A 57,028-nucleotide genomic window follows, 5' to 3' on the forward strand; every position below is an offset into this window, starting at 1 on the left:
CATGTGCGCCCATAAGGGCATATAGTAAATAGAACATTAGCAAGTTCTTTGACAAGCGTTTAGACGTCAATTATCAGCCGACTTATCTGAAAGGGAAACCAGACAGGGAGTATAGCATGTCGGAAAACTCATAAGTCAGCCAACTGTCAGGCTGCGACTGAATGGGGAGATAAAATGATAGATATGAGGATAAAATCCATACTGATTGAACGATAGCCTGAGCGGTTACATGGGGAGCTCTGACGGAAGACAGTTACCAACGTCAGACTGTACTACTCGGATCCGATGTGTATAGATCACGAGCATAAACGGAGTACAGCGCAATTACAATAAGTAATAAAGGGCGGAAATCGTATCCGACAATCTATCGAGCTAAGTTACTATATGTCTAAATGGGGATTACCTAAACCGGAACGCCACTGCGGTGGCTATAGGACCTTGGGTCTTTGAATATCCGACATGGTAACGGAGCTTCCGTAGTAGTCCGAGCAGGGGAAAGCCTTGCACATGGCGAAGGGAAGCAGTTAATATTTTTTGATACAATCAACGGATCATGTGAGAGACATTATGAGAAATCCGCAGAGCGTATTAAACAGTCTGAGAGAGCAAAGCACAAGACCAAACTACAAGTTTGAGAGGCTCTACAGGATTATGTTTAATGAGGAAATGTACTACCAGGCCTATCAAAAGCTGTATGCCAATCCTGGCAATATGACCAAGGGCTCCGATGGTGGTACCATCGACGGAACGAGCATTTCCACCATTAACCAGCTGATTGAAGCCATCAGAGATGAAAGCTATCAGCCAGCTCCTTCAAGGAGGGTGTATATCCTTAAGAAAAACGGGAAAAAGCGCCCTCTGGGAATACCTTCATTTGGGGACAAATTAGTGCAGGAAGTGATCAGGATGATCCTGCAGTCTGTCTATGAAAGCTGTTTTGAAGATAGCTCACATGGGTTCAGACCAAAGAGAAGCTGCCACACTGCATTAACGAGTATCCAGAGGACTTTCACAGGCACAAAGTGGTTTGTCGAAGGCGACATCAAAGGGTTCTTTGATAACATCAACCACGGTGTTCTCATCGCAATCCTCTCAGAGCGCATTGCTGATGAACGATTCCTGCGCATGATCAGGAAGTTTTTGAATGCGGGGTACATGGAAGATTGGGTATTCAACAAGACCCACAGTGGCACGCCACAAGGAGGGATCATCAGCCCGATTTTGGCCAATATTTATCTGGATAAACTCGATAAGTACGCCTCAGAGTACATCACCAAATTCAATAAAGGGAAGGCCAAAAAGGTAAATCCCGAGTATGCCAAATTCACTTGGATGGCAAGCAATCTTGTGGTAAGAAAGCTCAAAGTTGAGCAAGATGGGTCGATAAGAAGCCAGTTGTTGGCAAAGATCAAGGAGTTAAAGAAGCAACGCATCCTGGTACCGTTCAACGATGCGATGGACGAAAATTACAGGAGATTGAAGTACATCAGGTACGCTGACGACTTTCTCATCGGGATTATCGGGAGCAAAACGGATGCCCAAAAAGTAAAAGAAGACTTTAAGATGTACCTGTCTGAAAAGTTGAAATTGGAGCTGTCCGAGCAGAAAACGTTAATCACCAATGCCAAGTCACCAGCACAATTCCTGGGCTACGAAGTGTCAGTAAGAAAGTCCAGCGCAGCAAAAAGGAACAAGAACGGTGTACTGAGCCGGACGTTCGGGGAAAGGGTGGTACTGGAAATAGGCAACGCCACAATGAGAAAGAAACTGCTCGACTACGATGCCATGACCATATCGGTCCGAAGCGGCAAAGAAGTATGGAAACCTAAATCCAGGCCATGTATGAAAAACAACGATGACCTGGAAATCCTCTCGCAGTACAACGCCGAAATACGGGGCTTCTACAATTACTACTCGATAGCCAACAACAGCCACACGATCGATTCATTTTACAACATTATGGAGTACAGCATGTATAAAACCTATGCTTGTAAGTACCAAACCACAACCCGAAAGGTCATACGCAAGTACAGCGAAGGCAAGGAGTTTGTGGTCAAATACGAAAACAAGGACGGGAAAATACTAAGCAGCAAATTCTATAATGATGGGTTCGCCCGCAAGGCCAATGTCGGATCCCAGCCAGACCTGGTTGGTAACTCGTTGCAGTTTGCTGCCAGGGGAAGCCTGGTTGACCGATTGAAAGCCCGGAAATGCGAATTCTGTGCAGCCACTGATGACCTGGAAATGCATCATGTTAGGAAGCTCAAAGACCTGAAAGGAAAACAGGATTGGGAAAAGCACATGATTGCCCGACGCAGGAAAACGCTGGCTGTATGTTTCAACTGCCATAGAAAGATACACTATGGAAAAATGGACTGATAATATTAATGGAGAGCCGTATACATCGAGAGGTGTACGTACGGTTCGGAGGCGAGTACTTGGAAATACTACCATAGTAATATGGCAAGGCGCTGGGTACTTAGCCTACATTGTGACCGTAAAAGTAGCGCATGACGGAAGCCGGATTGAAACACAGAATCGGACGAAACCAATCGGAAAGGGCAAGGAAGGAAATCGAACATGAGTTTAATCTGGTTAAGGCATCAGGTAAAAAACAACAGCAATCCGAGCATTTGAAGCCCGCTATGGTTAGTGCAAACTACGGTAAGGTTGAAACCAAACGGGCAATATCAAATATTCTTACAGGGGTTATCGAAAAGTACAAATTTACTTCTCTTCCCGAGTTAAATGCGGTCTTGAACCGCTACAATGTGGCGGCAGATCGCGGAAATGAAGAGTCCAGAACTTTCAAGAAAGGGGGGCTACACTACCGGCTGCTGAATGCAAAGGGTGAACGGGTTGGTGTGCCCATAAAGGCTAGCGACTTTCATCAAAAACCGACATTGAATTACCTGCAAAACCGGTTTGAAATTAATGATCAACTGCGGCAAAAAGACAAGTTAAGAATCAAAAACGCGATTGATTTCACATTGTACGGAAAGACGAATGTAACACTTGATCGGCTCACTAATATTCTCGAACGAGATGGAATCGACACCGTTCTCAGAAAGAATGATACCGGACTGATCTATGGAATTACTTACGTCGATCACCGCTCGAAAGCGGTTTTTAATGGAAGTTCTCTCGGTAAAAATTATAGTGCAAAAGCCATTCAGGAGCGCTGTGTGGCTATCGATACCGCCATGTATAATAGGTTATCGAATACGCAGAAACAAGAGCATCTAACGACAGGTCATGGACAGTCAGCCACGTCAAAAAGCTATTGGTTAGCAACTCCTCAGCAGAGCAATGACGCCAGACTTGCCAATGGTGAGGATTCACTATTTGATCCTGTCAAACAAGATGGTTTCACACCAGCAGAGCTTCGTGGAAACAAACGTAAAAAGAAAAAAGGGTTCTCTCAATCACTTTAAACTTGTTTTATTATGGCATCCAACACCGGTGAAAACGATATCAGCCTTCGGGAAATAACTGATATGACCCGCTTGATCAGCATCCTGGTTCTAGCATTGCACTTTTACTATTTCTGTTACCAGGCATTTCAAAATTGGCATCTGACATCTTTAATCTCAGACCGGATTTTGGATAAGATTTTTGCCGCAGGGCTATTCTCTTCGTTCATTAAAACTAAGATTGTGGCACTCGTTTTCTTAACCATTTCAGTGGTCGGGGTGAAAGGTAAAAAGGGCGAAAATATACTGATAAAACCTGCCTTGATCAGTGTTTTGACAGGGTTCATGATCTATTTTTTTAAGTGTTCTTATTCTGAAAACATCAGTCGAAGAGCAATTTAGATCAACCCTGTATATGTTATTTACCTCAATTGGTTTCCTACTGATATTGTCCGGTGGGAGCCAGTTTTCCAGATTGATAACCAAAACGCGGCAGAGCTGGATCAATATCATTAATCCTTTTCGTGGGGTGCTGGTGAGAGGATCTCCGGAATCCGGGAAGACATTTTTTATCTTTCGACATGTGATCACTCAGCACATTGAGAAAGGTTTTTCGATGTTCGTTTATGATTTCAAATACAGCGATTTGACCCTGCTAGCATACAATGCCTGGTTGAAAAACAAATCCAATTTTCCAGTCGAGCCGGCTTTCTATACGATCAATTTCGATGACCTATCGCGTAGCCATAGATGCAACCCTTTAAATCCTGAGAGTATGCTTGACATTAATGATGCAGTGGAATCAGCACGTACTATTTTAATGGAATTGAATCGAGAGTGGATCAAACGCCAAGGCGATTTCTTTGTCGAATCATCCATCAACTTTATGACAGCAGTTATCTGATCTATTGCATACGGTGCTGTATGTATCGCGGCGATAATTTATCCTGCTTCATTCTTCGACGCGTAGTCAAGTCTTGACTTACTAGCAGCACCTTGTTTTGCCTCATAGATTGGTCCAGATTATCGACGAACGCCATTAAGTGCCCGTGACGAGGATGAGTGTCTTCCGACCTCAAAGTCGTTACTGAATTTTCGGGTGGTACACAAATACCGTGGTTTAAACGTACTCGAGCCTATTTTCGATTTTATGCGATTCCTTACTCAGGAGTGCCATAAGTGTACAGTTTATACAAGTAGGTATACATTAAATAGTACTTCATAACTGCGCCAGCAAGTATCCATAACAATACAACATTGTGAAAGAGTTTGATTTTGCTTGTATCGGCCCGAGAGTTAAAAAGCGAGAATGGTATGTTACGCCTGGTGGTAAGCAGCACACTATCTGACTGACAACCTACGCCTTTTTATAAGCTTGTAAGTGGGCGAGCTAGCGCCGAAGATAAACCGGCTTCTACTGCAAATAGCCCCGCACCGCTCTGCGATGACCGGAGAGCGACTCTACTTTACCGTCTTTCACGCAGTAGCCGCTTTTTGTAATGCAGGCTTTTCGACTTTGCCTGATGGATTAAACAATGCCGGAGTCCGCTTCAATTATGAGCTGCATCTTTCGATCATTCTACTGTATGTTATGGGCGGTCTCGGCTTTGGCATTGTCTTTAACTCATTTGAATTTATTAAACGGTGGACTTTAAATTTTTATAACAAAATCAGGTATGGCCGCCACTTTGCTCACAGAGCACGTGTAATTGCATTCAATTCCAAGATAATAGCTTATACTAGCTTTTTACTGATACTTTTTGGGTTTGTCCTTGTTTTTATATTAGAATTTAATCACACGCTTCTTGAACATCAAAGTTATTACGGCAAGTTTGTGACAGCCTTGTTTATTGGCACTAGCCCCCGAACAGCAGGATTCAACACAGTCACGATGAACGAGCTCGCTTTTCCAACTGTAATGCTAACCTTTCTACTTATGTGGATCGGGGCCGCTCCGGGTTCAACTGGTGGAGGGATCAAGGTCACCACATTTGCGCTGGCCACTTTGAACATTTTTACGCTGGCCAGGGGAGCGGGTAGGATCGAAGTACTTGGAAGAAAGGTTTTAAGCGAATCCATCTCCAAAGCTCTTGGTATTATTTCGCTGTCTTTGATTTTTTTAGGTGCAGCTATTTTCATGCTGTCAGTCACAGATCCTGATAAACGATTGATAACATTAGCATTTGAGGCATTCTCAGCATACAGTACTACTGGTCTGAGTTTGGGAGTCACTCCCCAGCTAAGCAATGCAGGCCGGTTAGTGATCATACTAACTATGTTTGTTGGTAGGGTGGGCTCATTGACCTTACTTGTCGCGTTTGTCCGAAAGTCAAAATCGAAAGAATATCAGCTTCCTGGCGAACAATTAATCTTTTAATTACTGACTATGAAGTATATCATTTTTGGACTGGGGAGCTTTGGCAAATCTCTGGCAATCCGCCTAACGGAATTAGGTCATGAAACAATCGGCGTTGATAGTAACATGCAGAAGGTAGAGCAGTTAAAAGAGCGCATCACGCATACGGTGTGCATGGATTGCACAGATAGAAATGCGGTCAGCTCACTTCCCTTTAAAGACGCAGATTCGGTCATTGTAGCTATTGGAGAAGACGAGGGCGCGTCGCTTTTGGCAACAGCGTTGCTTAAACAATTGGGGGTTAAAAAAATCATCGGCCGGGTAGTATCCGATCTTCAAAAAACTGTCCTCGAAGCCATGCAAATCGAAGAGTATATTCTTCCGGAAGAAGAGTCGGCAGAAAGGCTAGCGATGCGTTTGGATAATTCTGGCATTGTTGATTCCTTCAAAATTTCTGAAAAATATAGCATTATCGAAACCCGGGTCCCGGCACGTTATATTGGCATGAGTCTTGCTCAGGCCGATTTCACCAACCGCTACAATGTGATTGTTTTAACAGTGCTGACATTGTCAAAGGGATCTGAAAACGGGCTTGCTAAAATCTTCAAAAAGGCATCTGGTATCGCAACACCCAATACAGTCATGCATGAGAATGAAGTTTTAGTTCTTTTTGGAGAATTAAAGGATATAGAAAAGCTAATGCACTGAGCTAAGGTCAGGATCCAAGCGGCATCGTTATAAATTCATTGATTAATAACGATGCCATCGCGGCTTAGATTAAGTGAAAGCTTCGCCTTACAGGCATTGTCGAAACGAATGGTTTGCATTCCTGTCATCAGGTTTTGATCCACTCGGCTTATGTCAACATTAAGCTCAATGAGTCTTGTAGCCAAAGCATCACTTTCATAAAAAAGCCGAATTCCTGTGCTATCAAAATGTGCATTATAGACGCGTATGACCTGATTACTATGGTTACTGACAAGGGTATAAAGGCCAGTGGAGTCGCTTATAAATTCCCAGATATATGATCGTTTATCGCCAATGACGTATTCAGGGCAGTTAGATTCTTTACAAACCGACTTTCCTCTCCAAATCCCTTCAATTTCCTGTGGCCATTGCTGGATAGCCCTCTCTTTCTTTGCCAGCAAATCGTGCTGCATTTCAAGAAGGCGTTGATAACTTGCCTGTTTGAGAGAAAAGTCTTTTTCTTTCTGAAAAATTTGCTGTTCGCGCAGATTCAGCTGCTGCGTTCTGTGACGATCCTGGCATCCCAGCTGCAATAAACAAGCCATTATGAGAAAGTTTTTCATAAAGTGCATGGGTCTAAAAGATTACTATTAACTGCTAGTTCCAGTTCAATTTCCGGGTTTTAAAATGTTGCGGATCAGTTTATCGCCCGTTTTACTAATTTGGTTGATCCCTTTCTGCAGTATTTCCCCTGTTCGTTCTGTCTGAGCGGTTTGTACTGGAAAATCTGCTTGAAGATCCGGATACATCAACAGATAATTGTAGTCACCGAAGTATTTGGCAAGATGGCGGGGAACTTCTGCAAGAGCGTCATGATAACTTATATTGCCCGGCCGGGCGCAGATGACAACAAACAGGTCCTCTCTTCGAACGTCTCTCGAAAGGATCAGGAAATCACTCCAATCATCAAAGAGTGTAAACTGGGCACCCGGCCCCTTATTGGCCTGATTGTATGCCTGGATTGATGCAAGTGTACTTTCGGTGCTGTAATAGTGTACATCACAATTCAGCTGTTTTCCGATGGTCGAAATCCGCTCAATCAGCATTGGGAATGAAGCTTCCAGCTCAACCCGGTCCGAACATACGACCGTGATTTTGCCAATTGTGTTAAGGGGCTGCATGCCATGGATCAGGTAAACAATCTGCGGGCACCTGGCCAGTAGTTTTTGGGACTTCAATCCCGTCACCGAACCAGGGTCTTTCTCACCTTTTTGCTGGCCAATGATCACTTCATGGATCCTTTTTTCTTCAAGCGTATGCTGAATGCCGGATGCGTAACTGACATCATAGCGGATCAGTGGCGATACGATCACATCCGTTGCTGCTGCTGTGGTGACCATTCTGTCCTGGTATTTTCTTAACCTGCGTTCTTCCGATTCGCGGTCCACGGTTTCTGAACTAATTACAGACAGCACAAAAATATTCTGCTCATGTTTTCTGGGCTGCATCAGCAATGCCAGCTCGATCATTGGATCAATGGTATCTTCTTTGGAGGCCGCGATTAAAATATTTCTTGTTCCTTGTCCGGCTGCCTGATTTGCGCCTTCATTCAGTTTACGGGCTAACTTCACTGCCGCCCTACTTGTCTCAATCGAGGCGATCGTGCAGGTGATCAGTATCATGATCAAACAGCCATTAAGCACATCTTCGTTTAATAACCGAATGGGTTCTCCCAATTCGTTTTGCCCGATAATGATGTTATAACCCACCAAAACTGTTGCAAGTGTAGCCGCTGCCCGCGCCGCACTCAGCCCGAAGATCAGCGTCCGCTCGTCGCCATTCATTTTGAATGATTTCTGCGTTAACAGCGCCGCCAGCCATTTGGATCCCAAAGCTGCAACGGTCATAATGCCGGCTACTTTCAATGATTCAGCACTTTTGAAAAGCACCTGAATGTCGACCAACATGCCCACGCCGATCAGAAAGAAAGGAATAAAAAGCGCGTTGCCGACAAAATCGATCCGGTTCATTAAAGGGGAATGATGCGGGATTAATCTGTTCAGCGCCAGTCCTGAGAGAAATGCTCCGATAATAGGCTCAATGCCAGCAAGTTCTGCTAAAAAAGAGCCCAGGAACACCATCGCGAGCACAAAGGTGTACTGCGCGATGCTATCATCGAAATGCTTGAAGAACCAGCGGGCAATGATCGGAAACACAAACCAGACGATCAATGCGAACACAATAACGGACACAATAAGCTGGATCCAGAAGGCCTGGTTGATCTCACCCTGGCTCATTTTGGCAATAACAGCCAGCACAAGCAAAGAGAGAATATCGGTAATGATCGTCCCGCCGACTGCAATGATGGCGGCTTTTGTTTTGTGGACATTGAACCGGGCTGCGACCGGATAGGAAATGAGGGTGTGTGAGGCCAGCATACTGGCAAACAGAATACTGGAAATCCAGCTAAAACCCAGCAGGAACCTGGCAGCCGGCGCTGCGATCAGCATGGGCACCGCAAATGTGAAGACTCCGAAAATCAGGCTTTTTGAGCTGTTCTTCTTGAATTCTTTCATGTCAATTTCCAGTGCGGCCAGAAACATGATGTAGATCAGGCCAACCGTTCCAAAAAGGACAATGCTGCTGTCGCGCCGGAGCAGATTGGCACCATGTTCACCAACTGCCACGCCGGCCAGGATTAGCCCTATGACATAAGGCACTTTGATTCTATTCAGCAGCAGTGGAACGAACAAGATGATAAAAAGCACCAGAGAAAATATGAGCACCGGATTGCTAAGCGGAAGCTCGAACATGCTTTCAGCATTTAATAATATGGCCATACGGTCTATTTTTTAGCGGATGGGTTCAGTGGAGCTTCGCGGTCCAGGATAGTGACTGAGCGTTTGCCAGCATCGTAAAAGGCACTCTTTAAAACGATCTTGCCACTGTCTGCCAGCATTTTTATTTGTGGGCTGGTTTGAAGTATCTTTTCAAGTGTAAGCCGTGATTGGCTCTGTGCGATGTTGTTAACAAAATCCTTGTTGGCAGAAGAACGGTCTGCGAACTCAGGAGCTGTTTTTGTGGCTTGTGACAGCTCGTTTATAATGCTTGCGAAATTGGCAGTTTGCACATTGTCCACAGCTGCGCCAATGATGCGGCTGTTGCTGCTGGAAAGAACCAGAATAACCTTCGTACCACTATAATTGAGCGCATATTCCATCACTGCGATTTGTTTGGGATCAACCAGGCAGGCAGGACTTGATAGCTGCATAAACATGGAGCGCCGCAGATCGAACATCTTTTCAACAGATTGGTTGAGATCAATATCTGTCACCAGCAAAAACGGTTTTATTCTGGCCAGGCTGTCTGGAATTTTATTTGCTGAATTATAAACAAAGGATGAATCCTTCAAAAATCGGTTATGTCCCTTCATTAAGGCTCGAAAAACATTTTTAGGAGAATGCTGATAGATGGAATCAAGAACCGTTTCGAAAGTCAGCTGTGCCGAATCTTCCTCGATCAGGTTGACAGTGCTGTCTGCTATGGCTACCGAAGTACTATCGGGTGTATTCACTGTTTTTTTATCAGCAGAATTGCAACAGAAGAGCCCGAAGATTGAAAACGGTAGCAGAATTGCACAACAAAAGTTTTTAGTAGGGTATAGCATAGGCTTGTTAAATTTTATACGGGTAGCGTTTACCATAATAATTAAAAATATTGACTAAATAATAGATTTCCATTTTATAATACTATAAATTCTGGAAAATGATCTGTTAACCAAGTACTTACAAAGCGCTGCGTCAGTTTGAGAGGAATTACAACTTCTACGAGGTGTAAAGTCCATGCTAGCAGACAGACCATCAATAAAAAATTATACTTCTAAATATCTTGAATAAATAACAACGTGGGTGTCGACGCTGAGGTTATGACATTTTTTAACCAACTCCCAGGTAGAAAATATGGTTTTCTTAGGTGTTAATGAATGTTAATGTGCATCTCCTTGAGATGGTGTAGTGAGCCTGTAAATTTTCTTTAACGAACTGAGTCTTGGTTTTATCATAATATCTTTTGTAAGTGACCAAACGTTTCTGGCGTGGTAATTGCTGGAATTGTACACTACTCTATTGGTCTAGTCCATTATCTGAACAGGATTTTTGACCCAGTGACAATTCACTTAACTGAACCGCTCCATGAAGACCTTTTATTTTAATGCACTTTTTTTACGATCAAAGGCGCTTCCGGTTGTAGCCCAAAACGAGCTATCCCGAATTTGGCAATAACTGGCAAGCTTGAAGAAGCAGGGAAACAGCCTGTACTTTTTGCAAATGTTGGTTTATATTCTTCACTGGACTCGACGCTTACAGGCGGCGCTGTCTCTGACGAAAAGGGGAATTTTACGATCGCGGCGGTACCTGGAAAATATTTCCTCATAATCTCCTATTTAGACCTCAATGAGAAAATTGTTCCCAATATAATCGTTCAGAATCATGCATTAAGCTTAGGAGTTATTTCTTTAAAAGCTGATGCAGAGCAATTAAAGGAGGTCGTTGTGACAGCTATGGCAAAATTTACAGAGAAGGTCCCGGACGGGGCAACTCGCGACAGGTTTACAACGGCACCGATACAAGTTTTGTTTATGAGCAGGACAATAGCCGCATAAGAGGTGGCTATTCTATTAGTGTCATGGCAGGGATGGATTATTTTATCAACGACAAAAATACGCTTAACGGAACACTCTCTTTCACGTGATTTGCTGAAAGGCTGGGCAACCGTTACTGCCAGTGTGCGCGATTTATTCAATACCAGAAAGTAGTGCCGGATTGTAGAAAATGCTGGATATTATTTTCTAAAATCTGCCATAACAACTAAATTATCACAAGAACAATTATCTAATGAAAACAATGAAAATGCCATTAAAAAACAAGCGCTTAATACTCAGTTTATCGGTTATATTAATTTTGTCCGTCATGTCTGCATGCTCGCGAAAGCTCACTTTCCGGGAATCGGCCATTGTGCCGGCTGCCCAGGGAAATGTTAAATTCAAAAAGGATAAAAACGAAAATTATGCGATCGATCTGTCGGTGCGTCACCTTTCGCCCCCTGAAAGACTTGTTGAATCCCGGGACACATATGTAGTATGGGCCAAGACGGAACACAATGGCCTCAAAAATCTGGGACAGCTCAAAAGCGCGCGCGGACTATTCAGAAAGGAGCTTAAAAGTGAGTTAGAAACGGTGACTACGTTTGCACCGCGAGGCTTTTTCATTACCGCTGAGCGGGCGGCAGATATTGGGTATCCGGAGGGACAAGTGATACTAACAACTGATTGAATAAGTACCTTAAAATTTAATCGCTATGAGAAAATCCATAATCATATTGCTGGTCGCCATATGCCTTTCAAATTGTAAGGACGATACAGAAGAACCTAATCCAAAGCTGGAAAGCATTGTTGGAAAGTGGCGATTAATAGAAAAGGAAGTTGAAATAAATGGCCAGAAAATGTGGCAAAAGGCTAGCGACCGGATACCTTATACGTTTAGTATTAATCCAGCGGGCGTTGTGTTAGACAATGCTGGGCTGCCCGCTTGCTGTGGTCCGAAATCTTTTATGTTAAATGGTATTGTCGTCAAGATAGAATCCGCTACCGAATTGCCCATTAACCCTACGTGCGCTACGGTTAATTGTGCACCATGTGATGTGTGGGGCATGGACCAAAAGGGGAATGAATTGATAATTTCGTATTGTGAGCTTGAACGGGCTAAGTTCATTAAAGAATAACACCTGATTAAGCAAAACACTCTAATATTAAGTATTGATCTTGGCATGAGGAATATAAGGGCGTTATTCTCATTTTCAATAGTAAAATAACGAAACTTTTGCTCACGATAATTTTTTAAGCCTTACTAATTTGTTTCGAAACGAAGGGGGTAGTGTTGAGAATAGAAATACCACAGTTACTGCCGGGATAGACAGTGCAAAAGCGAGAAGTATTGGCATTATTGGGCGGGCAGGGCAAGCTGCTCCCAGAGGCGGTCAACAGCCTTCCGGAAGTTCTGCCGTGGAATCATTATTCAAACGGATGCTGATATCAATCCTGGTAATAGTGGCGGTGCGCTGGTGAATACAAACTGAGAGCTCCCTTTAAAGTCGATCAAGTGTTGATTTCATAAGCCGAATTTCTTCGCGTTGCGAGATAATAATACTATCAGCCAAAGCCCTTACTTGTGAATCTTTGAGATCAGCCCTACTACTTGCCAGAATCGCCGATGAATGGTGGGGTATCATTGCTTTTAGGTATTGTCTTTCACTGATAAATGTCTGGTTTCGAAGAAACGTAAACGCAAGGACAAAAATCACGGAACTAACAATATAGATCGTCAAATTGGCCTTTTTATTAGGATACATATTTGGCATAAATGCAAGCATGATGATTGCCATCGGCGAAATCATCAGAATAGTCATATACAACCTGGTTGTACTTAGGTATATGTGTTCCAAGTCATTTACATTTAGAAACATAACTGCGTACATGACAATGAAGGAAGCCAACAGCATTCCAAAAAATCTCATATAGTGACTGTTTTTCATGATAAGCGTTATTTAAAGTTGATGACAAATGAATGCTTGAATGCAGAGTTTTGTTTCAATAATCCTGTGAAAAAAATGCTGGCGTTTTAAATATGTTCTATTTCGTTTCGAGCTCACCCAGATACAGGACTAGCGGCTGACTGATGCGCCGCGATCTTGCTTAATATGGGAATGAAAATTGGATGTGATGTTAATTTACTTAATTGTAAACACATTAAATACAGCTCGTTACAAATCAGTCTATCATCCTTTCCATAGTCCCAGATTGGGCTAAAACTTTCAGAAACGATTCTTTCAAAACTAATCTCGGAGGCAACAATTACGGCAGATCCATCATCCTTTCGCACAACATTTTCAGGAAAATGGTTTGACCGGAATTCAATCAGGGAGCACAGTGCGTGTAAGCTGATGATGGCAGTGCCCGGGTCATTAATACCAGGACTCAGGGCCTTCAATGCAATCTCCCGTAATTGGCTAAACCCGTAAAAAAAATTTTCACGAATGCTTTGGTTAACAGAAATAGATGTTCGCTCAATAACCTCATTCTGGATATCTTCCGGCAGAAATCTGCTTGTCGAAACGAGTGGGATCCCCGGCAGCAGGAATGTTCCAGGCGTGATCAAAACGGTTATTTCAAAATCATGTTTGCGGCAGAGTGATGTTAATCCTTCGAGATCCATCCCTCCGAAAATCCCTGACTTTACAGAATTGATAACATAGGGTGTAACTGGCATCGTGAAATTAGGGGAAGGCTGCTCTCGCGGGCATGCTTTCTTAAGGGCATCGAGTGTGTCATTAAATATACGTTGAATAACCACCTCATATTTGACAGATTGCGTGATGTAATGCAAAAAGTAAATAAATATGAAGATATCCAGGATCGTAAAAAATATCAAAAGGTAAGTGCTAAGCGCAGGAATGTAGATGCCTGAATCTATATCACGTATTGTACTCAGCAGAAAGAAAGCGTATATAATCGTACCGATATAAATTCCTAAAATGACTTGCTGAAATTTGTTTCCAATCAATTGCCCCAATACACGGTTACTCATTTGAGAAGCCGCTTGATTAAGCACGATCATTACCATTGAAAAGCTAAACACCGTGAGCGAGATTATACCAGATGCGATGGCACCAATAATACTTCTTGCAGTCGATGCATCCCTTAACCGAAGCCAGTGAAGCTGTTCCTTAATTGATTTACCCAACTGTGAATGGTCAATACTGATCATTGAGCCGCATAAAATAAGGAATCCTATCGCAATAATTGCTGGATAGAATGCTATGCTATTAACCATTCTATGGTATCGTTTCTGAAAAAAGTTTTCCACTTTAATTATTTTGATTATGCATGAAGCATGTTTAAAGCCAGTCTGTTCCTGGCTCTGTCAAAGGCAAACAGCTCTCGTCTTAAGAGGAGGGCTTGTTTAGTGATTTTATGAATTAAAATTATTAAGCTACCATTATTCAGGCTCTTATTATCATGCCAGTTGATCCCTTGACTTATGTCTGCGCGACTACCAAAGTTTCGTAGTGCTGTTCAAATCCAAGTTCATAGGCATGGTATTTTACCACTCCTAGATAGCTTCACTAGTGCAACTTCCCAATTTCGGCACAACATTGCAGTCAAATCCTACCATTTTAATGGCTAACTGGAGCCAATTATTTGAAGAAAGCAATCAGAAAAATAACATACTCAGGGCAACACTTGGCTTCAAACTCTAAGATCTTAATTATTGAATTTTTCACTTAAACGACTCAGTTAATATGGAAGCTATTAAAATCCAGGACAACAAAATAGCAAAATTGAAAATGGTGCAATTGGGCTGCATTTTTTGCCTATTTATCATCTCAATTGCTTGTTCAGACAAAAAGAAGGACGGTGAGAATACGGATCAAATAAGTGCTTCGGACGCCATAGCGAAAAAAGAGAATAATAGTACAGTGGCAGCGTATGTTAGCTTCGTCAATAATGACCAGAATAAAATGGAGCTTGACCATGCTTACGCCAGTGAGGCACTTGGAAAAATGACATCAGCGGTAAGTGCAATGGCTGGTGAGGTAGACTTTGATATTAAGGGGGACTTGGACGCTGTCAACGAAGCTGCAACCAAAATTACAAAAGACCCTTTCGACACTTCTCACGCTGATCAAATCAGAAAAGCCGCTGAGATATTATCAGGTGTGTTGCAAAATATACAGGTTGCAAAGTATCCAGGGCTGGCAAATGAGGCGGGGGAAGTATCAAGTGCGGCTATGGCAATTGATCCCAAAACGTTGACGCTCGATCAAAAAGATGCAGTGAAAAACTTTTTTGCGAAAGGTGCAGATCTTCTGGAAAAGATGAATTAGGAAAGCTGATACTCTCACTAACAATTTATCAATGAGTATAACAGGTTTCTTTTAACCTGTTATACTATTATAAGACTGTTAACGAAGCCTGGCAGCTTCGGAATTAGGAGCTGGTGTTGAAAGGACAAGTCCACCGGTTAATGGAGCTACAATGAGCTGAGCAATGAGAATAAGCGCCAGGGCATTATTATTTACAAGCCCGGATATTAACCAACCAACTGTGCTATTATGGATCAAATATTTTTTACCAGCTGGGATAGTCTGCTGCGCACATTTATAATATGCATCCTTGCGTATTTCTCACTAGTAATGATGTTGAGGATTTCCGGAAAAAGGACATTGTCACAAATGAAAGAGTTTGACTTTATTGTGACAGTCGCCCTTGGCTCGACGCTGGCCACAGTCCTGTTAAATAAAGACGTTGCTTTGGCTGACGGAACCCTCGCTCTGGCCCTTTTGATTTCGCTCCAATATATATTGGCAACTGCCTCGGTTCGATCCAAATCGTTTTCTCGGCTGATCAGTTCAGAGCCGACACTGGTATTTTTTAAGGGGAATTTTTTAAATGATGCGCTTAGAAAAGAAAGGGTGACAGAAGATGAAATTCGGTCCGTATTAAGAAATGAAGGGGTAACTTCAATAGCCAGCATTGAGGCTGTTGTAATGGAGTCAAATGGTAAATTTACTGTTGTTACGGATGGTAAGTTATCAGATCCAGATTCTCCGCTCTCGAACGTTAAACCGGTAGCCGGAAAAATGTAATGATCTGTGATCGCATTAATTGCTAATCGATCGAGGGGTATGCAACTTTGGGAAATTTACCTGTATTCCGTATTTAAATACAAAATAGCTCATCATGAAAATCAGCGTTAAAGGTATTACAGGATTTAGTATTGGTGCCATAGATGGCGAAATGGGGGTTGTCAAGGAAATTTACTTTGAAGACCATACTTGGACTGTACGATACCTGATCGTTAAGACAGGGAATTTTTTAAAAGACAAGTTAATCTTGGTCTCTACGCAGGCTTTGCTCGCTCCTGATTGGGATAATGAATTGTTTCCTACCAATCTGTCCATGGACCAGATAATCAATAGCCCGGATATTGATACAGATAAACCAGTTTACAGGCAACAAGAAATAAAATTATATGAACATTTTCCATGGGATATTTATTGGGCCATGGGAATAATTCCCATGGAGGATTCTGTCGAGATCGCTATTTCGGAGAAAGAAAAGGAAATCAGTGCAAAAGCCAACCCTCACTTACGTAGTTCGGAGAAAGTAACTGGATATAGCTTACATGCCACTGACGGAGAATTGGGTCATATAGACGACTTGATTATCGAGACAGACTCCTGGAAAATCACTTCTGTTGTTGTGAAAACAGGTAATTGGTTTTCAGGCAAAGAAATTCTAATGCCCACTGAATGGATTTTAGAAATAGACTGGCTCAGCTCAACATTTGCGGTGGATGCGACTGTTGAACAAGTACAGCAATGTGAGCCTTTTGATGCTGGCGATGCTGTCAACGAAGCCTATGAAAAAGTTCTTCGGGATTATAAGGGCCGCAGAATATAGATCCTGGGTTTACCTCTTTTCACCATTAGCTAACTGATCGCCTGCAATCCGGATTGTCTATTCCGTCTAACTACTAACGGTAATTTTTTTCATGCCAGATCATTTTTAATCTGCAAAAGTAAATTATTATGAACAACATTTTAAATGCATTATTTCTTGGTAACACCATTCTTTCCTGGCTTATAGCCATATCTATACTCACTGGATTATATATTATAATTTGGTTTTTTAAATCTGTTATCATTCGCAGGGCCGAATCTTGGTCAGTAAAAACGACCACCAGCTGGGATGACTATTTAATTGATATGATAGAAAACTCAGTCGTGCCCCTGCTTTATATAGGCAGTTTGTATTTCGTTGTATCTACGCTGGTATTTTCACCAAAGGTGGACAGCATTGCGAATATTGTTTTTTTGGTAGTCGTTACTTTTTTTGTTTTGCGAATAATAAGTTCGTCTTTCCAGAAATTCGTTTTTTCTTTTATTCACGCCCAGGAAAACAGCGATGCTAAGGAAAAGCAGGCTTCCGGGTTGATCCTGATTGTCAATATTGTGATATGGATTATCGGGATTATCTTTATGATCGATAACCTAGGTTATGATGTCACCTCCCTTATAGCGGGACTTGGAATAGGTGGTATTGCTATTGCCCTGGCTGCGCAAACCATTCTAGGGGATCTTTTTAGCTACTTTGTCATTTTCTTCGACCGGCCATTTGAAATTGGTGACTTTGTTGTAATCGACGATAAATCGGGCGTGATAGAATATATTGGTATTAAAACAACACGAATCAGGACACTTGGGGGTGAGCAGCTTGTTTGCTCAAATACAGACCTGACTAATTCCCGCCTTCACAATTATAAAAGACTTGAAAAACGCAGGATCCTGTTCAATCTCGGGGTGACTTATCAAACTTCCCACAAACAACTTTCTGAAATCCCTGAAATGATCAGGCAAGTTATACAGTCAAAGCCATATATTACTTTCGATCGTGCTCATTTTTCTGGTTATGGTGATTTCAGTTTGAATTTTGAAGTAGTGTATTATGTGCAAGATGCAGACTACACGTTTTACATGGATAAGCAACAGTCGATTTATCTGGACATATTTGAGGCCTTCGAGCAAAGTGGCATTGACTTTGCTTATCCTACACAGACCTTAATGATGCAGTTGGAAAATACGCATATCAAATAACAACTAGTATCTATAAATCAGCACAATTTTGCCCCATGGAATTATTCGTACTTTTCTCAATCCTGATCTCACTTGCGGCACTTTTCTCTTATATCAACGTCCGCTTTTTAAAACTTCCCTCCGGGATAAGCTTGATGCTGATGGGCACCGTAGTTGCATTGGTGGTGATCGCATTGGGCCAGATTTCAAGCCGCTTTTCGGCAGTGGTAGTGAAGGAGCTCGCGCTTATCGATTTTTCCGAATTCATCCTGGGGATCCTTTTGAGCTTCCTTTTGTTTGCGGGTTCGTTGCATATGCAGCTTCCCGATCTTAAAAAGTCAGCAAAGACCATTACCAGCTTCGCCGTAATCGGAACTATTCTTTCCACATTCATAGTGGGTTACGGATTTCATTACCTTACGCTGCTTTTTGGTATAGATATCCCTTTGGTTTTCTGTTTGCTTTTGGGCGCATTGATTGCTCCCACCGACCCAATTGCAGTAATGGGGATTTTGACAAAAGCGAAATTGTCCAAGACAGTTGAGACCAACATTGTCGGTGAATCGCTCTTTAACGATGGCATTGGCGTGGTAATATTTGCCACTTTAGTCCAAATAGCTTCCGTAGGCATCGAGAATTTTGGTGCTTCTCAAATCGGCCTGCTGTTTCTTCAAGAAGCAGTGGGAGGCATTGTTGCTGGTGGCTTTATCGGTGTTGTGGGTTACCGGCTCATGAAATCGATCGATCATTTCCAGACAGAAATTTTGATTTCCCTGGCGATGGTTATGGGAGGGTATTCACTTTGCCATTTTCTGCATGTATCGGGCCCGCTGGCCATGGTTGTGGCTGGTATCATGACTGGAAACAGAGGTAGGGCACGCGCGATGAGCGATATCACCAAGGATTATCTGAGCAAATTCTGGGAAGTTACCGATGAGGTTCTCAATGCGATCCTGTTCCTGCTGATCGGGTTGGAGATTGTTGTAGTAACTTTCGAAGTGAACTATGTAATCATCGGCCTGCTTACGGCCATAATGATCATTATCGTCCGATTCGGGGTGCTTTATTCTACGGCAACCACATTCGGGTTTATCAAACAGCTCGGACCCGGAACTTTGAAAATAATGGCGTGGGGTGGTCTGCGTGGTGGAATTTCAATTGCACTTGCACTGTCGCTGCCCACCAGCCCGTATAAAAGCACTATTGTTTCTGTCACCTTCGTGATCGTACTCTTCTCCATCATAGTGCAGGGACTAACAATTGGTTCGTTGATAAAAAGATTAGCACGTGAGACCAAATAAAGACAATCTTCTGGGTTAGTAGATCTTGCCATCTAAGGGACTGCACGGCCTGGACAATTGGCGATATTGGTATAGGGTTAATGGCCGGGCTTAACATTATTGCCATTCCGTTGTTACAATCTTGCATCATTATCCCAAGTGATCATCGAAAACAGCAAGACGAAGCCTATCTCAGACAAGGCAATTGAAATCTGCCCGCCGTCAGGCGTGAATTTAAATGCGTTATCAAGCAGGTTTTGAAAGATCCGTTCCGTCAGACCGATATCAGCGAAAACAGCGGGAAGATCGTTGGGCGCGTCGAGCATCAAACGGATATTCCGCTGCTCAGCCTTTAACTGGTATGCACTGAGAATATCAGAAACCAGCTCGCCGATCGGAAAAAGCTCTTTTTGCGGTTCAACTACATTTGCTTCCAGTTTTGAATATTGAAACAACTGGTCGACAAGCACCGAAAGTTTCTTAGTGCATTCCAGCACAATGGCGAGATACCGCTCGGTTTCCGGGCCGGACAGTGTTTCACGTTTGATCGCCAGCATTTCAGCATAACCCTGCATGATCGAAAGCGGCGTCCGCAGGTCGTGAGACACATTGGTTATCAGTTCCTGCCGAAAGCGGTCAGTTGCGGTGATTTTCTCAAAATTCTCCACAATAACGTCGGCCATTTCATTGAATGTGGAGGTCAGAACGCCCAGGTTTTCCTTTTGCATATCCGTGTATACGCGCCGAGTAATCGCCATCCTGAAAGCGCTTTACCACGCCTGCAGTGCTGCAAATGCTGTCGGTGATCAGAAAGAATGTAACCACGCCAACGACGAATGCACCCAGCAATGCTGCCAAAAAGATGTAAAGAGCTAGCCTAAAATTGAGATCACTACTGAGTGAGCCCAAGATTTCCTTTTGCTTTTCACTGGCCAGCACTGCATAGACATAACCTGCCAGCTTCCCGTTTTCCAGAACGGGTGCTGCCGAAAAGATACTGACCTCGCCCTGATGTTTAGGATTATCGCCCAGCGGCCGGTGGTTGTCGTCGGCAGCCAACCACTCATGCACTTTATTCATATCCACTTTTTTCACGTGAACGGTCGGTTCGGGCACTACATAATCGGTGATATTGCCAAGTGTATCAAGTAAATACACTTCCACGCTTGGATTAGCCACCATCGTGGAATGGATAATGTCGTGCGTGCCGGTAGTATCGGGGCGGCCATTTTTAATGGGCTGGGTAAAAGTGGCGAGGTGACCCGCAATGTTGCCATAAAGCTGCTGATGCGCGGCCATATAGTAGGTTTTGGAAAACCGTGAACCGATGAGTAAGAACACTAGGGCAAGTACCAGCAGCAAACTGGCAAAAACGGCGCTAATCTTCCAGAATAGCAGGTTACCGCTGATGGTTTTTACAGACATATCACAATTCTTCGTTAAACCGGTAGCCAATGCCCCAGGTAGTTAGTATAAATGTCGGACTGGACACGTCGGTTTCTATTTTTCCTCTGAGCCGGTTGATACGCGTGTTGACCGTGTGTTCATATCCTTCAAAATCATAACCCCAAACCAGGCTCAGCAGCTGTTTGCGGCTGTAGCTCCGGCAGGGATTGGAGGCCAGCAGCACGATCAGCTCAAATTCCCTGGGCGAAAGCTCAATGCGCTCGCCCCGCAGCATCACTTTGCGTTTGTCTACATCGATTTCCAGTCCCGCAATGATTATCTGTGCCGATTGCGGCGAGCTGTATCTTGCTTTTTCTTCATTGCGCCGGAAGATCACACGCACCCGGGCGATGAATTCGCGCACACTGAATGGCAAGAGAATATCACCAAACGGGTTGCCCTGTATGCAAGGGTATCTACCTTGGATAAGGGGCAGGATCCGGAAACCCAGGTGGGCCAATTAAGGGACTATGCCCAAAGGCGTAACTTTAAAGTCATGGGAGAATTTATAGATTACGCATCCGGGACAACCCAGGACAGGGTCCAGTACAAATTGATGATGGCGGCGGTCAAAAAGAGAAAACTGGATGTAGTCCTGGTTTGGCGGTATGACCGGTTTGCCAGATCAACCCAGGCACTGGTCAATGCTATGAAGGAATTCCAAAGTATGGGAATTGATTTTATATCCTATCAGGAGAATATCGATACAACCACGCCGACCGGTGAGCTGATATTTCATGTGATGGCTTCATTAGCACAATTTGAAAGCTCACTGATCAGCCAGCGGGTAAAAGCCGGTATGGCCAGGGCAAAAGCACAGGGGAAACGTATTTCACGGCCTCCGATACCGGTTCACCAGCAGCGAAAAATAGCCGAACTGCAAGAACGAGGGCTTTCAATAAATAAAATTTCCAAACTGTTGCGGATAGCTTATGGGACCGTTTACAATTATAGGTCAAAACTAAAAACTTAGCGGCCACTATGGTCTCTTAACGATCCTTTCGTTATCTGTGACTATTTTTTTAGAAAAAAGCTCTTTCAAGGTCAGTGCCGAGAATCATCATCATTATTAAAATAGCCATTATTGTAGACTTTTTGTCAACAAAACTTGACAAAGAGAAATGTTTACATATCTTTGTATAAAACTAAACAATTCAACATAATGGAACAGTCTAAAATAACCGCAAACAGACATTCTATCATATTCGCACTCATATATGGAGCCACCTATTTGCCGGCAACATGGCTCCTAAAACATCAAGTATTTAGTAAACCTGTTTCGGTAATTATTGCAATAGTGCCAATCATTACATTCGCCATTTTTATTTTTAAATTAATCAAAGCGTTTTCGGTAATGGACGAAGTAAAGCAACGGGTGCAATTGGAAGCTGTTGTTATCGGTTTTTCGCTAACTGCCATGCTGATGATGCTTTTGTTTTTGCTTCGCCTGTGTGATATATCGAACCCAGCCTGGTTTGGCTATGGACATTTGGTGGGTTATTGCTGGGCTTTTTATTTTATTGCAATGTTCATTACGAAAAGAAAGTACGGCGTATGAAAAACACAATAAAGGTTGAACGAGCTAAAAAAAACTGGACACAGGCCGATCTTGCAAAACACATAGGCGTATCAAGACAAGGCTTAAATTCTATTGAAACTGGAAAATTTGTTCCATCCACTGTGCTTGCGTTGCGGATGGCTAAAGTTTTTAATACTACTGTCGAAGTTTTGTTTCAATTGGATGATATAGAAGATGATTAAGGGAAAGATCGGATAATCGAGAAACGCCGAACTAACATAAAGTATCATGGCAAATGCCGGTTCTAAGCTATACATAACCAGAGTGTGAAGGCGGATAATAGAGAGCTAAGTAAATCAAATAATGCCAACCGCTATTTTTCGTCCATTTGTAACGAAAACCTCAAATGTAACGGGCGATGGGAAAAGTGATCTCTTATCACTGCTCATGCAAAATGACTGAGCAATCCTTCAACTTCCAGCCCTGTCCGTAATTTACGGCGATCAATTTGATCAAGTCCCGGCAGCGGGTAAAACGCTGACCCTGGTTCCCTACGGTTTTCATAGGCGCAGCTGTAAATTTGTTAACCTCCAAGTCCAAACTCCTGAACTGATCGGCGTGATCGATCGTGTGTTCAGACAAATTCGCGGATTTTACTTCGGCCATCTAGATATCCGTTTTGCAAGCTGGGAAGATTTGACAGCGGGGCGGAACTTTTCGATTATTGAATTAAACGGGACCGGCAGCGAGCCCACGCACATATATGATCCGCAACATTCAATTTTGGATGCCTGGAAAGAAATTTACCGGCACTGGAAAATTGTTTTGCAAATTAGTATGATGAATGTTAAGGGGGGCGAACAGCGGTTAATGCCTTATAAGGGCATTGAAATGGACCGTTCGCACTAGTAGTATCTAAAAACGCTTAACGCTCACACCGGTGTTGCCATCTGCTCGCAAATGTCAGCACAATGACGACAGGCTTCTGCACACTGGCGGCAATGATCCATACCCATTTGTGCATGCTGCTCACATTCTTGCGCGCAAGCTTTGCAAGCGTCTGCACAAATCCGGCATAAATGCGCACTGAACTGGCTTCCAAGGCTCATCACTTCGCCAGCGCTTCGGCAGATTGCGGCGCATTCAAGATCAAGCTTTATACATTTGACCAGATTTTTCGGGTTTTCTTCTTTCAAGCATTCGGTTGCACAATAGCTACAAGCCACCGCGCAAGCAACACAAGCATCAATACAGTCCTTAAATTGCTGATTTGCCATGATTTCCCAGGTTTAATAGTATATTTTATAAACGGAGAATTTAATTACAAAAACGATTCCAGCGGATTGTTATAATATTATGACTGGGATAACTTTATTAACAGAAAGCTATATCGAGGGTGATTTTCTTTACGGCAATTACTCGTAACCTTTGACTGCTGCCCAGGTCCTAACTGAAATAAGATATAATCCGATTGATAAGGGCAGCAATACTATCAAGCTATCTGTTACATATTTGGCTGTTAAAGCAGCTACTATGGCCACGATCCATAGGCTATATACATATTTGGTCCAGGGGAGCTTGCTCATTGTCTAACTGAATGTTCTAGAAGCAATATATCAAAATGATCCTTAATTGCCAAGGGATTACCAGGCCATATCATAAAGGATTTGCTGTTTCAAAATTGATATCGAGGGTATTCTATATCAAGGAGTAAGGGCTATTCTCCTCTTTGTGGTTTTCTAACTCTTCAATTTATGATTCACAACGATGCGATACATTATATGTCTGCGTTACTGGTCAGGGCCGGATTCAACCAGTTTAATGGCATTGTCGATCCCATTTTCCGTGGATAGTAAATCCGCCATGAGCCTGCTGCTAGTGTGGAGTTCTTTTCTGGTTAATAGCTCATAACCGGCAGTGATCAACTGGTCGAGCGTTAATTTTTTCAAAGGTATTGGTTTAAGCGCGCAACCTTTTTGGAAAGCCAATTGTCCCCAAAAATGCTGGTCACCCATAGGGTACAGCACCGGACAAGTCAGGAATGGTTTACCTGCCCTTAGGCATTCAGCCATAGTACCGATCCCACCGTGGTGAATTACTGCTTTCACATGAGGAAGTAATTTTTCGTAAGGAGCGGATTCGATGATCTTGATGGCTTTACAATTCTCCAAATCGGTTGTCTTTTCAAACCCCCAGCCTTTAACAATAATGATCCGGGTATTAAGTTTTTCTGTCAGCTGCATCATTGCTTGCTGCATATTAAGCTCGGTAGTCAGCGGCATACTCCCAAACGTGACAAGCAAGGGTGGAGCGCCTTCTTGCAGAAACTTAGATACATCGGAGTCAAGTGCAGCAGGGGATTCACCATACCAGAATCCGGTAAAGTGACTGTTATCAGGGTAGTCGTTTGGTTCTGTCAGTAAGTGCCGACTTACACCGTAAATCGACGGAAGTCCTTTGTAGTCTGCAATTAATGGTGACAGTTTATTTACTTCTCGGAACGCCCGGATCGGTTTGTGCATCATCCGGTAGCTGAATTCAGTTAGTTTGTAGCTAAACCTATTAAGGATGGAGGGCAATCCAATGCCACTCAGGACTGGGTTTACGAACTGTGCTGTTGCTTCAAATGCCGGAATAACATTTGCACGGATCATTTTGTCTGGGAACTGATCGGCAAAGTAACCTGCCAGGGTTTTGCCGTGGAACAAAACTTTGTCGCTTTGTAGTGAAACTTTATAAAAAGTGTCTAGGGCACTTTGGATCATAGGGTGCACCCAGCGGCTGAAATTTCGCTGGGCAAGAATTGGGTTTTTCATCATTTTCTTGCCTTCCTCGGACTCAAGCAGTGCCTGAAAATCTGCATCGACCGGGGCGAAATCAATCCCATAGGATCTAGCCAATGATTCAAAATTCTTGGCAGATGACAATACTACTTGATGGCCTCTCTGTTGAAGGGCTCTACCCAATACGGCATACGGCTGAACATCACCCCGAGTTCCTAAGGTTAATAGGGCTATTTTCATAAGCTATTATGTTAGAATAAGCACTGGTTTATAGTTTTTTAAGTTCTTTATAAAAAGAACTGACAGCTTAAATTTTAGTATGCCTTGCGATTATGTATGTTCAACTGCTTCCACCTTTCTAAAATGATCGGAAATTCAACAATCATCATTTTGTACAAACTGGAAGCATTGGCAAGTTCTTTGGCAAATTCATCATCCTGGCCCCGGCTACTGGCAATATCATCAAGCATAGCAGAATAGCTTTTAAAGCGAGAAGTCATTTCCTGCTGATCAAGCATTTTCTTGAAATTGACGTGAAAATACCGTCTCCGCTGCCCACCTATTGTTTTTGACTCAATCATGTTCACTGCCATCAAAAATTTTAATGCGTTGGAGATAGCACTCTTGCTTACTTTAAAATAGCTGACCATATCGTCAAACGTAGCCTGGTCTTGGTGACTGAACAACAAATACACGAAAACACGGGCTGCTACCGGACTTAGTCCCATACCCTCCATGACCACTCCATACAGCTCTATTTTATCCCTGTGATTTTCCAATCCCGGTTGAATTTGTTTGAATCCAAAGCTACAAATTTCAACTGGTTCTTGAATATGAGAACCAGTTTATTTTTATTCCAGCTAGTACGGTAAATCTCTTATTAAGTATCCTTTGCATAGCAGTAACCCAATCTTTATCATCCATAATTACCATTTTGCAAGCGGAACGATTGAGCAGTAAATCCTAGGGGGAAGAGATATAACCAGTTTCTGCTGTTTTGGGCACATTTCATAAATGCTTCAAAATCAGATGAAAGCAGGAAGAATAGATTTCTCGATATCTTTCCAGGTCAGGGAGTGGCTGCCACTTACATCCGATGCGTTGTGATGTAACGTAAGGATTGAAAGGTTTAAGTCGGGAACGATATATAACACCTGACCTCCGTAACCAGCTGCGTAGATTACAGGAAACACCTTCTCTTTAACGCGGAATACACCCCGCCACCATTGATATCCATATCCCCAATCCGAACTTGACTCATTTTGTGGTAAAACAAATGCGGTAGATTCGGTGATCCAGGAAGTGGACACGATTTGCTTATCATTCCACTTTCCTTTGTCCAATATTAGCTGCCCGATTTTCAACATATCCCGAGGCCTGAGAAATAATCCACCTCCTGTATGGACTTGATTATTCATGGAAGTCCAGGCATAGTTCTCAATTCCCAAACTTTTAAACAGGGATTGTTCTGCGCATTTGTCTGCAGGCTTTCCTGTTACATTGAATAAAATACCACCCAGCAGGATCGAGAGGCCGCTGTTGTATTCAAATTTCTTCCCCGGCTTATCCTTTTTATCTAAATTTTTATCCAGGACATACTGATACATATCCTTGCTTTGGTTCATTAAAACAGCATCGTTTTTGGGGTCAGTGTAAGGAATGTCCTCGTGCCAATCCAGTCCTGCCGACATCGTTAAGGCATTACGCAGCGTGGGTTGTGGTGATTTTTCTTTTATAGAGTTCTTGTAGGACGGGAAAAAATCTGTTATTGGTGCATCCAGATTTTCGATCAGACCATCATCTTGTGCCATGCCAATCAGGAGTGATGTCACACTTTTTGTACATGATTGTAAACTATGGATTCGTTCCCGATCACCTAAATAAAAGTATTCGTCAAGTAACAACTTTCCATTTTGGGCAACAAGCACTGCATCCAGTCCATGATATTTGCCCTTTAAAATGTTCTCAAAAAGATCATGTAATACTTTGGAATTTGTAGTCTGCATATTCATTGCGCCCACTTTCCAACCATCACTGTTCACAGGCGGAGCTTGATAGCTCCATTTTAGCAGCGGGCGATTTTCCTTGTCGATCCTTGCTGGCCGCTGTGACGTCCAACGGTCAGTTTTCGTCAAGGTCAGCGTTTCAGGTTTTCGATCGGGAATATTGAGCACTCCATTGATTTCTGTTTTATTCTTCGAAAGGTTACCCGTGAATGTCGCTCCTTGCCCTAGATCCAGGAATATTTTTGAATCTGTGATGTTTACACCAGACAATGTTCCTTCCGCCATTGATTCCGGAATTTCAAACCTGCCGCTCCACGAATCAGAGAAGAGATCGTGACGCAGCTCAACATCGAATGCGCTTTTAAGATGTGGTACAGCCTCAAATTCAGTATGCCAAATTCCCACCACTTTTTGTTCATCAGTAGAACAGGCCAGAACATTCACAAAGAGTGCCAGACCTATGCAATAGCTTATCCTTCTCAGCATAATAAATTTTTCAAACTTAGGTGATTTAGTTGTCGGTAATACTAATGTAAGATTGACAAAATACAGCTTCTACACAAACTCAGGATAAGCTAGAAACCTATCAACGACATATAACATTTTGTATAGCCAGCTACGACGTACGAGAACACGGTAATTCTATGGGAAGAAAATCAGTTACAAATAACGTCTGTTTTTTTGAGCAACCTTTCAATCTAATGTAATTCTTAAAATTTCTGAATGAATATGCGGCAGCGGTTCAACATAATAAAAGCAGTATAGCTTAGGTTGTCGAGAATATTACATGTAAGGTTGGTGCACTTAGACAGCACTTAGCCAGATCGGGTCATAAAAAACAGAAACTTTTCAGCTCTTAGAGGAACATTTTCCTTCAAATTTCGAATGGCGAGCGATAGCTACGGTCCGTGGTTCTATATCCCATTTGTCGTTTATTAGCGTACGCGGAAACGGTGTGGTTTTTCCGTACTCTCCCGGTTAGCAGCCAAGTAGTCAATATTGTGAATTTTAGAATTGTTTTGCACTGTTTTAACAAAGATATTTTGTACGGGCATGTTCATTCAAACCATAGTTATTTACGTCACTATTGACTGTGACAGGTAAAGCGTAAGGAATATTAATCTTGATGAAGATAGGCAGTAGTTATTATTCAGACTTCAGAGATTTAATTGGATTCATCAGCCCTGCTTTAATACTCTGAAAACTAATAGTCAGCAGCGCAACTGTCAATAATAGTAAACCGGCAAATGCAAAAACCCACCAGTCTATATCAATTTTATAGGCGAAGTTCTGCAACCATTGATTCATGACATACCATGCAATGGGTGAAGCAATGACAATGGCGATGAGTACCAGCTTTACAAAATCTTTGGACAACAATGACACAATGCTCGCCACAGATGCGCCTAGCACTTTACGAACACCAATCTCCTTTACGCGTTGCTCAGCTGTAAAAGCTGCCAAACCAAATAATCCAAGGCAGGCAATGAAAATAGCCAGAAGCGCAAAAATGGTTGAAAGTGTACTGACCACCGTTTCTCCTCTGTAAATTTTTTGATATTCGTTATCTACAAATGAATACGCAAACGGGAATTTCGGATTTAATTTTTTATAGATTTTTTCAATGCCTGCAAGAGCAACCTTGGTTTGCCCGGGTTGGGTCCGTATTAAAATATTGCCGTAATATTCGCCGGCCAGGCGAATGATTAGAGGCGTTATCGGTGCATGAAGTGAGTTGAAATGAAAATCTTCAATCAGTCCTACAATCTTTCCGGGTTTGCTCCAAAAAGTGAGTGGCTGTCCGACTGGATCTTTGTAACCAATGCGCTTAGCTGCTGCTTCATTGATAAGATAGTTGCTGGAATCAGTTCCAAAGTTCTGCGAAAAATCACGGCCGCCAATAAATTTTAGTTTCAAAGTCTTTGCGAAATCATAACCTACGGCTGCATTATTAAATGAAATAGCTGCATTAGGATCCTTTCCAGTCCAACTCACTCCTTCGGTCGTGTTGCCATTGCCCAAAGGGCTGCCATTCATACTTGTGACAGATTGTATGCCACTCATATCCAACAACTGCTGCTTGAACAGTGGATAAATTTTCGCTAATTCCCCTTCGACTGGAATGCTGATCAAATTTTCGCGCTCATAACCCAGGTTCTTGGTTTGAATGTATTGAAGTTGCTGGTAAACCACCACCGTGCCTACTATTAAAAGCATGGACATGATGAACTGGAAAACCACCAAACCACGTCGAAATAAGAGTGCACCAATGCCATTACCAAGCCGTGACAACGAGCCAGCACCTTTGAGCACATGAATTGGATTAAGAGACGAGAGAAAAAGCGCAGGATAACTACCTGATAAAATTGCGGTAACCAGCACCAATCCGGATAAACCTACCCAAAAAACGGGCTGCTTCCAGGGCAGAACTAATTGTTTATCGGTCAGTTGGTTAAAAACAGGCAAAACAATGATCACCAACGCAAGAGCTGTTACGAGGGAAAGAGCCGTCAGAAGCAATGCTTCACTCATAAATTGACCAATGAGCGATGCATGGCCTGCTCCGACGACTTTCCGGACCCCCACCTCTCTCGCTCTTTTCGCTGACCTTGCCGTGGCCAGATTCATGAAATTAATTACAGCAATTAATACCAAAAACACCGCTACAACGGCCAATAATCTTACATATTCAATACGACCACCGTTGGGGTAGCCTTCCTTAAAGCTGGAATAGAGGTGTGCCTCGGTTTCTGGCTGCAGAAAAAGATTGATATAGAAGGTCTTGCTAAAATCGGTATTCCGTCCTTTCAGAAACCATTTAAGCTTATCATTAAATTTGTTTGGATCGGTGTCTGCCCGGAGTTGAAACCTTGTTTTAGGGCCTGAATTAGTCCATTCCTTCGTCCAGGAATTCTTGGCCAGAAAATCCTGCCAGCTTAGTAAAAACTCATATTGATCAGATGAATTGACAGGCAGATTTTCAAAGACGGCGGTCACCTGATAATTTACAGTATTGTCAAACTGAACGGATTTGCCAAGTGCCTTTTCCGGACTGCCGAAATAAAGTTCTGCAAGTTTTCTGGAAATTGCGAGACTATTGGGTGCGTTAAGTGCGGTAGAAGGTGCGCCTGCGAGAAGTGGAATGCCGTACATCTTGAACCAATCGGCCCCGGCGTAACAACCGGTCTGTCTGGCAGTTCTGTTTCCTACTCCCAGTACATGCCCTTCCTGCCAGGAAAAGCCGGCTGCATGAACCACTTCGGGAAATTGCTTTTTTAGTTCATCAGCCAGTAAACCAGGCGTATTATCGTCTGCAACAACTTTTCCATCGGAGAATTCACGCTCCAGAACACGGTATAAGTTTGGAGCATTATCATATTGCGCACCAATGCTTAGCTCATCCTGAATCCAAAGAAAAATGAGCAAGGCGGAAGCCATACCCAATGCCAAACCTAAAATATTTGTTAGCGAAAAAGCTTTGTTGCGAAACAGATTTCGCCGGGCGATCTTGAAGTGGTTTTTAAACATAGATGGGCGGAATATTGGATTGTAAGAATTGGCACTGGGCTTCCTTTTAATATATCTGGGCTTGAAAAAACCGAGTACCTCGAACCAGTAGCGAAGCCTGGCTTTGCGGGCTCCCGTTGTTTTGAGCTGAAAAGAAAATTCTTCTTCCATATCGCCCTCAATCACTTCCAATAGGTGCGGTGCCACAAACCATCTTAAAAATCGCTTTGCAAGGCGCGGTGGATTTTTCATGTCAGCTAAATGGATTATCCTGTAATTGAAAACTTAGCAAAGTTTGGAAGCCTGTTCCAAAAGCTGGCACGTACTTCCTGGATCTCATGTAATGTGCGTTGCCCCAGAGTAGTTATCGTAAAGAGTCTTTTTCTTTTTCCACCCCGTTCCGAGGTTGGCTCGCCGAAAGCTGATTTTACCATGCCTTTCTCTTCCAAACGCTGCAAGGCGGAGTGAACTTGATTCAGCCTGACTTGCCTTCCGCTTTTCTCCGTAAGTTCGTGTAACAGAGCGAACCCATAAGCCTGTCCATCCAGCACTGCGACGGCTAAAAGAATGAGTTCCTCAAATTCTCCGAGGTAGTTCCTATTCATAAGCTTTATAATTTCCATATTTGCTGATTAAATAGCTTGCCAAGGAAATTTAATTTGATAAACTATTGAAAACCAATTGATTGTAATGAGACTAAAGAAATGTAATGTTCAAAATCGGACGGATTTTGTCCGATTTTGAAATTTCTTCACGAAAGGACGTTACCAAGGAATTTTCGCAGCACTATCAATGCGAAAACAGCCCGAAGTGTTTCTGATATCGAAAGTACTTGGAAGTCGAGCAATACTTTTTCGTTTACCATTTTGAATTTTGCCTTTGATTTCTGAGCTACGCTACTTTCCGGTATTTTTGAACACTATTCTTTTTAATCCAGTTAGATAAGGTAGCCTCCGTCACCCGGTAACGGTCTGCAATGTACTTTTGACTCGAACCGCTGAGTAGCAATGCTTCGATGTCAGGCCTGAACTGATCAAGTTTACTTTTACCCGGGCCTGTTGGCCGACCTAATTTTATTCCGGATAGTTTCTTGGCTGCTAGTGACTCTTTCGTCCGTTTGCTGATTAGGTCTCTTTCAATTTCTGACGCCATTGCAAAAACCATTGCCATCACTTTGCTCTGGATCGAGTCGTTAAGTTGCCAAGCTCCTTTTACAGTATAAATCCGGACACCTTTCTGCATGGCGATCGATATGATCTCCATCACTTCAAGCATAGATCTACCCAGTCTGGAAAATTCACTCAGCAAAATCACATCCCCTTTTTTGAGCTGGTCCAGGATCGGCCCAATTTTACGGTTGCGCCAGGAGACTTTTCCCGAAACCTTTTCCTGGACAAATTCGACTTTCCCTAGATTTTTCTCATTGGCCAGATTCAGTATGTCGGCTTTGTTCTTTTCGAGGTCTTGATCCAGGGTTGAAACACGTAAATAGGCAATATTTCGGGGCATTTTTGAGTGATTAGATGAAAACCTGATTGTCAGATTTATTTTATAATAATAACAATGTGATATTAAAGCCTTTTTACTAAATTATCCTTACCATTTATACGAACGTTTATTTTGTAACAACTTCACCCACGATCACAGCCAAAACGGTTAAAGAAGAGCTCACTTTGCCGGCGTTGTTCCAGAAAAGCTGCGGAAATAGGGAAGGCTGTTGTTCGATTGGTTAAATTGTGGGTGTAATAGAAGTATTACTCCATAAACTTAGAAAGGTGCTGCCTAATGACATTTCGAGATGAAGGCCGCGGCGCTTGTGCGTCGACCAGCTTACATTCCTTGCTAATAATCATGTAAGTGGGAAAACCTCCAATTTTCAATTTGCTTTTCAAGAGCTCTGATTGGTCTTTATCAAAAAAGTAATTCTCACCTCCAACCTTCTGGGTAGCCACCATCTTTCGCCAAGTGTTGCGATCTGAGAATAAACAAAGGTTTACGAATACAATAGGCTTTTCTTTGTAAAAGTCATGTAAATCCATCGCGAATGGCACCTCCATCTTGCAGGGGCCGCACCAGGTGGCCCAAAAGTCAATGTAAATTACCTTTCCTTTATGCATGGACACGAGCTGTTGAAATACATCGCCCGTAATTTCAATTTCTGTTCCGGAATCTGCCTTATAGAATGCTACTTTATGGCTTGGAAAGTCAGGATTTTGTTGTGTCTGCTGTTGAAGAATGCTTAGGAGTTCCTCATTTGCAACATAATAACTGCCATTTCTCATTAAGTGCTGATAAATAGGGTAAGACCTCTCTGAAAGGGAAAACAGGATTGGTAGCAAATCAGGTCGCGGCCTGTGCCAGGTACTTCACCCTTTAAGATGTTTTCAAGCACTAATTGATATGCATTGCCTTCTTTATCTTCTTTTAGAAGAGCTCCAATTTTTTTATTCGCTTTAACATACTTGTCTTGTGCATATTGCCACAAATGATACTGATACCATGACGAAGCGGCCGCCTGGGCATCATTGACGGGAAAGGTTCTTATATCATAAAGGTCGCCTGTAAAGCTCGTGTTATGAATAGAATGATAATATTCATAGTCTACTAAGAAATTGGCATTTCTATAAACAATGTCTTGTCGGGCCCAGTATTTGAATTCTTCCCTCGGGTCGTATTGCTTTACAAATACTGACAGCACCGAGTCCTCTTTTGCAATTCGCTTTCTTATATCAGAAAGGTACTGGCTGACAGATTTGTTTTCCACTGAGGGTTGAAAGTTGCTCAGGGCATTGAATGTATGATATTTAAGAATGTCCGTGGATATTCCAGCACCATAGCCTGAAATTTTAAAGTCAGGATACTTTGCTTTTTTAAATTCATCACTATCCAGTTCGACATATAAGCTATCTGTGGGCTTTATGTACAATTGGGCTCGCCCTTTTTCATACCATAATGTCGCGTCGTGCGCCTGCAAGACATCGAATTCAAACTGAAAAGTACCAGTTGAATCCAGCAGGAGAGACAACCGCGTAGGCCTACCTGCCAGTTGTGAATAGGTAACTGAGACGACCTTTGAGGAACCGATCGACCGATTGATGTGCCCGCTTATAATTACCTTACCTTTCTTAAAAATTGGTTCATTGATAGCTAACGAATCAATCGTACTGAAAGCAAACAAAATCAAGCTAAAAAAGTATATAGAATTTGCGAGACGTTTAATCTTTATCATAATTCATAACTTTAATATTATATAGGTAATTTATATATAAAGGTAGATGATTGACAATATATTTACAAGTAACTGGCTTGTAGCTAATATTATCCGTTCAATGTAGTAGATGACGCATCAACTACTATGTTCTTAGCTATAAGAATCTGAAATTTCTATTTCGCTATCTCAACATTAATCGAGATGGTGAGACGTGTTATAGAGGTATGCAAACTAGGAAATGGCTTTAAAAATACGGGTGGTTAAAATGAACTACAGCCAACTTGCCATTTTCATAATAAATTTTCTGTGAAGAGGCAAAATAGTACGGTTTGATATTTCAAGCCTACGTTAAATCGTACATCTGCTAGCTTGACTTGTCTTGAGAAATGTCGACCGTTTGCAATCAATCATCGTGTTTAGCCTCCGCCTCAGGAGATGACAACTATGCCTGCTGATCTTCTTTCCACCAGGAATGTGACTTTTGTCTGAGCGATTTGTCTGAATATTGTCACACGATTTAATCCGTTACTGCTTTCAGTCCAACAGAGATCACAAGCTGATATTCGGCTTGTTGCGCGATCAAAAGGTTAGGCTTTGCATTGAAGCTAACGACCTGAGGTTTCTGAATTAGTTCCTCAATAATAATATAGGAAAGTGCCGGATAATCCGACAAAATACATTGAACTCATTGCATCAATATCTTTAAGGTTTGTGTTATTAACTTTGCGCTGACGTTTCAACGGGCACTGTTTGCGACTCTGAGGGTGGCTCAATTCGACGCTTATAATCAAGCTGACGGTTTGTAACACTTTCGTTTTGAAAAACCTTAACAATTCCTTCACCTGATCAGCAACTTTCGATACAGCACAAAACCGTTTCTTTGCAGCCAAGATTTTTAGTCATAAACTTTGCTTCTGGCAAAATGTCTTGTTAATGGCAAGTAAATCAACGGATGAGGCAACGCTCTGGAGAGAGCTCCTGGCAGGAGATAAGGAAGCTTACACGGCAATCTACGGATTGCATGTTAAGGCGATGTACCGCTATGGGATGAGCTTAGTTTCAATTTCCGAGGATTTTGTGCTCGATTGCATTCATGATGTTTTTCTGGAAGTTTGGGTCAAAAGAGATCGGCTTACCGTTCCCGATAATATTCGCCTATACCTTTTCGTAGCCCTCAAAAACCGGGTACTACATTTATTGAAACGGCAGGAACGCCCGCAAGTGTTTGTGGTTCAAGATAAATTCGAGGACTTGTGGATTGATCCGTCCGCAGAAGATATCCAGATCCAGAAAGAGGAGTCTGTGAATAATGAGGCCATGTTAAACCGACTTGTCTTGCAACTTCCCCCGCGTCAGCAGGAAGCCATCCGGCTCCGTTTCGTTGAAAATATGGGTTACCAGGAGATTGGACAGGTGCTTGATGTAAATACCCAGTCAGCTAATAACCTGGTTTTCCGGGCCATTGAAAAACTTCGTGGTTGGATTATGCTGGCTTTTTTCGTTTTTCAGGAAGGGCTTTTTTGAAGCGCTTTTTTGCTTTCTCACCCTTCCACAATTTCTTTTCAAATTTTCTTCTTTCTGCTGAGTATGAAAACAGCGTATTGGTTATCCTTCTGTAAAACAATCATACAGTGCATAGCAGATACGAAGATTTTGGGCCGGTAGACTTCGTTACCGACGATCGCTTTCTGAGACATCAGCTTTCTCCGACAGCGGAATCAAAAGCGTTTTGGGAAGAATATCTGCGGGCCAATCCCCACAAGAACTATGAATGGCAACAGGCTCAGTCGCTGGTAGAGGCGGTGTTACTGGGGTTGACAAGCTATTCGAGACTATACTTGTCTGAGCGAGAGGAGGCAAAGCTTTTGGATAGGATACTGAAAAGCACTGAGAAATACGATAATGGTAATCAGGTAAAGCCTTTGCGAGAGTATACCCGATGGTACTTACTTGCCGCCGCCGTTGTTGCCCTGGCTATTGTTGCTACCGGTTATCTGTTCTGGCGACCGAAAGGTTTCGGAAAATCGACCTATGAGGAGACTATCGCTGTACTGGCAAATACTTCCAAGGTGACAAGGCACCGGAACATATCATCACAGCCGGAGCTTTATCATTTGCCTGACAGCTCGTCGGTAATGCTTGATCCGCAAAGCGAGATCAGTTTTGTTTCAGAATATAATCGGGAAAATCGTTGCGTGTATTTGTCAGGAAAAGCAATCCTTGATGTGGTCCCTAATGCAAGCAAGCCGTTTTATGTATATGCGAATGAGATTGTTACCAAAGTATTGGGCACAAAATTCGAAGTAATCGCTTTCCATGACGGTTCAAATGTAACTGTAAGGGTATTGAGTGGGAAAGTGACCGTATATCGCGGCAGTCATAAAGGAAAAGAATCGACGGATGCGCCAAAGAAAGCCACTGTTCTATTGCTCCCCAATCAGTTTGTCGTGTTTGATAGAAAGGCTGAGCTGTTCGATAATAAAGGGCTGGTAGCATATCCTGTTTTGCTGCCAAATGTAACGTCTTTACCCAAATTCGAATATGAAGACGATTATGCGGTTCAATTTTTCAATGATATAAAAAGTGCATACGGGGTAGATGTCATTTTCAATCCTGAAATATTGAAGAAATGCCAGTTTTCAGCTGCTTTTTCCAATCAAAGCCTTCCGGAGATGCTCGATGTTGTATGTAAGACCATTGGAGCGTCCTACGAAATTATCGACGCCCAGGTTATCATCAGCACCACCGGATGCAAACAATAATCCTAAACCCTTAAAGAATTACTTGATTATCTTCCTTCACCATTCCAACTTCTCAATGAAAACTTAGCTACATCTCATCTTTCTTAAGCAACATGGCCAATGATGCTTGCTCCATCATTGGCCCTTGTTAATCCCTCACATCCCGGAGAGGTTGTAAGGAGATCTATTATCCGAATTTTCCAAACGAATAACTGAATTAAAAGTATGAAACAACTAAGACATATACTAATCCACTATATGAAATTATCGTTGGTTCAGGTTGTACTGGCGTTGACATTTATGGGTGCTTCCTGGGCTAATAATCTATCCGCTCAGGAGCTTTTGAATCGCCGCATTAGCCTTGACCTGACAGACGTAAAACTCAAACCAGCTCTAAAAGAACTGGAAAAAGTGGCAAATGTTCGTTTTTCTTACACGCCACAAATTGGTCAGTCACAACAGGCTATTACGTTAAAAGCGACCAACGCTATGCTTGGACAAGTGCTGGAAAAGCTTTTCACGCCTATGAATATACGCTACGAGGTCAGCGGCAAGCATGTCATTCTCTCGCGTAATACCCCAGATAATTCACCGGTAAAGGTGGAAGTGCAGGAATCGCCCGCGCTCAACTTTATTCCTTTAAAAGGTAAGGTTGTCGATGAAAAAGGAGCTGCGCTGGCCGGGGTCAGCATTCTGCTTCAGGGCACGACCAGGGGGACTCTCACCGACGAGGAGGGTGAATTCACCCTCGAGATTTCGGAAACGGTGGGAACACTGGTTTTCAGCTTTGTAGGTTTTGTTTCCAAGGAGGTCGCCATTGCAGGCAGAACCAATTTTGATATCACGCTGGAACAATCGGCAAACGCATTGAACGAACAGGTAGTGGTAGGATATGGTGCCCAAAAAAGAATAAACGTGACGGGAGCGGTAGCGTCCATTACATCAGCTGATATAGAACAAGGTCAGTTTCTCAATACGGCATCGGTCATGCAAGGAAGACTTCCCGGCCTTAAAGTCACTCAAAACTCCGGTGCACCGGGTGCAGAGGGTATCAATTTGCAGATCCGGGGAGTGGGCACATTTAGTGGTGCCGGTGTTAATCCGCTCGTCATCATCGACGGGGTTGCCGGGGGCGATATCAACAGCGTGAATCCAGAAAGTATTGAGAGCATATCCGTGCTGAAAGATGCTGCATCTGCTGCAATATATGGCGCAAGGGCTGCGAATGGCGTGATACTGGTAACAACCAAGACGGGAACAAAAACGGATAAAACCACCTTTGATTACCACATTAACACTGCGCTGCATTCGCCGACAAAATACCCGGACCTAATCTGGAACTCAGTGGAATACATGGAGTTGTGGAATGAAGCGATTGCCAACTTCGGAACTGGTGGCTCCCCATATACGAAAGAGCAAATCGATGCATACAGAAACCCTGCAAACCCGGACCAGTTTCCTAATTACAATTGGCTGGATAAAATGTTCGATACGAAAGTGGTCACCAACCAGACGCTTTCGTTTACTGGAAATCGGGGGGAAACAAATTTCTTCGGACAGGCAGCCTATCTGGATCAGCCGGGAACCTTCAAAGGTTACAGTATGAAACGGACGTCCATGCAATTTAATATGGATACCAGGTTAAGCAAAATACTCCTCTTCGGAACCAAGCTGGGGCTCGTCCTTAAAAACCGTACTTCTCCTGCCGGTGACAGCGGTGGCGATGGCGTGGACCCGTTATTATCCACGATGGCCCAGAGACCTACATTTGGTGCAGTGCTTGCAGATGGCAGCGGGCGTTATGCATCTCGGGGATATCCTAATGAGACGATCGGCAATAAGAATCCATGGTTGGTTGCCAATGAGGCTTTAAATAAAATCAAAAGTCAGGATTATCGGTTACAGGCCTATCTCAAATTAACGCCGATTAAGTCGCTCGATATTACGGGGAGTGTCGCGGCTGCAGGAACGATGGCTGAAAGCAGGTACATGGCCACCAAAATACCGACCTATAATTTTGTCACGGGAGCACCCTCAGGTAGCTTCGGAAACAACAATTATGAACAGACCCAGGCCAAGAATAACCTGACCACAGCCAATCTCTACGGAAATTATACAAAAGACCTTGGAGACCACAACCTGAATGCGACACTTGGAACGAGCTATGAAACCTTCAAAGTGAGCACCTTGGGCGGTACCCGTATCAACTACATTACAAGCGCACTTACAGAGCTGGATGCCGGCCCGGCAGCAGGTCAAAGTAACAGGGGGAATTCAAGTGAATGGGCATTGCTTTCATACTTTGGACGATTGGCATACAGTTTCAAGAATCGTTATCTCTTGGAGGTCAATGCCCGATATGACGGATCATCACGCTTTTCACCGGCGAACCGGTGGGGTTTTTTCCCTTCATTCTCCGGTGGCTGGAATATCGCCGAGGAAGATTTCTTCAAATCAGACTGGCTCAACGAACTCAAATTAAGGGGCTCCTGGGGAAGTCTGGGTAACCAGGAAATTAGTTACTATCCTTACCAATCCCTTTTGGCGGTAACAACCGGCTATCCATTCGATAACACACTTTCATCAGGTGTGAGAAAAACAGAGTTAAATAATTCCGGGATCAGTTGGGAGAAAACCACTGTAACGGATTTCGGTATTGATGCCGAGTTCTTTAAGAGAAAGTTTAGACTGACCATCGACTATTTCGATAAGAGAACATCTAATATTTTAAGAAGGGCCGACATTCCTCTTGAAATAGGTTACACCGCACCTTTGATCAATGACGGAGTGATGATTAACAGAGGCATGGAACTAGGCGTAGATTTCAGGAATAAAATTGGCCGCGAACTATCTTATAATATTGGCGGGACAATCTCCGCGTACAGGAACAAACTAGCCAGATATGGTTCTGTAACCTATGGTCAAAATTTCATAAACCGCGAAGGGGATCCCTTCCAAACTTATTACCTGTGGCAAGTGCAAGGCATTTTTCAAAGCCGGGAAGAAATCGATCAGGCTGCCAAGCAAGCAAATAATCCGTCACCGGGTGACCTGCGTTACGTAGATCAAAATGGGGACGGCACCATTAACACCAGTGATAAAGTTACCATGGACGGCCGCCATCCCGACTTTGAATATGCAGCAAATCTTGGATTGAAGTTTAGAGGCTTTTCCCTGAGCGCGATGTTCTACGGGGTGCAAGGAGCTAAATATTACACAGGCCAATGGGGCTATGAACCTTTCAGGCAGGGATCTCCGCCGCCGGTAAGATGGCGCGACAGATGGACGCCGGAAAATCCAAACACCACTGTGCCCAAACTGTACATCGATAGCAATAAAGCTAGTTCAGAGCCCTCAGATTTCTGGCTTGAAAATGCCTCTTATATAAGGTTAAGGAGCCTTGATATCAGCTATGATTTTATGCCGAACAAGTTATCCGTTCTGGGTCTCTCCGGGCTGACCATCTATCTGTCGGGCCAGAACATGTTTACTTTGACAAAATTCACTGGTTTCGATCCTGAACGCAGCGGCGACGGGGGCCGTGGCGGTGTGCGCTATCCACAAAACAAAGTTTATTCTCTAGGGCTTAAAGTTCGGTTTTAGCAAAGACATACAAAATATAAAAACTATGATCCGGTATATAAAAAACAACATCGTATTCTGTTGCCGTAAATTTTTTCCTGCATTCATTTTAGCGTTCATGTTCATCGGTTGCAGCGAAGATTTTTTGAATAAAAATTCACTTACACAGCTTTCATCGGATACATTTTGGAAAAGTGAGGAGGACGTGAGAAGTGCTTTGGCCGGTGTTTACGGACAGCTTCAATTCAATAAGCTCTCATGGATGACACCCTCCCTTTCAACATTATCTGACGAGGCGGATAGAGGCGAGTATGAAGGATTTGCTCAGGGGGTCATTGAACCGACCAGCGCCGACGTTACTGCCGTATACAATTCGTTGTACCAGACATTGGCGAGTTGTAATGATTTTCTGGCCAACATCGAGCAAGTAGCAATGGCTGATCAGGACCGGGCCAGATATGTCTCGGAGGTGAAATTCATTCGTGCCCTCACCAATTTTCGACTGACCCAGTATTTTGGCGATGCTGTACTTGCCATGGAACCGCTGACCCTTGAAAACGGCAAACGGCCGAAGAGCAGGAAGGAAGAAATTTTTGCAGCAGTTATCGCCGACCTGGACGAAGCGATCGGAGGTCTTCCCGACATTGCCTACAACGGACACGCTGTGAGGGGAACTGCTTACGCCCTGAAAGGCAAAGTTCTCCTGTATATGAAAGACTACGCTGGTGCCGTAAACGCATTCAAGGGAGTGTTGAACACCCACTTTTCGCTCAGCAACAACTTAAAGGATGTTTTTATCGACGGTACTCAGGAGAAATCGCCAGAGATTCTGTTTTCTATCCGTTTTTTGGCACCCAACAACTTACAGGATCCGCGTTGGGGAGTTGACGTCTGGTACGGAAGAGGGGAGCGCGCTATTCCTTTGCAATCATTTGTAGATGAATTCCTTAGTAGTGATGGATTAAGCGTTTCGCAGTCACCTCTTTATGACCCGAAGAAACCATTTGCGAATCGTGACCCCAGGTTGGATGTTTCGGTACTTTATCCCGGAAAACCATGGCCCGGTTATGCAAATGGATTTCAACCAAGTGCAGGAGCGGGAACGCCTAACGGTCTGATCATTGAAAAATTCCTGAATAAAAGTAAGTTTCCTGCGCAGGAATACTCCGTCAATCCTAGTGAACAGGATTGGGTCGAGATCCGCTATGCAGATGTCTTGCTGATGTATGCCGAAGCATTGAACGAAACCGCAGGACCAGTAAAGGAGGTTTATGACGCAGTTAATGCGATTAGATCAAGGCCGAGTACGCATATGCCGCCGATACAACCGGGGATAAGTCAGGATCAGATGAGACTGGCTATTCGTTTTGAGAGAAAGATAGAACTGGCATTTGAGGGTCAGCGGTATTTTGATCTTAAAAGATGGGGAATCATACAGGATGTTGTCCCTAAGGAAAAGAATGTGCTTGGAAAGAATAAGGTTTTTCTTCCTCATCACTATTTGTGGCCCATTCCCGAAGCGGCACTTAACAATAATGATCTTCTCGAACAGAATCCAGGATATTAGGCGGTATTTGATTACGTATATATTCAACCGTTAAGAATGCTTTCAATCCATCAGTCCATAATCACAATGAGAATAATCTTTAATTTGCTGCTAACGATCTTGCTAAGCGCAGGAGCGGCTTTCGCCCAAAAAACTGTAACCGGCTATATCTATAATGATGCAAACAAAAACCGCAAAAAGGAAGCTTCGGAAAAAGGAATTCCCAATGTTGCCATTACCAATGGTATAAACGTGACCGTTACCGATGCAAAGGGAAAATACATTTTGCCGATATGGGACGACGCGATTGTTTCTGTAATAAAACCATCCGGCTTCGCCGTACCGGTGAATGAATACAATCAGCCACAATTTTTTTATGTACATAATCCAAAAGGTTCACCTTCATCCAAGTACAAAGGGATCGCACCGACTGGCCCACTGCCCAAATCGGTGGACTTCGCACTGACTCCAAGCATCGAGCAGGACAGCTTCCGGGCTTTAATTTTTGGCGATCCGCAAGTTCTTGATGAGCGTGAAGTGGGCTATTTCGAAAAAGGAATTGTGTCGGAGGTATTAAATGTAAAAGATGTTGCATTCGGGCTTACCCTGGGAGATCTGGCCGGTAACGATTTAGCCTTGCATAAGCCCTACATAAAATCAGTGAGTAAAGTGGGCGTTCCCTGGTATAATGTCATGGGGAACCATGATATGAATAGCGACGCCAAGGCGGATAGCCTCACTGACGAAACTTTCACGGCCAATTTCGGGCCTGCCAATTATGCCTATAATTATGGGAAAGCCCATTTCCTGATACTGGAAGACAATCTTTATCCTGATCCTGACCATAAAGGTTTCCGGGGTGGATTGACAGAAAGTCAATTCAAATTTGTTGAAAACGACCTTAAATTGGTTGATACCAGCAAGCTGGTGGTGATGGCCTTCCATGTGCCGCTGCAAAACGGCTACCCCGGTTCATACAGGGAGGAAGACCGGGATCACCTGTTCCGGATTCTTGAAAAATACCCGCATGTTCTGGTTTTGTCTGCACATTCACATAACCAGCGCCAGGAGTTATATGGCAAGGAATATGGTTGGACTAATGAAAAACAGTTGTACGAGTACAATGTTGGGACCACCTGTGGCAATTGGTGGTCGGGCAAAGTGGATGAGCAAGGGGTCATTGAATCCGATATGAGCGACGGCACGCCAAAAGGTTATTCCTATCTGAATATTAATGGAAACCAATATACAGCCGACTATAAAGTTGCCGGGATGCCCGCCAGTTATCAGATCAACTTATATCATCGTAAAGTTATGAATGATGTTTGGTGGGAAGGCCGTGGCCACATTTATGCCAACTTCTTTATGGGCCACAAAGACAGCAAGGTGGAATACCGTATTGATGACAAGCCCTGGAAGCCCATGAAGTTCGTGGGCGGTGCGGATCCTGCATTCGTTGCTAAGGGAGCTGAATGGGATACTGCCGATACGCTCATGCGCGGGCGCCGGCCGACCGAGGCAGGAAATTGCACCCACCTCTGGAACGCACCGCTGCCTGAAAATATCGGTTTGGGCGAGCACAAGATCGAAGTGAGGGCAACCGATGTATTTGGCCGTACATTCACCCAGACCAGTTCCTATCGCATCGAAAAACCAAAGTGGTAATCGGCCTAATTCAAATAAAAATCAATCCCAAGGCTTGGTAGATTGTAACCAGTTACATTAAAATTTATCGTCAATGCTAACATGACAGTTTGAGCTATTTTTTAATTTTAAAAACGGATTTCAAGAAGGGGCCGGAGATGCTTAGCCCCTTCTCATTGTGACCAGTTTGGGCATCTTAAAAAGCTACCTTTGACACACAAATTATGAACACTCGTGAAAGAACGTTCCACGATTTAGAGGACGACGCAAGATCCAGTAGCCACATCATTTACTGCTTATGAAAAAACTTACTTTTCTTTACCACGCTCAGCTATTCACAGAGTTCAAAAATTCCGGTTATAGACAGCAAGCATATTAAGGTGGACGGTTTGCTTTGGGATTTAAAGGCTTTGAGTGTGGCGCCGGAAGTAAAATGGATCAGCCGGAGCGGGCCGTTGCATAAATTGCTGTATAGAAGTGTTGATTATGAGGGGAAACCGACCGAAGTTTTTGCCTATTATTCCAATCCGGACATCATATCCGGAAAAACCGGCAGCGGTAAATTCCCAGGAATGGTGCTGATCCATGGGGGAGGTGGGAAGGCTTTCCGGGTGTAAATTTGAGAAGATAGAAAAAGCGGATATCAAAGATGTCTGGACTTATCACGCAGTTGCAAAGCTGCGGTTCCGGTGTATGGTTGCGGTTTTTATGACGAATCAGACGTTTTCAAAGTTCCGATTGACAAGCTTTCAACGGAGGGTAAGAAACGCTGGATGAAATATTTCGATCCGTCCGTTTATTTACCTTATGCCAGTCCGCAGTTCTTTTTTATCAATGGAAATAAAGACTTACACAACAATGTGATTCCTTATCACAAAACCTATTCGCTGCTAAAAAAAGGTAGGCAAGTTTGTATTATCCCTGACATGAGGCATAGCCACGAGGCTGGATGGGAACCGAAAGAGATCAGGTATTTTGTTGAAAGCATCATCAGTGACGGGCCCAAGTTTGCCAACGTCACGTATGTTTTAGACAAAGCAGATGAGCTTGAAGCAGTTTATAGAACATTCAGCTCCGATTCTCTTTCGCTGGCTGAATTTTATTATACCAATGACCTTTCATCTAGTAACGCCGAACGTTCCTGGATTAAGCAGGAGGCGAAAATCAATGCAAAAAAAGGTGCAATCACTACTGCCAAGCCAAAAGATGGATACAAGTATGCTTTCTTTACGTCAAAGATCAGAATGGGATTTCGGGTTCCACTCCGTTTCTTATTAAAGAATGAGAAACGGATTACGGCATTTTAAATGAAGTGTTGAATAGGGGGAGCGCATCAAAAAGTGGGGCAATTAATTCTTTGATAACCTTAAAAGAATTGAAAGCCTTGGTGACCCCGCCTTGTCATGAAAAAAAAATATTGTTCGGTCCCAGATTATGAGGTTTTTCTTACAATTGGGCGGAAACATACGCTAAAAAACTATGTTTTTAGTTTACCTTCATAGTTATACACGATGTTCGAGTGACAAAACAACCGTCCGAATTTGAACGGTGCGTTCCAAAAAATTGAACGCTGCTTACTTGGTTGTATCTACTAAAAACCGTAACGAAGTCCTACTAAGATTATTCGTATTATGTAACCGCTTTTGGTCGGCTAAAATCCGTTGGTTAAAACGAAATGTCCCCATCCTTCTATTTTGCACCTGGTCATGGTCTAATGGCTATTTCTAGTACAGTTAAGCATGCCACGTACACGATAAATCGAACTTTAAATAATTTACTAACCCGCAAAAGTGTAAACCAAAACGCAGCCACGTCAGTAGGATACAACCAAGCTTTCACGCGGGGATAGACAATCAGTTTCCCGTTTGACGCTACGGACCTGCACAAGGATTCAAGCGGTTAGGAACAATCACAAAACCTTAATCAATACTTCATCTTAACTTAATCTTTCTCCGAAATTTTCAACATAGCTTCGTTTGAGCTTAATTGAAAAATTTATCACTTCCTTTTCACACAATAGCGACTCCGAGTTAGTTGACCTCTTGAGGGAAGGCAACCGCCATGCTTTCGAAGAAATTTATGAAAGGTATTGGTCCTCTCTTTACGCCTATATCTATAACCGTTTACGCACTCGGCCCGTTGCTGAGGAAATTGTTCAGGACGTGTTTTTAACGCTTTGGATTAAGAGCAACAACTTGGGCACCATCAGGTCACTTTCTGCCTACCTCTATACCGGCGCTAAATACCGGATGTTAAATGAAATAAAGGCAGGGGAGGTCCGGGCTAATTTTGCGTCTAGCTTCTCGAACTTTCAGGCTAACCAGTATAGCGACATTACCCAGGAAACGGTTGCTATAGAAGAATTAAAATTAGTATATGAAGGTGCTGTAAACGAACTTCCGCCTAAGTGCCGCCAAATATTCCAACTTAGCCGTACTGAACATTTGTCTGTTGCTGAAATCTCTCAACAATTGAACATTTCACATAAGACAGTTGAAAATCAATTAACCAAAGCACTCAAATATCTCCGCTTCGGCTTAAAGGAATTTCTTCCTCTCCTTGGGCTGGTGAACGTATTCAATTAAGTTTTCTGCAGACAACATCCATTTAATTCGTGGGTATGAACAATATTCTCATGGGTCAGCTTTTCATGGGCGTAAATTTTCTTGAACAATCACCAGATTTTTTTTTCGGACGATAGGTGTTTGACGTTGCTGAGTTGGCTTTACTAAAAGGCACCACAAATCAGTTTATGGACGAGCACGAATTTCAACGACTTATCACCCGTTATGAGCGTGATGAATGTACCCCGGAAGAAAAACAGCAACTAGAAAGCTGGCTAAGTCATATTGAAAAACAACCTGGCAAGTTTGAAGAGTGGAACGAATCAGATCAGCGGCAGGTAGGCGACAAAATGTTAGCCTCATTGCTCCAACGTATAGATACGGGAAAGCGTTTATCGTTAACGCGTATTGGTTTTAGCCCTTTGCTTAAAATCGCTGCTTCGCTTCTCTTACTGATAGGATTTGGATATATTTTTTATCAGCACTTACCCCTTCCTCAGATAAAGACTTCTTCTTATCAAGAACGAACTTCGACCAAAGGTGTGAGCAAATATATGCTTGCTGATGGTACGCTTGTCTGGCTCAAGGGAAACAGCAAACTTTCTTTTCCTGCAACTTTTACAGGAAAGCAGCGTGAAGTCCATTTAGAAGGTGAAGCGTTATTCGAAGTGGCCAAAGATACTGTTCATCCTTTTATAGTCCACTGCGGACGGCTACGAACGACGGTAGTAGGGACAAGTTTTAATATGAAGAGTACATCCCAGCAAAAGCAGGTGGAGGTAGTGGTATTTACGGGTAAAGTGAAACTCTCACATGCAGCAAATAAGAAGGAAGTGCTGCTGTTACCTAACCAAAAGGCACTTTACAAAGCAGCAAGTCAGGAAATTACTAAATCCACTGTACTACACGTAGAGCAATACGTCGCTGGCACTCAATATAATATGAAGTTTGAAGATACTCCTTTGTGGGAAGTGATAGAGCGAATTGAACAAAAGTTTAGTGTAGAAATCGATCTGGAAAATCAGCGGGCTAAATATTGTTTGGTAGGTGCCGACCTGACAGATCAATCATTAACTACAACACTAAAACTTATTAGCGAAGCTTTGGGAGGTAACTACCAGGAGCAGGGTAAGAAGGTTTTACTAAAAATTCCCGATTGCTATTGATACCGCTAGAGTTTTGGTGTCAGTGAACGCTTTAATAAATATCCCTAACCAAACCGGTAGCCTATGATGTGATCTACTTGTAAAAAAAATTAGGAGTGATTGCGCCACTCCTAATCTAACTAAGTTTTGCTTTAAACACCCATGATATGGGTGAGTAACTCACTTGTTTCATTGAAAACAATTCAACGCTCGAAATTTATGAAAAAAATTCTAATTGACTACCCCAAGATCAACAGAATCCTACGGGTCTATATCTGCCCATTTATATTAATAATACTATCTTCTCATCCCTGGCAGGCAACCGCTGCGTATGCTCAGGATGTTCTGGAACAAAAATTATCGGTAGATTTTAAAAACATTACACTCAAAGAGGCTTTGGCCCAATTGAGTAAACAGGCTCCGGTAAAGTTTGTATTCAGTAGCAGTCACATCCCTACCCGGGAGAGGGTGACTTTGATCGCTAACCGGGAAAAACTGGCAGTGATCCTAAGTCATTTGCTTCATCCGATAGACATTGAATTTTATTCAACAAAATCCGGATTTGTCGTTGTAAAGAAAAAGAATGCTCACACGATAAATCAGCAGATCAACACCTTAAACATTGCAAAGTCGGCCCAAATAAATACTGTAAGCGGGCGTGTGACGGATGAGCAGCAGCAACCCCTGGTGGGTGTGAGTATAAAGGTGAAAGACACTACCTTAGGCACCATTACGGATATTGATGGTAACTATCAGCTAAACATGCCTGACAACATCCAAGGCGTGCTGATTTTTTCTTTTATCGGTTACCTTCCTGCTGAGCAAGTTGTTGGAAATCGCACATCAATAGACGTGCAGCTTGTTCCCGACGCTAAGTCATTTAGCGAAGTAGTTGTAATGGGCTACGGCACCCAGAAGCGACGGGATCTTACAGATGCGGTCGCATCTATCAATACGCAAAGCATTAAGGATCAGCCCTTGTCAAATATCGCCGAAGCTATTGCTGGCCGTTTGCCGGGCGTATTGGTTCAGCAAATAACCGGGGCCCCGGGGAGTAACGTAGCTATTAAAGTAAGGGGTTTAGGCTCTATCAATGCAGACAATGGCCCCCTCATTGTATTAGATGGACAACCACTCAACAACGGTGGGCTCGGCCTCATTAACCCCAATGATATCGAAAAAATTGATGTGCTCAAAGACGCGAGTGCAACGGCAATTTACGGTTCGAGGGGCTCTAATGGAGTGGTTATGGTGACAACAAAGCGAGGCAAGGCCGGAGTGACCCGTATAAATTTTGATTATTACACGGGCCTTCAGGAAATAACAAAAAAGATGGATGTACTAAACTCCCAACAATTTGCAGAGTATAGTAAGGATGCCGTCAATACTGCTTATCTGGAGCGTGTACCTGGAGCCTCTATAAATGACCCCAACAGCGTCCGACCTCCAAACTTGCGTTATCGTTATGCAAGGGGCGAATTCCCGGGAATAAATTTTGATGACCCGTCCAGTCTGGCCAACTATGATTTCCAGGACATGATCTTCCGGCAGGCTCCCATTAGCAGTTACCAGATGTCTGCTTCGGGAGGTACTGACAAAGTGCAATTTGCCATCTCAGGAAATTACCTGAACCAGGATGGTATTATTAAAAATTCAGGTATCGATCGATATTCCCTCCGAACGAATATTGACGCACAGCTTACAGATAAGCTAAAAGTTGGGGTTAGCATGAGCCCCTCGTTTACAGACGAAAAGCGTGTGAATAGTGATGGACATTGGTCGGACAATGGTATAATCAACTCTGCTTTGGCACTTATGCCCTTTGTGCCAATTTACCAGGCAGACGGCACCACCTACAACGGTCAAGTGACCTATGCATCCACCTACAATTGGACAGGTGTACCTAATCCAGTAGCCAATATTACTGAAATAGATAACAAGGTTTCTAACCTGCGCTTGCTGGGTAATGTTTATGCGGAATTAGAATTATGGAAAGGCTTAAAGTATAGGGGTACATTCGGGTCCGACCTGATCTATCTGCGGCAAAATTATTTTCAATCGTCAGCACTACCTCTTTTTAACCAGTTGCCTCCCACTCCTACAAATGGATTTGCTTTTTCTTCACAGAATATTAATTGGGTAAACAATCATACCTTAAATTATGACTTTAAGCTTGGCCTTGATGACAGCCACAGCTTTGGAATACTGCTAGGAATGGAGGCGCAGAAAAATAATTTTGAACAGAGTCAGGTCAATGCCAATCGGTTTGCTAATGACTTTGTTCCCACGATCAATGCCGGAACTGTTACCGGCGGAAACTCCTTGCAAGAACAATGGTCTTTGTCGTCTTATTTTGGCCGCTTCAATTATGCATTTCAAGACAAATATTTGTTTAATGCATCTATCCGTCGGGATGGCTCTTCACGTTTCGGCCGTAACACCCGTTGGGGCACTTTTCCTTCAGCTTCCGTGGGGTGGCGCGTCGCTAATGAACCATTTTTGAAAAATGTATCTGTTTTGTCTGAGTTAAAACTAAGAGCTAGTTATGGAATGTCAGGCAACAATTCTTTCGGCAACTACGCACAATTCAGCTTACTAAGTCCGGATAACTATGCTTTTGGCAACAACCTGGTTAACGGATTGGCCACCAGCAGTATTGGCAACGATAACTTAACGTGGGAAAAAAGCAGGCAGGCTGACTTAGGCTTTGACATCGGTTTATGGCAGGATCGCTTGTTGTTAACCGTAGATTATTACACGCGTACTACTACTGACTTACTACTTTTGGTGCAGGTACCCACGCTTACTGGCTTTTCTGCCGCTTTTAAAAACATCGGGAAAGTCAGAAACAAAGGTGTGGAATTCTCCCTTTTAACCCGGAACCTGCGGGGTACTTTCACTTGGAACACCGACGTTAACTTTTCATTGAACCGCAATAAGGTACTTGCGCTAGGGCCGGCAGGCGATCCTATCAGAAGTGGTACGGGAGTAGACGAATCAAATATTACTGTCATAGGAAAGCCGCTGGGCAATATTTACGGATACCAGCAAATCGGCATATTCCAAAATGAAGCTGAACTGGATACTTATCCTCACTTTGCTACTACTCGACCGGGCGACGTAAAGTTTCAGGATATCAATGGGGATCAAATCATCAATGCAGATGACCGCACCATTTTAGGTAACAACCAGCCTGACTTCATTTATGGAATTACCAATTCGTTTTCTTTCAAAGGTTTTGATTTAAACATTATTGCCCAGGGAGTTCAAGGGGGACAAATATTAAATCTTTCCCGTCGGTTTTATGATAACCTTGAAGGGAATGCAAATCAGTTAACCACTGTTCTTGACCGCTGGCGCTCGCCGGAGCAACCTGGCAACGGAATTACCCCGAGGGCAAATAGCCGTTCAACGGGAAGTAATAATGCAGTTTCTACGCGATGGGTTGAGAGTGCGAGCTATTTTCGCATACGTAATATCACACTTGGCTATAAACTTCCGCCTGGCGTACTACAAACTATCAAAGGGAGGACATTGCGCGTGTATGCAGGAATTCAAAACGCCTTCACTTCCTCAAAATATTTAGGGTATAATCCTGAGGTAAGTGGTTATGAAAGTGCCCTTACCGGCGGTGTTGACTATGGTTCTTATCCGGTTGCCCGCACCTACACGATTGGTTTAAACCTTGGTTTTTGATGTACTTTTTTCCTAAAAACTTTAATATGAAAATTAATATCATACTTACCTGTTTACTCGTGTTGAGCCTGGTAGCGTGTAAAGATACGTTTCTTGATTTGGCACCAATTTCTTCGGCCAATAGTAGTACTTTTTATAAAACATCTTCTGACATGGTGCTTGCCATAAACGGAGCTTATGGATCATTACAGCTGCCAGGTCAGTACGGTAGATTTTTTATAGTGTCTGAAATACCTTCAGATGATACAGCCCCGCCTTTGTCAGGTTCAATTACGGATCAGGACGAATTCGATAAATTCTATCTCCGAACCACTAATCCGATACTGGCCGAACGCTGGAGCGATGGTTATCGCGGCATATACCGGTGTAATACTATTCTCGACCGCCTCATTCCAATACCCATGGATGAAACATTGAAAAAGAGAATTACTGGCGAGGCTAAATTTTTGCGGGCACTGATGTATTTCAATTTGGTTCGGATGTTTGGAGGAGTTCCACTTGTGGTGAAGGAAATTATTGATACCAATGAAGGTTACAGTTATGGACGAAATACGGTTGATGAGGTGTATCAACAAATCATTAAAGATTTGTCTGAGTCTGAACTCTTATTGCCGGCAGCCTATGGCGCTGCTGATGTGGGCAGAGCAACCAGCGGAGCCGCCAAGGCCTTGCTCGGAAAAGTTTACCTTACCCGTAAACAATATGCTGACGCGGTTGCAAAGCTGAGGGAAGTGGTAGATATGGAGAGCATGGGTACATATGCTTTGCTTCCTAACTATGGCGAAGTATTTAAAACTGCGAATAAAAATGGGAAAGAATCGGTGTTTTCTGTTCAGTATAAAAAGGGAAGCCTGGGAGAAGGTAGTGGCTTTGCTAATCTCTATGCTCCCCAATCTTCTGGAAATTCGGTTGTTCTGTTTAGCGGCGATGGGAATAACCGTCCCACAGCCGATTTAGAAAATGCTTACGAACCCGGCGACGTTCGTAAAGATATTTCTATGGCCAGTAGCTATATCAACGAAGCAGGCGTGAAAGTAGATTTTTATTACGTTAAAAAATATGGAGACCAGCCTGTGGTTAAGTATGACTCGGAAGACAACTGGCCAGTAATACGCTATGCGGATGTCCTTTTAATGTATGCAGAAGCATTGAATGAAACAGGAAAAACACCTGACGCTTTGCCCTTTCTTAACCGGATCCGCGTTCGCGCTAAATTGGGTGAAAAACCAGCACTGTCACAGGCCGAGATGAGATTGGCACTGGAACACGAACGGCGTGTTGAGCTAGCTTTTGAGGGCCACCGATGGTTTGACTTGGTTAGAACAGGGCGGGCGCAAGAAGTAATTAACAGCAAGTCAGAAGCAATCAGCCTTCCAACAAACATTACCGCAAACAATCTTATCTTTCCAATACCGCAAAGCCAGATTGATGTAAATCCATCTGTGATAATGCAAAATCCTTTATAAGAACTCATAGCTCGTTTCTGACTTTCCAAATCATGTGTGAGCGTTTAAAAAGGTAGTAGAGACTTTCTAATCAACCAAGTCTCTACTGCCTTTTTAAATGATTTGCTTGAACGAAAAAGCATATCTGCATAGAATAAGGACAAAATCTTTGTTAAGCTCCTCCATTTAGGCCAGTATTTCAAACGTACCAGGTAGCATTAACTTTTAATCTATTTCAATGAAGAAATTTTCGTTAACCTTATTACTGATTTCTTTTTTTACATTTTCGGCCGTTAGTCAATCTTTTAAAGATACGCTGTCATGGCAGGAAGGGTATCTGGATATTCATCATCTGAATACAGCCAGAGGCAATGCAACTTTTTTCGTCTTCCCGGATGGTACTACCATGTTATTTGATGCAGGAGCAAAAAAGATACCTTTTGGCAAAAAGCATGAATATTTTATTCAACCTCATGATTCACTACCGGCAGGTACTAGGATAGCTCATTACATAAAAAAAGTAGCCCCTGCTGACCGACCGCCACAAATCGATTATGCGGTTATCTCTCACTTTCATAATGATCATTATGGTCAGATTGATTCGTCGTCTGAACAATCCAGGCACGGAAGATATCAATTATCCGGTATCACAGATGTCCGTGAACAATTGCCTATCAAAAAGTTAATTGACAGAGGTTTTCCAACTTACAATTATCCAGTCAATTTAAAGACGTTCTACAAAAAAGATGCGACGTTTATGAATTACATGGAATTTATAAGGGAACAAAAAACGAAACGGGGTCTGGAGGTTCAAGCCCTGAAAGCAGGCAGTAACAAGCAAATTACTTTACAACTGCAACCTGATAAATTTAAAGATTTTAGTGTAAGAAATGTAAAAGTCAATGCGGAGATTTGGTCAGGAAGTAATGATGCAGCCTATAATTATCAATTTCGGCGACCATTGGTGAATGGAGAGGACCTGAATGAAAACGCCCTAAGTCTTGTCCTGAAAATAAGCTATGGTTCATTTGATTATTATACGGGTGGTGATTTAACCGGACTAACAAAGTGGGGAGATTTTGATGTAGAAACCCCTGTTGCCAAAGCCATTGGCAGGGTAGAAGCGATGGCTTTGAATCATCATGGCTATTACGACGCAAGCAATGACTTTTTCCTGCAAACGCTCTCACCTCAGGTTATTGTGCATCAGGTAATTCATGATCCCCATTATCAAGCAAGTGTTTTAAAAAGATTATCAGCGTATCCCTTTCACGTCTTTACTTATAATATGCATGATACCACAAGAGAAGCTTTTCCTGATGAGGTGTCAAAGTTATATCAGAGTACCGCGGGTCATATTATGATTCGGGTAATGCCGGGAGGCAAACAATACCATGTTTATACTTTGGATGATAAGGAGACCAACTTGAAAATCATTAAAAAATTTGGGCCTTATAAGGCTTTCTAATTTACGGCAGTTCATTTGGATCAAGATTCCTTTAATGTCTTGACGTGGTTCCGTTTTGGTTTATACTTTTGCGGGTTAGTAAATACTTAAAACATCAATTCCCATCCTGTTTGCTGATAATATTCGGCCTCAAAAGCTACTGGATTTAACTAATTCAAGGACGAGTGCAGCCTTCTGGTGTTGTAATATCCATAAATGTATTCAAATAGAGCAGACTTTAATTTTTCAATGCTCTCATAGCCGCCCTTCGGCATATCCAATTCGGCCTTAATCCTGCCGCCAGGCGGCCCCGTCCAGAACGACTCAGCTCAAGCGTTGTCACATGGATCATCACCGCGGGACATACTCTGTCTCAGTTTGAAAGTATTATCACTTTCTTCATTTTGCGTGATAAATATTGCCCGCCGCGATCCGACGGGGTCGCCCGGCGATGCACGATCATACCACGCTTGGCCCTTCGCTTCAACAGCGCCCTCACTAACGGCTCTCTGACAAGACTTTCCTGCATATGGTCTGCCAGTTACCAACCAACAATCTTGCCTTGAATACAGATCCATCCAAGTGCAGAGATAAGCCCATTTCCCGCCTTTCAAGGGCATGTAAATTATGTCGGAAACCCAAACGTCATTGGGTCGATCTGGCTTAGACTGATGGCCCTTATATTTTTTTAATGTTAAGATTGGCTTCGTTTTGTTAACTTTGCAAATATTCTGACACCACACATTATTCTTTTTTAATCAATTTCAGAAGATTCCAGTTGGTGATCCGGTATCCCCTTTTGATTAAATTATGACAAATGTTTCAATCTTAACCTGCAGCGACAGATTTGTAGATAATGCGAACACCAGCAGTACTTTTTATGCTGTATATGACTGCCGTATGACCAACAACGTTCCCAGTCAGAATGTAGCTTTTATCGAGCAGCGACTTGGCACTGAAAATACTGAACAAGGCGCCAGTGACGAAAAATATTTCCGCTCATTAAGCCAGGCCAAAGCCTATGTAAAAAGCCATTTCAATTCAGGTGCAGAATATTTTTCAGTGAAACAGTCTATGAATCCCGATAATATCATGCATGCGATCACCGACAAAATCGCATATCCGATGGCCTAACAACAGGCATGATCAGTTAGGGTTATGTTTTTGTTAACCCAAAATTTACTAGCCTGCTTCTTTGTAGCTTTACTATAGCATCACACATCTATGGATATGGTACATGAGAAGATTTTTACGATAGCAGCGGGCAAGCAGGTAAAAATGGTCGTGAGGGGATATTACTCCTGGCAGCATATGAATATTGAACCTTATGTTGAAGTATTGGTAAAAGAACCCAGGCAGACTTATTTTTATAGGCCCGTGGGGTTAAACCTGCCCCGGTACGGCAGATTCGAAACAATGGATGAAGAAAAGGTCAGGGACTATGTCGTTAGATCGATTGGATTATCAGATCAGACCAAATCATTGGCTGTAGAATATGAATTGACTACTTACGGTCGAAAATTAGAAACTGAAATTATCGACTTAGCAAGATTTGGTATTGAACACCGTAAAGAGATTGTGAAAGTTAACATAAGTTGAGATATTCTGCCAGTTATGGCCATCTTTGAGACGCGAAACCGGTCTTTGGTTGAACGGCATCCAGTATCCATCTAGCTTTCTAAGGCTGTCAAGACTATAGTTGTGCTGTATTGTATATCGTCAAGCAGGTGTTGCTTGAATTTCATTAGGTCGTTGACCGTCAAATGGTCCTTTCCATCCAATGATTTAGCAGAATTGAAGGTTTATTTTATAATAAATAAGCACCTGGCTGTTAGTTAAGTCAAACAAGCCAAAGAGCAGAGCCAGATTGTCGAGCAGAACAAAAGGAAAAATAAGGAACTGATGCAACACCGGAAATTAACCCCCGGCAAGAACAGCAGAAAAGCGAGGTTTTGGGGTTGGTATGTAAAAAGGAAACAAGGGCCATACTTATAGTCAATGAAGCAGTTATAGAGTCTTTTTAATTTCCGTAGCTTCAAATAATTGTGCTTGTATAGTTAATCTAGGGCCAAGAAAGCAACTCTTTTTAACTTTACCACTGACAGTATAGTTTGGATTTTTAATGTCAGGAGTGATAGTTAAAGAATCTGTTTTGGAACAAAGCTGATATAGTTCTTCATATTCCGCATCATCTGGACTCTTTAATCGAAGAAGTAAGCCATTTGAGCCGACATAACTAGCTTTTACGTTTTCAATTATCTTGATTGTTGGGCTATCACACCCGCAATCAGCTTCTGGATTTTTGTCCTTGCAGGAAGCCACAACAAATATAAAAAGTAATAATGCGTAGTATGAAGATTTCATAGAAGGTGCATTTAAAAGAAAAATGAAAAGGTGCTTTGTGTATAGAGACTAAATAATATACAAAACAGTTGTATAAGGCAAAAATACATTAAAAAAATACAGTTATACGAGCTCTTATTTAGATATAAAAGTATAATAAAACCTAGAAACCCGCCGGTGAGTTTTATAACCAATTTTCTGTTAATTAACGGAACACAGAACAAGAGGACTTTTAGCTTCTTGTGAAAGTTCTTGGTTGTGTACAAAAGAGGATCTTACCTTCGCAGATTACGATATCTCCATACAAACTATGAAACAGACATTATTTCTATTTTTGATCGCTGCCAGCCTGATGGGCTGTGAAAAATTGGGTTTGAAAGATGAAGAATCTACCCATCAGGTATCAGATGTTAAACAAGACGAGGACTTTGTTATTGAAAATAAGAAGCAGCCAGCATTTGTTTACTTTACTATTGAAGGACAGCTAAGTCATGATGCTAAGCTGGTCTGGTCAGATAGAGCACCCGGAGCCGATTCGGTTTTTATAAATCCCAATGAAATTTCATTGCCAAAAGGAAAAGTAAACATTGCCGATGTTCGAGGAGATTATTACAATAAAAAGCTGTATGTCAGATACATACCTTTGAATGATTCTACTTCGGGCGCCTTGCAAATAAAAATTAAGATATAAGTTCTTCATTATCCCTGATAAAAATAATCTAGTCTCATAAACGTCCAAATTTTGATTCATTGCAATTGCTAGTAGGTCAGACGACACCCTATGTCACTAATGGAGCGTTTGTGAGACGGTAACATTCCAACGAAACGGCCTTTAAGTGAGTCCCGTAACAGGAATAGTCTTAATTGATACTTGCTGATACTTTATAATACTCCCGAATATCTGGACAGCTACTTAAATTTTTAACTTAGTAGTTGACTATGAAAAAGGAACGCAGAAAATTCAGCGCAAGCTTCA

Annotated in this window: 54 protein-coding genes and 1 pseudogene; 33 read left to right on the forward strand and 22 right to left on the reverse strand. The window is 42.8% G+C overall.

Going from position 1 to position 57,028, the window contains the following annotated elements; all coding sequences use genetic code 11:
• Positions 1–567: 567 nt before the first annotated feature.
• From G395_RS0124305 to G395_RS32820, 4 genes are all read left to right on the forward strand, one after another.
• Positions 568–2,379 (forward strand): reverse transcriptase domain-containing protein, encoded by a 1,812-nt coding sequence (locus G395_RS0124305; RefSeq protein ID WP_026632441.1) that lies wholly within the window; start codon positions 568–570, stop codon positions 2,377–2,379.
• A 131-nt stretch (positions 2,380–2,510) separates the two neighbouring features.
• The gene (locus tag G395_RS30220) at positions 2,511–3,434 is read left to right on the forward strand and encodes a hypothetical protein (protein ID WP_051350357.1); all 924 of its coding nucleotides are present in this window, start codon (positions 2,511–2,513) and stop codon (positions 3,432–3,434) included.
• A 63-nt stretch (positions 3,435–3,497) separates the two neighbouring features.
• The gene (locus tag G395_RS33135) at positions 3,498–3,815 is read left to right on the forward strand and encodes a YWFCY domain-containing protein (RefSeq protein ID WP_445438717.1); all 318 of its coding nucleotides are present in this window, start codon (positions 3,498–3,500) and stop codon (positions 3,813–3,815) included.
• A 13-nt stretch (positions 3,816–3,828) separates the two neighbouring features.
• Positions 3,829–4,317, forward strand: coding sequence for a hypothetical protein (locus G395_RS32820; RefSeq protein WP_026632443.1), 489 nt, complete (start codon positions 3,829–3,831; stop codon positions 4,315–4,317).
• Between the two features lies 1 nt (position 4,318).
• Here the strand turns inward: G395_RS32820 and G395_RS33140 are convergent, their stop codons facing one another.
• Entirely contained in the window at positions 4,319–4,453 is a 135-nt protein-coding gene (locus G395_RS33140; RefSeq protein ID WP_157486802.1) for a DUF4113 domain-containing protein, read from the reverse strand.
• Between the two features lie 341 nt (positions 4,454–4,794).
• Here G395_RS33140 and G395_RS30230 point away from each other — a divergent pair, with 341 nt between their 5' ends.
• Positions 4,795–5,790: a potassium transporter TrkG gene (locus G395_RS30230; RefSeq protein WP_051350358.1), complete on the forward strand. Its 996-nt coding sequence runs from the start codon at positions 4,795–4,797 to the stop codon at positions 5,788–5,790.
• 9 nt (positions 5,791–5,799) lie between these two features.
• Positions 5,800–6,477, forward strand: a complete 678-nt coding sequence (locus G395_RS0124330; protein WP_026632444.1) for a potassium channel family protein — start codon at positions 5,800–5,802, stop codon at positions 6,475–6,477.
• A 35-nt stretch (positions 6,478–6,512) separates the two neighbouring features.
• On the opposite strand, the gene G395_RS0124335 is transcribed toward G395_RS0124330, so the two are convergent.
• The 3 genes from G395_RS0124335 to G395_RS0124345 all read right to left on the reverse strand — a co-directional run bounded on the left by G395_RS0124335 (position 6,513) and on the right by G395_RS0124345 (position 10,030).
• Positions 6,513–7,061 carry a hypothetical protein gene (locus G395_RS0124335; protein WP_229204285.1) on the reverse strand — a complete coding sequence of 183 codons (549 nt, stop codon included), beginning with the start codon at positions 7,059–7,061 and terminating at the stop codon, positions 6,513–6,515.
• Between the two features lie 63 nt (positions 7,062–7,124).
• On the reverse strand, positions 7,125–9,296 hold the full coding sequence (locus tag G395_RS0124340) for a cation:proton antiporter (protein ID WP_026632446.1): 2,172 nt from the start codon (positions 9,294–9,296) through the stop codon (positions 7,125–7,127).
• A gap of 5 nt (positions 9,297–9,301) precedes the next feature.
• Positions 9,302–10,030: a carbonic anhydrase gene (locus G395_RS0124345; protein WP_026632447.1), complete on the reverse strand. Its 729-nt coding sequence runs from the start codon at positions 10,028–10,030 to the stop codon at positions 9,302–9,304.
• A 696-nt stretch (positions 10,031–10,726) separates the two neighbouring features.
• Here G395_RS0124345 and G395_RS0124350 point away from each other — a divergent pair.
• From G395_RS0124350 to G395_RS32825, 4 genes and pseudogenes are all read left to right on the forward strand, one after another.
• Positions 10,727–11,116, forward strand: a complete 390-nt coding sequence (locus tag G395_RS0124350; RefSeq protein ID WP_026632448.1) for a carboxypeptidase-like regulatory domain-containing protein — start codon at positions 10,727–10,729, stop codon at positions 11,114–11,116.
• Positions 11,117–11,423: 307 nt separating this feature from the next.
• On the forward strand, positions 11,424–11,786 hold the full coding sequence (locus G395_RS0124355) for a hypothetical protein (RefSeq protein ID WP_157486804.1): 363 nt from the start codon (positions 11,424–11,426) through the stop codon (positions 11,784–11,786).
• A 25-nt stretch (positions 11,787–11,811) separates the two neighbouring features.
• Positions 11,812–12,234, forward strand: coding sequence for a hypothetical protein (locus G395_RS0124360; RefSeq protein ID WP_026632450.1), 423 nt, complete (start codon positions 11,812–11,814; stop codon positions 12,232–12,234).
• A gap of 148 nt (positions 12,235–12,382) precedes the next feature.
• Positions 12,383–12,585: pseudogene (locus G395_RS32825) on the forward strand (serine protease); the annotation flags it as partial.
• Between the two features lie 12 nt (positions 12,586–12,597).
• Here the strand turns inward: G395_RS32825 and G395_RS0124365 are convergent.
• Both G395_RS0124365 and G395_RS0124370 read right to left on the reverse strand, forming a co-directional pair.
• A complete protein-coding gene (locus G395_RS0124365) occupies positions 12,598–12,918 on the reverse strand; it encodes a DUF305 domain-containing protein (protein WP_229204286.1) in 321 nt (106 codons plus the stop codon).
• A 239-nt stretch (positions 12,919–13,157) separates the two neighbouring features.
• Entirely contained in the window at positions 13,158–14,342 is a 1,185-nt protein-coding gene (locus G395_RS0124370; protein ID WP_051350362.1) for a DUF2254 domain-containing protein, read from the reverse strand.
• Between the two features lie 469 nt (positions 14,343–14,811).
• Between G395_RS0124370 and G395_RS0124375 the strand changes: the two genes are divergently transcribed.
• The 5 genes from G395_RS0124375 to G395_RS0124395 all read left to right on the forward strand — a co-directional run bounded on the left by G395_RS0124375 (position 14,812) and on the right by G395_RS0124395 (position 19,448).
• Entirely contained in the window at positions 14,812–15,396 is a 585-nt protein-coding gene (locus tag G395_RS0124375; RefSeq protein ID WP_026632453.1) for a hypothetical protein, read from the forward strand.
• Between the two features lie 228 nt (positions 15,397–15,624).
• Entirely contained in the window at positions 15,625–16,158 is a 534-nt protein-coding gene (locus tag G395_RS0124380; RefSeq protein ID WP_026632454.1) for a DUF421 domain-containing protein, read from the forward strand.
• A gap of 94 nt (positions 16,159–16,252) precedes the next feature.
• Positions 16,253–16,975 carry a PRC-barrel domain containing protein gene (locus G395_RS0124385; protein ID WP_026632455.1) on the forward strand — a complete coding sequence of 241 codons (723 nt, stop codon included), beginning with the start codon at positions 16,253–16,255 and terminating at the stop codon, positions 16,973–16,975.
• A gap of 305 nt (positions 16,976–17,280) precedes the next feature.
• Entirely contained in the window at positions 17,281–18,168 is an 888-nt protein-coding gene (locus G395_RS30235; protein WP_229204287.1) for a mechanosensitive ion channel family protein, read from the forward strand.
• Positions 18,169–18,203: 35 nt separating this feature from the next.
• Positions 18,204–19,448, forward strand: a complete 1,245-nt coding sequence (locus tag G395_RS0124395; protein WP_026632456.1) for a cation:proton antiporter — start codon at positions 18,204–18,206, stop codon at positions 19,446–19,448.
• Positions 19,449–19,561: 113 nt separating this feature from the next.
• On the opposite strand, the gene G395_RS32580 is transcribed toward G395_RS0124395, so the two are convergent.
• Genes G395_RS32580 through G395_RS30245 form a run of 3 tightly spaced genes read right to left on the reverse strand, consistent with a single transcriptional unit; the run spans position 19,562 to position 21,237 of the window.
• Positions 19,562–20,155, reverse strand: a complete 594-nt coding sequence (locus G395_RS32580; protein WP_051350363.1) for a sensor histidine kinase — start codon at positions 20,153–20,155, stop codon at positions 19,562–19,564.
• Entirely contained in the window at positions 20,112–20,852 is a 741-nt protein-coding gene (locus G395_RS32585; protein WP_051350364.1) for a hypothetical protein, read from the reverse strand. The genes G395_RS32580 and G395_RS32585 overlap by 44 nt, the downstream gene beginning before the upstream one ends.
• Position 20,853: 1 nt before the next feature.
• Positions 20,854–21,237 carry a winged helix-turn-helix domain-containing protein gene (locus G395_RS30245; RefSeq protein WP_229204288.1) on the reverse strand — a complete coding sequence of 128 codons (384 nt, stop codon included), beginning with the start codon at positions 21,235–21,237 and terminating at the stop codon, positions 20,854–20,856.
• Here G395_RS30245 and G395_RS0124410 point away from each other — a divergent pair.
• The 3 genes from G395_RS0124410 to G395_RS0124420 all read left to right on the forward strand — a co-directional run bounded on the left by G395_RS0124410 (position 21,163) and on the right by G395_RS0124420 (position 22,634).
• Complete coding sequence (locus G395_RS0124410) at positions 21,163–21,846, forward strand: recombinase family protein (protein WP_262485404.1); 684 nt, start codon at positions 21,163–21,165, stop codon at positions 21,844–21,846. The two genes, G395_RS30245 and G395_RS0124410, sit on opposite strands and share 75 nt — an antisense overlap.
• A gap of 189 nt (positions 21,847–22,035) precedes the next feature.
• Positions 22,036–22,431, forward strand: coding sequence for a hypothetical protein (locus G395_RS0124415; protein WP_026632458.1), 396 nt, complete (start codon positions 22,036–22,038; stop codon positions 22,429–22,431).
• Positions 22,428–22,634 carry a helix-turn-helix transcriptional regulator gene (locus G395_RS0124420; protein ID WP_026632459.1) on the forward strand — a complete coding sequence of 69 codons (207 nt, stop codon included), beginning with the start codon at positions 22,428–22,430 and terminating at the stop codon, positions 22,632–22,634. Before G395_RS0124415 ends, G395_RS0124420 begins: the two co-directional genes overlap by 4 nt.
• A 196-nt stretch (positions 22,635–22,830) precedes the next feature.
• Here the strand turns inward: G395_RS0124420 and G395_RS32265 are convergent, their stop codons facing one another.
• From G395_RS32265 to G395_RS0124480, 10 genes are all read right to left on the reverse strand, one after another.
• The gene (locus tag G395_RS32265) at positions 22,831–23,058 is read right to left on the reverse strand and encodes a hypothetical protein (protein ID WP_026632460.1); all 228 of its coding nucleotides are present in this window, start codon (positions 23,056–23,058) and stop codon (positions 22,831–22,833) included.
• 266 nt (positions 23,059–23,324) lie between these two features.
• Positions 23,325–23,669, reverse strand: a complete 345-nt coding sequence (locus G395_RS31830; RefSeq protein ID WP_084439833.1) for a four-helix bundle copper-binding protein — start codon at positions 23,667–23,669, stop codon at positions 23,325–23,327.
• 513 nt (positions 23,670–24,182) lie between these two features.
• The gene (locus G395_RS0124440; protein ID WP_026632463.1) at positions 24,183–25,415 is read right to left on the reverse strand and encodes a glycosyltransferase; all 1,233 of its coding nucleotides are present in this window, start codon (positions 25,413–25,415) and stop codon (positions 24,183–24,185) included.
• Between the two features lie 74 nt (positions 25,416–25,489).
• On the reverse strand, positions 25,490–25,954 hold the full coding sequence (locus G395_RS31325; RefSeq protein ID WP_051350366.1) for a GbsR/MarR family transcriptional regulator: 465 nt from the start codon (positions 25,952–25,954) through the stop codon (positions 25,490–25,492).
• 246 nt (positions 25,955–26,200) lie between these two features.
• The gene (locus G395_RS31330) at positions 26,201–27,667 is read right to left on the reverse strand and encodes a serine hydrolase domain-containing protein (protein ID WP_051350367.1); all 1,467 of its coding nucleotides are present in this window, start codon (positions 27,665–27,667) and stop codon (positions 26,201–26,203) included.
• A gap of 660 nt (positions 27,668–28,327) precedes the next feature.
• Positions 28,328–30,940, reverse strand: a complete 2,613-nt coding sequence (locus G395_RS0124455) for an ABC transporter permease (RefSeq protein ID WP_229204289.1) — start codon at positions 30,938–30,940, stop codon at positions 28,328–28,330.
• A gap of 14 nt (positions 30,941–30,954) precedes the next feature.
• Complete coding sequence (locus tag G395_RS0124460) at positions 30,955–31,293, reverse strand: PadR family transcriptional regulator (RefSeq protein WP_026632465.1); 339 nt, start codon at positions 31,291–31,293, stop codon at positions 30,955–30,957.
• 286 nt (positions 31,294–31,579) lie between these two features.
• Positions 31,580–32,197 (reverse strand): recombinase family protein, encoded by a 618-nt coding sequence (locus tag G395_RS0124470; RefSeq protein WP_026632466.1) that lies wholly within the window; start codon positions 32,195–32,197, stop codon positions 31,580–31,582.
• Positions 32,198–32,442: 245 nt separating this feature from the next.
• The gene (locus G395_RS0124475; protein WP_026632467.1) at positions 32,443–32,970 is read right to left on the reverse strand and encodes a TlpA family protein disulfide reductase; all 528 of its coding nucleotides are present in this window, start codon (positions 32,968–32,970) and stop codon (positions 32,443–32,445) included.
• Entirely contained in the window at positions 32,970–33,917 is a 948-nt protein-coding gene (locus G395_RS0124480; RefSeq protein ID WP_026632468.1) for a hypothetical protein, read from the reverse strand. The genes G395_RS0124475 and G395_RS0124480 overlap by 1 nt, the downstream gene beginning before the upstream one ends.
• 915 nt (positions 33,918–34,832) lie before the next feature.
• Between G395_RS0124480 and G395_RS0124490 the strand changes: the two genes are divergently transcribed.
• From G395_RS0124490 to G395_RS30265, 12 genes are all read left to right on the forward strand, one after another.
• Positions 34,833–35,423, forward strand: coding sequence for an RNA polymerase sigma factor (locus G395_RS0124490; RefSeq protein WP_026632469.1), 591 nt, complete (start codon positions 34,833–34,835; stop codon positions 35,421–35,423).
• Positions 35,424–35,530: 107 nt separating this feature from the next.
• On the forward strand, positions 35,531–36,661 hold the full coding sequence (locus tag G395_RS0124495; protein ID WP_026632470.1) for a FecR family protein: 1,131 nt from the start codon (positions 35,531–35,533) through the stop codon (positions 36,659–36,661).
• Positions 36,662–36,898: 237 nt separating this feature from the next.
• Positions 36,899–40,243: a TonB-dependent receptor gene (locus G395_RS0124500; RefSeq protein ID WP_035361972.1), complete on the forward strand. Its 3,345-nt coding sequence runs from the start codon at positions 36,899–36,901 to the stop codon at positions 40,241–40,243.
• A 97-nt stretch (positions 40,244–40,340) separates the two neighbouring features.
• On the forward strand, positions 40,341–41,789 hold the full coding sequence (locus tag G395_RS0124505; RefSeq protein WP_169720071.1) for a RagB/SusD family nutrient uptake outer membrane protein: 1,449 nt from the start codon (positions 40,341–40,343) through the stop codon (positions 41,787–41,789).
• Positions 41,790–41,855: 66 nt separating this feature from the next.
• On the forward strand, positions 41,856–43,433 hold the full coding sequence (locus G395_RS0124510; protein ID WP_026632473.1) for a calcineurin-like phosphoesterase C-terminal domain-containing protein: 1,578 nt from the start codon (positions 41,856–41,858) through the stop codon (positions 43,431–43,433).
• Between the two features lie 395 nt (positions 43,434–43,828).
• On the forward strand, positions 43,829–44,029 hold the full coding sequence (locus G395_RS0124515) for a hypothetical protein (protein WP_169720072.1): 201 nt from the start codon (positions 43,829–43,831) through the stop codon (positions 44,027–44,029).
• A gap of 72 nt (positions 44,030–44,101) precedes the next feature.
• Positions 44,102–44,719, forward strand: a complete 618-nt coding sequence (locus G395_RS0124520) for a hypothetical protein (protein ID WP_026632475.1) — start codon at positions 44,102–44,104, stop codon at positions 44,717–44,719.
• A 669-nt stretch (positions 44,720–45,388) separates the two neighbouring features.
• Positions 45,389–45,997, forward strand: coding sequence for an RNA polymerase sigma factor (locus tag G395_RS0124525; RefSeq protein WP_051350369.1), 609 nt, complete (start codon positions 45,389–45,391; stop codon positions 45,995–45,997).
• Positions 45,998–46,164: 167 nt separating this feature from the next.
• The gene (locus G395_RS0124530) at positions 46,165–47,142 is read left to right on the forward strand and encodes a FecR family protein (RefSeq protein ID WP_157486805.1); all 978 of its coding nucleotides are present in this window, start codon (positions 46,165–46,167) and stop codon (positions 47,140–47,142) included.
• Positions 47,143–47,340: 198 nt separating this feature from the next.
• On the forward strand, positions 47,341–50,817 hold the full coding sequence (locus G395_RS0124535; protein ID WP_229204290.1) for a SusC/RagA family TonB-linked outer membrane protein: 3,477 nt from the start codon (positions 47,341–47,343) through the stop codon (positions 50,815–50,817).
• 26 nt (positions 50,818–50,843) lie between these two features.
• Complete coding sequence (locus G395_RS0124540) at positions 50,844–52,283, forward strand: RagB/SusD family nutrient uptake outer membrane protein (protein ID WP_026632479.1); 1,440 nt, start codon at positions 50,844–50,846, stop codon at positions 52,281–52,283.
• Positions 52,284–52,500: 217 nt separating this feature from the next.
• A complete protein-coding gene (locus G395_RS30265; RefSeq protein WP_051350370.1) occupies positions 52,501–53,730 on the forward strand; it encodes a ComEC/Rec2 family competence protein in 1,230 nt (409 codons plus the stop codon).
• A gap of 149 nt (positions 53,731–53,879) precedes the next feature.
• Here G395_RS30265 and G395_RS32830 read toward each other — a convergent pair whose 3' ends face one another.
• Positions 53,880–53,990, reverse strand: a complete 111-nt coding sequence (locus tag G395_RS32830) for an IS3 family transposase (RefSeq protein WP_510185850.1) — start codon at positions 53,988–53,990, stop codon at positions 53,880–53,882.
• 48 nt (positions 53,991–54,038) lie between these two features.
• The gene (locus G395_RS33145) at positions 54,039–54,452 is read right to left on the reverse strand and encodes a DDE-type integrase/transposase/recombinase (protein ID WP_051350371.1); all 414 of its coding nucleotides are present in this window, start codon (positions 54,450–54,452) and stop codon (positions 54,039–54,041) included.
• Between the two features lie 67 nt (positions 54,453–54,519).
• Here G395_RS33145 and G395_RS0124555 point away from each other — a divergent pair, with 67 nt between their 5' ends.
• Positions 54,520–54,843: a hypothetical protein gene (locus G395_RS0124555; RefSeq protein WP_026632480.1), complete on the forward strand. Its 324-nt coding sequence runs from the start codon at positions 54,520–54,522 to the stop codon at positions 54,841–54,843.
• A 90-nt stretch (positions 54,844–54,933) separates the two neighbouring features.
• On the forward strand, positions 54,934–55,308 hold the full coding sequence (locus G395_RS0124560; protein ID WP_026632481.1) for a hypothetical protein: 375 nt from the start codon (positions 54,934–54,936) through the stop codon (positions 55,306–55,308).
• Between the two features lie 408 nt (positions 55,309–55,716).
• Here G395_RS0124560 and G395_RS0124565 read toward each other — a convergent pair whose 3' ends face one another.
• Positions 55,717–56,073 carry a hypothetical protein gene (locus G395_RS0124565; protein WP_026632482.1) on the reverse strand — a complete coding sequence of 119 codons (357 nt, stop codon included), beginning with the start codon at positions 56,071–56,073 and terminating at the stop codon, positions 55,717–55,719.
• 289 nt (positions 56,074–56,362) lie between these two features.
• Here G395_RS0124565 and G395_RS0124570 point away from each other — a divergent pair, with 289 nt between their 5' ends.
• A complete protein-coding gene (locus tag G395_RS0124570; protein WP_026632483.1) occupies positions 56,363–56,743 on the forward strand; it encodes a hypothetical protein in 381 nt (126 codons plus the stop codon).
• Positions 56,744–57,028 lie beyond the last annotated feature (285 nt).

It is taken from the genome of Dyadobacter alkalitolerans DSM 23607 (assembly GCF_000428845.1).
GTDB lineage: Bacteria > Bacteroidota > Bacteroidia > Cytophagales > Spirosomataceae > Dyadobacter > Dyadobacter alkalitolerans.

Bases quoted from the DNA above. Each gene is read 5' to 3' on its own strand.
- G395_RS0124480 (WP_026632468.1), bottom strand. From the start codon at position 33,917: ATGATAAAGATTAAACGTCTCGCAAATTCTATATACTTTTTTAGCTTG.
- G395_RS0124440 (WP_026632463.1), bottom strand. From the start codon at position 25,415: ATGAAAATAGCCCTATTAACCTTAGGAACTCGGGGTGATGTTCAGCCG.
- G395_RS0124305 (WP_026632441.1), top strand. From the start codon at position 568: ATGAGAAATCCGCAGAGCGTATTAAACAGTCTGAGAGAGCAAAGCACA.
- G395_RS0124555 (WP_026632480.1), top strand. From the start codon at position 54,520: ATGACAAATGTTTCAATCTTAACCTGCAGCGACAGATTTGTAGATAAT.
- G395_RS0124420 (WP_026632459.1), top strand. From the start codon at position 22,428: ATGAAAAACACAATAAAGGTTGAACGAGCTAAAAAAAACTGGACACAG.
- G395_RS0124375 (WP_026632453.1), top strand. From the start codon at position 14,812: ATGGAAGCTATTAAAATCCAGGACAACAAAATAGCAAAATTGAAAATG.
- G395_RS32585 (WP_051350364.1), bottom strand. From the start codon at position 20,852: ATGTCTGTAAAAACCATCAGCGGTAACCTGCTATTCTGGAAGATTAGC.
- G395_RS0124505 (WP_169720071.1), top strand. From the start codon at position 40,341: ATGTTCATCGGTTGCAGCGAAGATTTTTTGAATAAAAATTCACTTACA.
- G395_RS0124560 (WP_026632481.1), top strand. From the start codon at position 54,934: ATGGATATGGTACATGAGAAGATTTTTACGATAGCAGCGGGCAAGCAG.
- G395_RS0124335 (WP_229204285.1), bottom strand. From the start codon at position 7,061: ATGGCTTGTTTATTGCAGCTGGGATGCCAGGATCGTCACAGAACGCAG.
- G395_RS33135 (WP_445438717.1), top strand. From the start codon at position 3,498: ATGACCCGCTTGATCAGCATCCTGGTTCTAGCATTGCACTTTTACTAT.
- G395_RS0124455 (WP_229204289.1), bottom strand. From the start codon at position 30,940: ATGAAAAATCCACCGCGCCTTGCAAAGCGATTTTTAAGATGGTTTGTG.
- G395_RS32265 (WP_026632460.1), bottom strand. From the start codon at position 23,058: ATGGCCGAAGTAAAATCCGCGAATTTGTCTGAACACACGATCGATCAC.
- G395_RS0124540 (WP_026632479.1), top strand. From the start codon at position 50,844: ATGAAAATTAATATCATACTTACCTGTTTACTCGTGTTGAGCCTGGTA.
- G395_RS0124500 (WP_035361972.1), top strand. From the start codon at position 36,899: ATGAAATTATCGTTGGTTCAGGTTGTACTGGCGTTGACATTTATGGGT.
- G395_RS30265 (WP_051350370.1), top strand. From the start codon at position 52,501: ATGAAGAAATTTTCGTTAACCTTATTACTGATTTCTTTTTTTACATTT.
- G395_RS32580 (WP_051350363.1), bottom strand. From the start codon at position 20,155: ATGCAAAAGGAAAACCTGGGCGTTCTGACCTCCACATTCAATGAAATG.
- G395_RS0124370 (WP_051350362.1), bottom strand. From the start codon at position 14,342: ATGGTTAATAGCATAGCATTCTATCCAGCAATTATTGCGATAGGATTC.
- G395_RS0124570 (WP_026632483.1), top strand. From the start codon at position 56,363: ATGAAACAGACATTATTTCTATTTTTGATCGCTGCCAGCCTGATGGGC.
- G395_RS0124565 (WP_026632482.1), bottom strand. From the start codon at position 56,073: ATGAAATCTTCATACTACGCATTATTACTTTTTATATTTGTTGTGGCT.
- G395_RS0124365 (WP_229204286.1), bottom strand. From the start codon at position 12,918: ATGACTATTCTGATGATTTCGCCGATGGCAATCATCATGCTTGCATTT.
- G395_RS0124395 (WP_026632456.1), top strand. From the start codon at position 18,204: ATGGAATTATTCGTACTTTTCTCAATCCTGATCTCACTTGCGGCACTT.
- G395_RS0124360 (WP_026632450.1), top strand. From the start codon at position 11,812: ATGAGAAAATCCATAATCATATTGCTGGTCGCCATATGCCTTTCAAAT.
- G395_RS32820 (WP_026632443.1), top strand. From the start codon at position 3,829: ATGTTATTTACCTCAATTGGTTTCCTACTGATATTGTCCGGTGGGAGC.
- G395_RS0124475 (WP_026632467.1), bottom strand. From the start codon at position 32,970: ATGAGAAATGGCAGTTATTATGTTGCAAATGAGGAACTCCTAAGCATT.
- G395_RS0124530 (WP_157486805.1), top strand. From the start codon at position 46,165: ATGGACGAGCACGAATTTCAACGACTTATCACCCGTTATGAGCGTGAT.
- G395_RS0124380 (WP_026632454.1), top strand. From the start codon at position 15,625: ATGGATCAAATATTTTTTACCAGCTGGGATAGTCTGCTGCGCACATTT.
- G395_RS33140 (WP_157486802.1), bottom strand. From the start codon at position 4,453: ATGGCGTTCGTCGATAATCTGGACCAATCTATGAGGCAAAACAAGGTG.
- G395_RS31830 (WP_084439833.1), bottom strand. From the start codon at position 23,669: ATGGCAAATCAGCAATTTAAGGACTGTATTGATGCTTGTGTTGCTTGC.
- G395_RS0124535 (WP_229204290.1), top strand. From the start codon at position 47,341: ATGAAAAAAATTCTAATTGACTACCCCAAGATCAACAGAATCCTACGG.
- G395_RS30220 (WP_051350357.1), top strand. From the start codon at position 2,511: ATGACGGAAGCCGGATTGAAACACAGAATCGGACGAAACCAATCGGAA.
- G395_RS0124460 (WP_026632465.1), bottom strand. From the start codon at position 31,293: ATGAATAGGAACTACCTCGGAGAATTTGAGGAACTCATTCTTTTAGCC.
- G395_RS0124490 (WP_026632469.1), top strand. From the start codon at position 34,833: ATGGCAAGTAAATCAACGGATGAGGCAACGCTCTGGAGAGAGCTCCTG.
- G395_RS0124355 (WP_157486804.1), top strand. From the start codon at position 11,424: ATGTCTGCATGCTCGCGAAAGCTCACTTTCCGGGAATCGGCCATTGTG.
- G395_RS0124340 (WP_026632446.1), bottom strand. From the start codon at position 9,296: ATGGCCATATTATTAAATGCTGAAAGCATGTTCGAGCTTCCGCTTAGC.
- G395_RS0124385 (WP_026632455.1), top strand. From the start codon at position 16,253: ATGAAAATCAGCGTTAAAGGTATTACAGGATTTAGTATTGGTGCCATA.
- G395_RS30235 (WP_229204287.1), top strand. From the start codon at position 17,281: ATGATAGAAAACTCAGTCGTGCCCCTGCTTTATATAGGCAGTTTGTAT.
- G395_RS31330 (WP_051350367.1), bottom strand. From the start codon at position 27,667: ATGCTGAGAAGGATAAGCTATTGCATAGGTCTGGCACTCTTTGTGAAT.
- G395_RS0124330 (WP_026632444.1), top strand. From the start codon at position 5,800: ATGAAGTATATCATTTTTGGACTGGGGAGCTTTGGCAAATCTCTGGCA.
- G395_RS0124415 (WP_026632458.1), top strand. From the start codon at position 22,036: ATGGAACAGTCTAAAATAACCGCAAACAGACATTCTATCATATTCGCA.
- G395_RS0124510 (WP_026632473.1), top strand. From the start codon at position 41,856: ATGAGAATAATCTTTAATTTGCTGCTAACGATCTTGCTAAGCGCAGGA.
- G395_RS0124470 (WP_026632466.1), bottom strand. From the start codon at position 32,197: ATGCCCCGAAATATTGCCTATTTACGTGTTTCAACCCTGGATCAAGAC.